This window comes from Streptomyces sp. NPDC051976, from assembly GCF_040680795.1.
GTDB lineage: Bacteria > Actinomycetota > Actinomycetes > Streptomycetales > Streptomycetaceae > Actinacidiphila.
In genome coordinates this window covers 224,586-280,904 of the sequence record NZ_JBFAXL010000002.1, presented here as the reverse complement: position 1 = coordinate 280,904, position 56,319 = coordinate 224,586, and the positions used below count along the sequence as shown (strand labels likewise).

The 56,319-nt window shown below is 70.9% G+C and carries 54 protein-coding genes and 1 tRNA gene (2 of these 55 running past the window's edge); 30 read left to right on the top strand and 25 right to left on the bottom strand.

The features are described 5' to 3' along the window. A protein-coding gene (locus AB0M29_RS03595; protein ID WP_365378258.1) for a 2Fe-2S iron-sulfur cluster-binding protein crosses the window boundary here: on the top strand, positions 1-925 show its 3' portion. It extends 164 nt beyond the left edge of the window; only the last 925 of its 1,089 coding nucleotides appear in the window; its start codon lies beyond the left edge, outside the window; the stop codon is at positions 923-925. A gap of 49 nt (positions 926-974) precedes the next feature. After that, on the top strand, positions 975-2,168 hold the full coding sequence (locus AB0M29_RS03590; RefSeq protein WP_365378256.1) for an acyl-CoA dehydrogenase family protein: 1,194 nt from the start codon (positions 975-977) through the stop codon (positions 2,166-2,168). A gap of 36 nt (positions 2,169-2,204) precedes the next feature. On the opposite strand, the gene AB0M29_RS03585 is transcribed toward AB0M29_RS03590, so the two are convergent. The 3 genes from AB0M29_RS03585 to AB0M29_RS03575 form a co-directional block, all read right to left on the bottom strand. Next, positions 2,205-2,537, bottom strand: coding sequence for a rhodanese-like domain-containing protein (locus AB0M29_RS03585; RefSeq protein ID WP_365378254.1), 333 nt, complete (start codon positions 2,535-2,537; stop codon positions 2,205-2,207). A gap of 177 nt (positions 2,538-2,714) precedes the next feature. After that, entirely contained in the window at positions 2,715-3,554 is an 840-nt protein-coding gene (locus AB0M29_RS03580) for a hypothetical protein (protein WP_365378251.1), read from the bottom strand. 160 nt (positions 3,555-3,714) lie between these two features. Next, entirely contained in the window at positions 3,715-5,178 is a 1,464-nt protein-coding gene (locus AB0M29_RS03575) for a DUF2252 domain-containing protein (RefSeq protein WP_365378249.1), read from the bottom strand. A gap of 390 nt (positions 5,179-5,568) precedes the next feature. On the opposite strand from AB0M29_RS03575, the gene AB0M29_RS03570 reads away from it, so the two are divergent. Further along, the gene (locus AB0M29_RS03570) at positions 5,569-8,349 is read left to right on the top strand and encodes a SpoIIE family protein phosphatase (protein ID WP_365378246.1); all 2,781 of its coding nucleotides are present in this window, start codon (positions 5,569-5,571) and stop codon (positions 8,347-8,349) included. Between the two features lie 49 nt (positions 8,350-8,398). Continuing rightward, the gene (locus AB0M29_RS03565; RefSeq protein ID WP_365378243.1) at positions 8,399-8,833 is read left to right on the top strand and encodes a MarR family winged helix-turn-helix transcriptional regulator; all 435 of its coding nucleotides are present in this window, start codon (positions 8,399-8,401) and stop codon (positions 8,831-8,833) included. A 69-nt stretch (positions 8,834-8,902) separates the two neighbouring features. On the opposite strand, the gene AB0M29_RS03560 is transcribed toward AB0M29_RS03565, so the two are convergent. Next, entirely contained in the window at positions 8,903-9,289 is a 387-nt protein-coding gene (locus AB0M29_RS03560) for a helix-turn-helix domain-containing protein (RefSeq protein WP_365378241.1), read from the bottom strand. A 152-nt stretch (positions 9,290-9,441) separates the two neighbouring features. On the opposite strand from AB0M29_RS03560, the gene AB0M29_RS03555 reads away from it, so the two are divergent. Then, the gene (locus AB0M29_RS03555; RefSeq protein WP_365378238.1) at positions 9,442-10,089 is read left to right on the top strand and encodes an NAD(P)H-dependent oxidoreductase; all 648 of its coding nucleotides are present in this window, start codon (positions 9,442-9,444) and stop codon (positions 10,087-10,089) included. A gap of 162 nt (positions 10,090-10,251) precedes the next feature. Here the strand turns inward: AB0M29_RS03555 and AB0M29_RS03550 are convergent, their stop codons facing one another. Then, positions 10,252-10,827 carry a TerD family protein gene (locus AB0M29_RS03550; protein WP_365378236.1) on the bottom strand — a complete coding sequence of 192 codons (576 nt, stop codon included), beginning with the start codon at positions 10,825-10,827 and terminating at the stop codon, positions 10,252-10,254. A gap of 109 nt (positions 10,828-10,936) precedes the next feature. After that, positions 10,937-11,455, bottom strand: a complete 519-nt coding sequence (locus tag AB0M29_RS03545; protein ID WP_365378233.1) for a PadR family transcriptional regulator — start codon at positions 11,453-11,455, stop codon at positions 10,937-10,939. A 99-nt stretch (positions 11,456-11,554) separates the two neighbouring features. On the opposite strand from AB0M29_RS03545, the gene AB0M29_RS03540 reads away from it, so the two are divergent. From AB0M29_RS03540 to AB0M29_RS03530, 3 genes are all read left to right on the top strand, one after another. Further along, positions 11,555-12,148 carry a hypothetical protein gene (locus tag AB0M29_RS03540; protein ID WP_365378231.1) on the top strand — a complete coding sequence of 198 codons (594 nt, stop codon included), beginning with the start codon at positions 11,555-11,557 and terminating at the stop codon, positions 12,146-12,148. An 86-nt stretch (positions 12,149-12,234) separates the two neighbouring features. Then, positions 12,235-13,635: a carotenoid oxygenase family protein gene (locus AB0M29_RS03535; protein WP_365378228.1), complete on the top strand. Its 1,401-nt coding sequence runs from the start codon at positions 12,235-12,237 to the stop codon at positions 13,633-13,635. Between the two features lie 148 nt (positions 13,636-13,783). Further along, on the top strand, positions 13,784-14,917 hold the full coding sequence (locus AB0M29_RS03530) for a chitinase (RefSeq protein ID WP_365378226.1): 1,134 nt from the start codon (positions 13,784-13,786) through the stop codon (positions 14,915-14,917). A 55-nt stretch (positions 14,918-14,972) separates the two neighbouring features. Here the strand turns inward: AB0M29_RS03530 and AB0M29_RS03525 are convergent, their stop codons facing one another. Next, positions 14,973-15,560, bottom strand: a complete 588-nt coding sequence (locus tag AB0M29_RS03525) for a TetR/AcrR family transcriptional regulator (RefSeq protein ID WP_365378223.1) — start codon at positions 15,558-15,560, stop codon at positions 14,973-14,975. A gap of 187 nt (positions 15,561-15,747) precedes the next feature. Between AB0M29_RS03525 and AB0M29_RS03520 the strand changes: the two genes are divergently transcribed. Then, the gene (locus tag AB0M29_RS03520) at positions 15,748-16,140 is read left to right on the top strand and encodes a hypothetical protein (protein ID WP_365378221.1); all 393 of its coding nucleotides are present in this window, start codon (positions 15,748-15,750) and stop codon (positions 16,138-16,140) included. Then, on the top strand, positions 16,140-16,442 hold the full coding sequence (locus AB0M29_RS03515) for a hypothetical protein (RefSeq protein ID WP_365378218.1): 303 nt from the start codon (positions 16,140-16,142) through the stop codon (positions 16,440-16,442). Before AB0M29_RS03520 ends, AB0M29_RS03515 begins: the two co-directional genes overlap by 1 nt. A gap of 105 nt (positions 16,443-16,547) precedes the next feature. Here the strand turns inward: AB0M29_RS03515 and AB0M29_RS03510 are convergent. Continuing rightward, positions 16,548-16,631, bottom strand: a tRNA-Leu gene (locus AB0M29_RS03510). A gap of 490 nt (positions 16,632-17,121) precedes the next feature. Between AB0M29_RS03510 and AB0M29_RS03505 the strand changes: the two genes are divergently transcribed. From AB0M29_RS03505 to pknB, 6 genes are all read left to right on the top strand, one after another. Then, on the top strand, positions 17,122-18,030 hold the full coding sequence (locus AB0M29_RS03505; RefSeq protein WP_365378216.1) for a DUF3662 and FHA domain-containing protein: 909 nt from the start codon (positions 17,122-17,124) through the stop codon (positions 18,028-18,030). Between the two features lie 10 nt (positions 18,031-18,040). Continuing rightward, positions 18,041-18,568, top strand: a complete 528-nt coding sequence (locus tag AB0M29_RS03500) for an FHA domain-containing protein (RefSeq protein WP_365378214.1) — start codon at positions 18,041-18,043, stop codon at positions 18,566-18,568. Between the two features lie 57 nt (positions 18,569-18,625). Beyond that, complete coding sequence (locus tag AB0M29_RS03495; protein WP_365378609.1) at positions 18,626-20,218, top strand: Stp1/IreP family PP2C-type Ser/Thr phosphatase; 1,593 nt, start codon at positions 18,626-18,628, stop codon at positions 20,216-20,218. Between the two features lie 22 nt (positions 20,219-20,240). Further along, positions 20,241-21,641, top strand: coding sequence for an FtsW/RodA/SpoVE family cell cycle protein (locus AB0M29_RS03490; protein ID WP_365378212.1), 1,401 nt, complete (start codon positions 20,241-20,243; stop codon positions 21,639-21,641). Continuing rightward, a complete protein-coding gene (locus tag AB0M29_RS03485) occupies positions 21,638-23,101 on the top strand; it encodes a penicillin-binding protein 2 (protein ID WP_365378209.1) in 1,464 nt (487 codons plus the stop codon). The genes AB0M29_RS03490 and AB0M29_RS03485 overlap by 4 nt, the downstream gene beginning before the upstream one ends. Before the next feature lie 153 nt (positions 23,102-23,254). After that, the gene (pknB, locus tag AB0M29_RS03480) at positions 23,255-25,240 is read left to right on the top strand and encodes a Stk1 family PASTA domain-containing Ser/Thr kinase (protein ID WP_365378207.1); all 1,986 of its coding nucleotides are present in this window, start codon (positions 23,255-23,257) and stop codon (positions 25,238-25,240) included. 132 nt (positions 25,241-25,372) lie between these two features. Here the strand turns inward: pknB and AB0M29_RS03475 are convergent, their stop codons facing one another. The 5 genes from AB0M29_RS03475 to AB0M29_RS03455 form a co-directional block, all read right to left on the bottom strand. Then, positions 25,373-26,074 carry a class E sortase gene (locus AB0M29_RS03475; protein ID WP_365378204.1) on the bottom strand — a complete coding sequence of 234 codons (702 nt, stop codon included), beginning with the start codon at positions 26,072-26,074 and terminating at the stop codon, positions 25,373-25,375. 11 nt (positions 26,075-26,085) lie between these two features. Next, a complete protein-coding gene (locus AB0M29_RS03470) occupies positions 26,086-27,291 on the bottom strand; it encodes a class E sortase (protein ID WP_365378607.1) in 1,206 nt (401 codons plus the stop codon). A gap of 35 nt (positions 27,292-27,326) precedes the next feature. Beyond that, positions 27,327-27,968 (bottom strand): aminodeoxychorismate/anthranilate synthase component II, encoded by a 642-nt coding sequence (locus AB0M29_RS03465; protein ID WP_365378201.1) that lies wholly within the window; start codon positions 27,966-27,968, stop codon positions 27,327-27,329. Next, positions 27,965-28,141, bottom strand: coding sequence for a hypothetical protein (locus AB0M29_RS03460; RefSeq protein ID WP_365378198.1), 177 nt, complete (start codon positions 28,139-28,141; stop codon positions 27,965-27,967). Before AB0M29_RS03460 ends, AB0M29_RS03465 begins: the two co-directional genes overlap by 4 nt. 127 nt (positions 28,142-28,268) lie before the next feature. Next, entirely contained in the window at positions 28,269-28,982 is a 714-nt protein-coding gene (locus AB0M29_RS03455; RefSeq protein ID WP_365378604.1) for a DUF881 domain-containing protein, read from the bottom strand. 207 nt (positions 28,983-29,189) lie between these two features. Here AB0M29_RS03455 and crgA point away from each other — a divergent pair, with 207 nt between their 5' ends. Further along, positions 29,190-29,447, top strand: coding sequence for a cell division protein CrgA (gene crgA / locus AB0M29_RS03450; RefSeq protein ID WP_365378195.1), 258 nt, complete (start codon positions 29,190-29,192; stop codon positions 29,445-29,447). A gap of 315 nt (positions 29,448-29,762) precedes the next feature. Here the strand turns inward: crgA and AB0M29_RS03445 are convergent, their stop codons facing one another. Further along, entirely contained in the window at positions 29,763-30,620 is an 858-nt protein-coding gene (locus tag AB0M29_RS03445; protein WP_365378193.1) for a rhomboid family intramembrane serine protease, read from the bottom strand. An 87-nt stretch (positions 30,621-30,707) separates the two neighbouring features. Continuing rightward, positions 30,708-31,241, bottom strand: coding sequence for a peptidylprolyl isomerase (locus AB0M29_RS03440; RefSeq protein WP_365378190.1), 534 nt, complete (start codon positions 31,239-31,241; stop codon positions 30,708-30,710). A gap of 205 nt (positions 31,242-31,446) precedes the next feature. On the opposite strand from AB0M29_RS03440, the gene AB0M29_RS03435 reads away from it, so the two are divergent. Further along, positions 31,447-32,235 carry a DUF5324 family protein gene (locus AB0M29_RS03435; RefSeq protein WP_365378187.1) on the top strand — a complete coding sequence of 263 codons (789 nt, stop codon included), beginning with the start codon at positions 31,447-31,449 and terminating at the stop codon, positions 32,233-32,235. A gap of 150 nt (positions 32,236-32,385) precedes the next feature. Here the strand turns inward: AB0M29_RS03435 and AB0M29_RS03430 are convergent, their stop codons facing one another. From AB0M29_RS03430 to AB0M29_RS03415, 4 genes are all read right to left on the bottom strand, one after another. Then, positions 32,386-34,017, bottom strand: coding sequence for an MFS transporter (locus AB0M29_RS03430; protein ID WP_365378185.1), 1,632 nt, complete (start codon positions 34,015-34,017; stop codon positions 32,386-32,388). Positions 34,018-34,085: 68 nt separating this feature from the next. Further along, the gene (locus tag AB0M29_RS03425; RefSeq protein WP_365378602.1) at positions 34,086-37,481 is read right to left on the bottom strand and encodes a BTAD domain-containing putative transcriptional regulator; all 3,396 of its coding nucleotides are present in this window, start codon (positions 37,479-37,481) and stop codon (positions 34,086-34,088) included. A gap of 125 nt (positions 37,482-37,606) precedes the next feature. Then, positions 37,607-39,103 carry an aromatic amino acid ammonia-lyase gene (locus tag AB0M29_RS03420; protein ID WP_365378182.1) on the bottom strand — a complete coding sequence of 499 codons (1,497 nt, stop codon included), beginning with the start codon at positions 39,101-39,103 and terminating at the stop codon, positions 37,607-37,609. Positions 39,104-39,105: 2 nt separating this feature from the next. Further along, the gene (locus AB0M29_RS03415) at positions 39,106-40,074 is read right to left on the bottom strand and encodes an ABC transporter substrate-binding protein (RefSeq protein WP_365378180.1); all 969 of its coding nucleotides are present in this window, start codon (positions 40,072-40,074) and stop codon (positions 39,106-39,108) included. A 407-nt stretch (positions 40,075-40,481) separates the two neighbouring features. Here AB0M29_RS03415 and AB0M29_RS03410 point away from each other — a divergent pair, with 407 nt between their 5' ends. The 4 genes from AB0M29_RS03410 to AB0M29_RS03395 all read left to right on the top strand — a co-directional run bounded on the left by AB0M29_RS03410 (position 40,482) and on the right by AB0M29_RS03395 (position 44,734). Next, on the top strand, positions 40,482-43,064 hold the full coding sequence (locus AB0M29_RS03410; protein WP_365378178.1) for an ATP-binding protein: 2,583 nt from the start codon (positions 40,482-40,484) through the stop codon (positions 43,062-43,064). 2 nt (positions 43,065-43,066) lie between these two features. Then, complete coding sequence (locus AB0M29_RS03405; protein ID WP_365378600.1) at positions 43,067-43,537, top strand: roadblock/LC7 domain-containing protein; 471 nt, start codon at positions 43,067-43,069, stop codon at positions 43,535-43,537. Positions 43,538-43,719: 182 nt separating this feature from the next. Beyond that, positions 43,720-44,127: a DUF742 domain-containing protein gene (locus AB0M29_RS03400; RefSeq protein ID WP_365378598.1), complete on the top strand. Its 408-nt coding sequence runs from the start codon at positions 43,720-43,722 to the stop codon at positions 44,125-44,127. Beyond that, entirely contained in the window at positions 44,114-44,734 is a 621-nt protein-coding gene (locus tag AB0M29_RS03395; protein WP_365378175.1) for an ATP/GTP-binding protein, read from the top strand. The genes AB0M29_RS03400 and AB0M29_RS03395 overlap by 14 nt, the downstream gene beginning before the upstream one ends. Before the next feature lie 30 nt (positions 44,735-44,764). Here AB0M29_RS03395 and AB0M29_RS03390 read toward each other — a convergent pair whose 3' ends face one another. From AB0M29_RS03390 to AB0M29_RS03375, 4 genes are all read right to left on the bottom strand, one after another. After that, positions 44,765-46,630: an alkyl sulfatase dimerization domain-containing protein gene (locus AB0M29_RS03390; protein ID WP_365378173.1), complete on the bottom strand. Its 1,866-nt coding sequence runs from the start codon at positions 46,628-46,630 to the stop codon at positions 44,765-44,767. A 116-nt stretch (positions 46,631-46,746) separates the two neighbouring features. Then, positions 46,747-47,013: a GlsB/YeaQ/YmgE family stress response membrane protein gene (locus tag AB0M29_RS03385; protein ID WP_365378170.1), complete on the bottom strand. Its 267-nt coding sequence runs from the start codon at positions 47,011-47,013 to the stop codon at positions 46,747-46,749. A 373-nt stretch (positions 47,014-47,386) separates the two neighbouring features. Further along, positions 47,387-47,524, bottom strand: coding sequence for a hypothetical protein (locus tag AB0M29_RS03380; protein ID WP_365378168.1), 138 nt, complete (start codon positions 47,522-47,524; stop codon positions 47,387-47,389). 186 nt (positions 47,525-47,710) lie between these two features. Next, entirely contained in the window at positions 47,711-48,850 is a 1,140-nt protein-coding gene (locus AB0M29_RS03375; RefSeq protein ID WP_365378166.1) for a hypothetical protein, read from the bottom strand. Positions 48,851-49,008: 158 nt separating this feature from the next. Here AB0M29_RS03375 and AB0M29_RS03370 point away from each other — a divergent pair, with 158 nt between their 5' ends. The 3 genes from AB0M29_RS03370 to AB0M29_RS03360 all read left to right on the top strand — a co-directional run bounded on the left by AB0M29_RS03370 (position 49,009) and on the right by AB0M29_RS03360 (position 51,463). Beyond that, the gene (locus AB0M29_RS03370) at positions 49,009-49,266 is read left to right on the top strand and encodes a metalloregulator ArsR/SmtB family transcription factor (protein ID WP_365378163.1); all 258 of its coding nucleotides are present in this window, start codon (positions 49,009-49,011) and stop codon (positions 49,264-49,266) included. 67 nt (positions 49,267-49,333) lie between these two features. After that, entirely contained in the window at positions 49,334-50,038 is a 705-nt protein-coding gene (locus tag AB0M29_RS03365) for a TIGR02391 family protein (protein ID WP_365378161.1), read from the top strand. Positions 50,039-50,122: 84 nt separating this feature from the next. Next, complete coding sequence (locus AB0M29_RS03360; protein WP_365378159.1) at positions 50,123-51,463, top strand: ATP-binding protein; 1,341 nt, start codon at positions 50,123-50,125, stop codon at positions 51,461-51,463. Positions 51,464-51,608: 145 nt separating this feature from the next. On the opposite strand, the gene AB0M29_RS03355 is transcribed toward AB0M29_RS03360, so the two are convergent. Next, on the bottom strand, positions 51,609-52,475 hold the full coding sequence (locus AB0M29_RS03355) for a formylglycine-generating enzyme family protein (protein WP_365378156.1): 867 nt from the start codon (positions 52,473-52,475) through the stop codon (positions 51,609-51,611). Positions 52,476-52,595: 120 nt separating this feature from the next. Continuing rightward, entirely contained in the window at positions 52,596-53,369 is a 774-nt protein-coding gene (locus AB0M29_RS03350) for an aminotransferase class IV family protein (RefSeq protein WP_365378154.1), read from the bottom strand. 147 nt (positions 53,370-53,516) lie between these two features. On the opposite strand from AB0M29_RS03350, the gene AB0M29_RS03345 reads away from it, so the two are divergent. The 5 genes from AB0M29_RS03345 to AB0M29_RS03325 form a co-directional block, all read left to right on the top strand. Next, positions 53,517-54,155, top strand: coding sequence for an ATP-binding protein (locus tag AB0M29_RS03345; RefSeq protein ID WP_365378595.1), 639 nt, complete (start codon positions 53,517-53,519; stop codon positions 54,153-54,155). 32 nt (positions 54,156-54,187) lie between these two features. After that, a complete protein-coding gene (locus AB0M29_RS03340) occupies positions 54,188-54,490 on the top strand; it encodes a hypothetical protein (RefSeq protein ID WP_365378152.1) in 303 nt (100 codons plus the stop codon). A gap of 62 nt (positions 54,491-54,552) precedes the next feature. Then, a complete protein-coding gene (locus tag AB0M29_RS03335) occupies positions 54,553-55,578 on the top strand; it encodes a radical SAM protein (RefSeq protein ID WP_365378149.1) in 1,026 nt (341 codons plus the stop codon). Beyond that, positions 55,575-56,210 carry an AAA family ATPase gene (locus AB0M29_RS03330; RefSeq protein WP_365378146.1) on the top strand — a complete coding sequence of 212 codons (636 nt, stop codon included), beginning with the start codon at positions 55,575-55,577 and terminating at the stop codon, positions 56,208-56,210. The genes AB0M29_RS03335 and AB0M29_RS03330 overlap by 4 nt, the downstream gene beginning before the upstream one ends. 19 nt (positions 56,211-56,229) lie before the next feature. After that, on the top strand, positions 56,230-56,319 hold the start of the coding sequence (locus tag AB0M29_RS03325; RefSeq protein ID WP_365378144.1) for a hypothetical protein. 387 nt of this gene lie beyond the right edge of the window; 90 of the gene's 477 nt are visible here — the first part of the coding sequence; it begins with the start codon at positions 56,230-56,232; its stop codon lies beyond the right edge, outside the window.

The following is a 56,319-nucleotide window of genomic DNA, read 5'->3' as shown; positions in this document are numbered from 1 at the left end:
CTCCCTGTGCGACGCCGTCCCGGCGGTCCCGGCAGCTGGTGACGGCTCCGCGGCGGGCGACGGTCACGGGCCGAGGACGCTGCGGGTCGGGGTGCGGCTGGTGGAGGAGGGCGAGTTCTCCACGTACGCCCTCAAGGAGCTGGCCGTGGGTGACGTGCTGGACGTGATGACGCCCGCGGGCCGGTTCGTGCTGGAGCCGCGGCCGGGCCGTTTCGCCGCGGTGGTCGGCGGCAGCGGCATCACCCCGGTGCTGTCGCAGATCGCCACGATCCTGTCCCGTGAGCCGGGCGCGACCTTCTGCCTGGTGCGCAGCGACCGGACGGCGGCGTCGACGATGTTCCTGGAGGAGGTAGCGGACCTCAAGGACCGGTGGCCGGACCGGTTCCAGCTGGTGCCCGTGCTCTCCCGTGAGGAGCAGCAGGCCGGGCTGCCGTCGGGGCGGCTGGACGAGGCGCGGCTGACCTCGCTGCTCCCCGCGCTGCTGCCGGTGACGGAGGTCGACGGCTGGTACCTGTGCGGGCCGCTGGGCCTGGTCACCTCGGCCGAGCGGGCGCTGCGGGCTCTGGGCGTGGCCCGGTCCCGGGTGCACCAGGAGATCTTCCACGTCGACGAGGTGCCCTCGGGCCCGGTCGCCGATCCGATACCCGGCGGCGCCACCGTGCGAGCCACGCTCGACGGCAGAGGCGGGAGCTGGCCCTCGACGGCCGGTGAGTCGCTGCTGGAGACGGTGCTGCGCAACCGCTCCGACGCCCCGTACGCCTGCAAGGGCGGGGTGTGCGGGACGTGCCGGGCCAAGCTGGTCACCGGCGAGGTGCGGATGGACCGCAACTTCGCGCTGGAGCCGGAGGAGACGGACGCGGGGTATGTGCTGGCCTGCCAGTCGCATCCGGTCACTTCCGTCGTCGAGGTGGACTTCGACGCCTGACCGCCCTAATCTGACGCATCGTCAGAATTGGTGGCGGGAGGAGCGGATCGTGGAGTTCGGCTTCACCGAAGAGCAGCTGGCAGCGGTCGAGGCGGCGAAGTCCGTCTTCTCCGGAGTGACGGCGGAGGGGTTGCCGAGCCCCGCGCTGACCTCCGGGGCGGTCGCCCAGGACTTCGACCGGCCGCTGTGGCGCAGGCTCGCCGAGAGCGATCTGCTGAGCCTCACGCTGGACGAGGAGTACGGCGGGGCGGGACTCGACCCGCTCGCGCTCTGCCTGGTGCTGCGCGAGGCGGGCAGGGTACTGGCCCGGGTCCCGCTGCTGGAGAGCTGCGCCGCGGCGCTGGCGATCCAGCGGTACGGCTCCGCGCCCCTGCGGGAGCGGCTGCTGTCCGCGGTCGGCGGCGGCACAGCCGTCCTCACGGTCGCCGCCAACGGCCGCACCGGCCATGACGGCGCCGAACTCGCCGTCCAGGCACGCCCGGACGACCCGGGCAGCGCTCCGGACGGCGGATCCGACGGTACGGCGAGCGCGGTAGCCGACGGGCTCGGCGTGGTGCTCGACGGGGTGCAGACCGGTGTGCCGTGGGCGCAGAGCTGCGACCACATCCTGGTGCCCGCCCACACCCCGCAGGGCGGGGCCGTGGTGGCGGTGGTCCGCCGGGACCACGACGGCGTGACGTGCGCCGAGCAGATCTCCACCAGTGGAGAGCGGCTGGCGGAGATCACGCTGGACGGCGTACGCGTGCCCGGTACGGACGTGCTGACCGCGGAGGGCGCCTGGGAGTGGCTGCGGCAGATGCTCGCCACCGGCACCTGCGCCCTGGTGCTCGGCCTCGGTGAGGCGGTGCTCGGGATGACCAGCGCGTACGCGGCGAAGCGGCAGCAGTTCGGGCATCCGATCGCCACGTTCCAGGCGGTCGCCGTACAGTCCGCCGACCGGTACATCGATCTGCGGGCGATGGAGGCCACGCTGTGGCAGGCGGCATGGCGGCTGAGCACCGGGGCGGGCGGGGCACTGCCGCTCGCCGGTGATGTGGCGGTGGCCAAGATCTGGGCGTCGGACGGCGTGCGCCGGGTCGTCCAGACCGCGCAGCACCTGCACGGCGGATTCGGCGCCGACACCGACTACCCGCTGCACCGCTACCACGCCTGGGCCAAGCAGCTGGAGCTGTCACTGGGCCCAGCGGCCGCGCACGAGGAGGCGCTGGGCGACCTGATCGCCGCCCACCCGCTCGCCGGTTAGGGCCGAGGGCCGCCTGGCCGAGGACCCGAGGAGGACCTAGAGGACGAAGCCCGTGCCGCCCTTGCCGTCCACGACGGGGCGGCCGGCGGCCTCCCAGTCGAGCATGCCGCCGGTGACGTTGACCGCGTCGACGCCCTGGGCGATCAGGTACTGGGCGACCTGGGCGGACCGGCCGCCGACCCGGCACACCACGTGCACCCGGCCGCCCTCCGGCACCTCACCGATCCGGGCGACGACCTCGCCCATCGGGATGTGGACGGCGCCCTCGGCGTGCCCGGCGGCCCACTCCTCGTTCTCCCGCACATCCAGCACGATCGCTTCAGCCGGTACGGCGGCGGCGTCCACCGCGGGGAGCTGGGAGTGGAACATCGGGCGTGGCCTCCTGAGCACGGGGGGTGGCGGTGCGCGTCAGCGCGGACCGCTCACGGGGAACCAGAAAAACGTACCTCAGCCGCCGCCCCGGACGACGAGTGACCGGGACGCGGACGTACGGGCCGCCTAGGGCGTATCCGGCGACACGGCCTAGGGCGTGCCCGGCGACACGCCCTAGCCCTCCGTCTGCCGGACCAGCTCGGCGAGGCGCGCCTCACGCGAGGCGACCTGGGTGAGGAGCTGCTCGGCGATCTCGTTCAGCAGGGCATCCGGGTCCTCGGGCGAGAGCTTCATCATCTGCCCGATGGCGCTCTCGTCCAGCTCCGCCGCGAGAGCCGCCAGCTTCTCCTTGCGCTCGGCCAGCCACTCCAGCCGGGCGTAGAGGACCTCGGCCTCGCTGGGCAGCGCCTCCTCGGGCACCGGCCCGGCGTCCCACTCCGCGGAGAGGGCGCGCAGGGTGTCCTCGTCGGCGTAGGCGTAGGCCTCGTTGACGCGGGCGATGAAGGCGCTGCGGCGTTCCTTCTCGGCGTCGTCCTGGGCCAGGTCGGGGTGCGCCTTGCGTGCCAGCTCGCGGTAGAGGCGCTGGGCCTCCTTGCCGGGCCGGACGCGGCGCGGCGGGTTCGGGTCGTCGACCGGCCGTACGCCGTCGGAGCCCAGCAGCCCGCCGAACAGCTCCTCGACACCCGGCATGGGCATGACCAGCGCTCGGGCCTCCCAGGCCCGCTCGATGTCCGCCCGGTCGCCGCTGTGCGCCGCGACGGCCTCCGCGATCAGCGCGTCCAGTTCGTCGAGGCGCGCGTACATCGGGCCGAGCCGCTGGTGGTGCAGCCGGGAGAAGTTCTCCACCTCGACCCGGAAGGTCTCCACCGCGATCTCGAACTCGATCAGCGCCTGCTCCGCCGCCCGCACGGCCTTCGCCAGCCGGTCCGAGCCGGGCTCGGGCGGCGGTGCGGCGGCAGACGAGGAGGCACCAGCGGAGGCGGCGGAAGAATCGGTTCCGGAGGTGTTCGTCACTCGGACAGCCTAGGGCCTGCAAGGGCGATCTTCGCTGGGCCACCGCAGACCCCGTCAGCCACGGTCGTCACCGGGCGCCCCACACACACCTTCTGCCCCACCGCGACCTGCGCGGCAGCGCGCCGAACGCCCGCCCGGGGTTCCCGAAGCGTGTCGTGGCTCACGACTCGACCTCCGCGGGCAGGCGGCCCGCGCGGATAGCGGCCAGCAGGTCCGCGTGGTCCGCCTCCGTACGGTCGGCGTACGCGACGGCGAAGTCCGCGACCGCCTCGTCCAGCTCCTCGCTCTTCCCGCAGTAGCCCGCGATCAGCCGCGGATCGGCGCTGTGCGAGTGCGCCCGCGCGAGCAGGGCGCCCGTCATCCGCCCGTAGTCGTCGAGCAGGCCCGGCGGGAGCGCGGCCGGATCGACGCTGCCCTTGCGGTTCCTGAACTGCCGCACCTGGTAAGGCACCGCGCCGATCTGCGTCCAGCCGAGCAGGAAGTCGCTGACCACCTGCATCCGCTTCTGCCCCAGCACCACCCGGCGCCCCTCGTGCTCCACCGGCTCGTTCGGGAAACCGGCCTTGGCCACGTACGCCAGCAGCGCCGACGCCCTGGCCTCCTTGACCTGGAGCACCAGCGGCTCGCCCAGGTGGTCCAGGAGCAGGACGACATACGAGCGCGTGCCGACGCTGCCGGTCCCGACCACCCGGTGGGCGACGTCGTGCACGGCGTACCGCGCCAGCAGCGGCAGCCGGTCCTCGCCGACCGTCCGCAGATAGCCGTCGAGCGCGCCCGCCACCGCCGCCGCCTCGGCGTCCGGCACCCGCCGCAGCACGGGCGGCGCTTCGGTGAACCTCCGTCCGCCGTCGCCGACCGCCTCGGTGGCGCGCGCGGCGAACTTGGCGCCGGTGTTCCGCCGCGCCTTCTCCGAGACCTGCTCGATGGTGCCCAGCAGGTCGTGCGCGTCCGCGTGGGTGACGAGTTCCTCGTCGGCGACGGCGTTCCAGGCGTCCAGCACCGGGAGCCGGGCGAGCAGCCGCATGGTCCGCCGGTACGCGCCCACCGCGTCGTACGCCGCCGCCCGGCACACGTCCTCGGCCGCGCCCGCCTGCCGCCCGGCCAGGACGAGTGAGGTGGCGAGCCGCTTGACGTCCCACTCCCAGGGGCCGTGCACGGTCTCGTCGAAGTCGTTGATGTCCATCACGAGGCGACCGCGGGCGTCGGCGTAGAGACCGAAGTTCGCGGCATGCGCGTCCCCGCAGATCTGGGCGCCTGCTCCGGTCACCGGGGCGTCGGCGAGATCGGCCGCCATCAGACCCGCGGAACCGCGCAGGAAGGCGAACGGGCTCGCCGCCATCCGGCCGACACGCAGCGGTATCAGCTCCGGGATCCGGCCCGCGTTGGACTCCTCCACCGCGTCGACGGCGGCACCGAACGCGGGGGACACCGTGGACACGTCAGCGGGCGCGGCGACGGCATCCGTCACGGCGTCGACCGGCGGCCGGCGCCAGGTGCCGGACGGCGGGCGTCCGTGCGCGGAGCGCGGCACACGCTCACGCAACGCCTTGCCTCTACGCTTCGCCGACTCCTCCTCGTGCGGCCATCGCGCGAACCCCGGTATCCACGGAACCCTCGACTCCATCGTCACCCTCCCCCTCGCCCGGCCCGGCCGGCGTCAACGGACCACCCGTCATGCACCCACATGCCGGGGGTAATCCGGCTATTCGGTCGCCTCCGCCCGAGGTTTCGTGCTTGCCTTGGAGCAGGACACTACTCAGCGCCGAACCGCAGGTGCACGACGTTGGACGAGATCACCCGGCATCCCGCTACCACCGACGCAGATCATCACACTGACCGTCCCACCCGCCATGAACAGCGCGAACACGAGTCACACCAGGCGCCCCACTCGCACCAGGAGCACCCGGTGGATCACGTGGACCAGGTACACGAGGCACCCGCACCACCCACGGCACGCGAGCGCGGCACGCGCGAACGGCCAGGCAGCCATGCCGTCGGTCATACGGCTGCCCAGGTGGCGGTGCCCACGACCGGCCACGACGTCCCGGACCAGGACACGGGCGACCTCGTCGTGCCCGGAAACGGTACGGATCGCGCCGACGGTCCGGGGCACGCCGATGCCGCCGCCCCCGGCGATCCCTCCGCGCCCGAAGACGCTCCCGCGCCCCCCTACGGTGTCCCCGGCGCCGGCGTCGCCGCCCTGCTGCGGCTGGCCGTGCTCTGCGTCGACCACGACGGCCGGATCTCGTACTGGAACCGCGGCGCCGAGGAGTTGTTCGGCCACCGCTGGGAGGCCGTCTTCGGTCACCGGGCCTCCGGGCTGCTGTCGCTGGCCCGCCCGGCCGCGGTGGCCGCGGGCGCCGAGCCGCGGTCGGCTCACGAGGACACCCTCGACCTGCTCGACGAACTCACCCAGCCCGCCTGGGCCGGAGCCCTCGCCTCCACCGACCGCGACGGCACGCTCAAGGACGTGCTGTGGTGGACGTACCGGCTGACGGAACAGTCCGGGAGCAGCCTGCTGGCCATCGCGACGCACGCGAAGCCGCTCCGCAGCGGCAACCTGCGGATCGCGCTCGGCGGCCGGTTGCTCCCGTACGCGGCCGAGGGTCCGCAGCGGCAGGCCATCTCGGTCGCCGCCGTACTCAGCCCTGCCGGTGACCCCGCGCAGGCGCAGGCCCTGGCCGCGCGGCTCAGCACCGTGCTGCCCGGGGTCAGCCCCGGCCGTCTCGACCGGATCGTGCGGCAGATCGCGCCGCTCGGCCACCCCGCCCTCGAAGTCGAGGGCAGCACCCGGCTTCCCGTCACCCCGCACGACTACGCCCGTGTGGCGGCCGCCTCCCGCCCGGAGCGCGCCGTACGCCGAGAGCTGCTGCCCGGCCCGCGCCCCGGCGCCGCTGCGGGCACCGACGCCGGCCCTGCCTCCTCCCTTCCGGGCGCCACGCCCCACACATCACCCCGCGCCGACCACTTCGGCCCCGGCGCGGGCGTCGGCACCGGCCTCGGCACCGATCCGGCCGCCTCCGACGCGGACCGTTCCAGCGCGTCCGCCCTCACCGCGGTGCCCTTCCCCACCCTCGCTCCTCTCGTCACCGACCAGCCGCCCGGCCGACTCCCCGGCGGCCCCACCCACCTGCCCGGGAACGCGCTCGACGAGCAGCTGGCACTGCTCCGCGAGACCGGCTCGGTGGTCGGCTCGACCCTCGACCTGAACACCACCGCACGCGAGATGTGCGCGGTGACCGTGCCGCGGTTCGCCGACTTCGCGGCCGTCCTCGTCGTGGACCAGCTCTTCTCCGACACCGAGCCGCACAAGGACGACCACCGGTCCGACACGGTGCTGGTCCGCCGGGTCGCCATGGCCCACGCGAACGACACCGGCCTGTGGGAGACCGCGCTCCCCGAGGGTGAGCTGCTCATGCTGTCCGCGGACGAGTTCGTGCCGCGCTTCGGCGAACCGGTGCTCGTCCCTGTCGTGGACCCGGCACTCGCCCCCGACATCGCCCTCGACCTGGGGGTGCCCGCCCTCGGCCCGCTGCTGCCGGGGCATTCCATGATCGTGGCGCCGCTGACCGCGCGCGGCACCGTACTCGGCCGGATGTGCTTACTGCGCGGACCCGGCCGCCGCCCGTTCGACGCCCGCGATGTCGCCACCGCCACCGAGGTCATCGCCCGCGGCGCCGTCCATATCGACAACGCCCGCCTGCACCGGCTGGAATCGCGCGCCGCCGCCACTCTCCAGCGCTCGATGATGCCCGCCCGGCCGCCCCGGATTCCCGGCGTCCGCATCGCTCATCACTATATGCCGGGGGACCGACAGGCCCAGGTCGGCGGCGACTGGTTCGACGCTATCCAACTCCCCGGCGGCCGGGTGGCCCTGATCGTCGGTGACGTGATGGGGCACGGGCTGCAGGCCGCGGCCGTGATGGGCCAGTTCCGTACGGCCGTCATCACCATGGCAGGACTCGACCTGCCGCCCGCCCAGTTGCTGCGGCACCTCGACAACCTCGCCCACCGCCTGGGCCCCGAACACCTCGCCACCTGCGTCTACGCGGTCTACGACCCGATCCACCGCTCCCTCACGCTCGCCAACGCTGGCCACATCCCGCCCGTACTCGCCGGGTACGACGGGCGCAGCGAGCTGCTGGCGATCCCCGGCGGTGCGCCGATCGGGGTGGGTGGAGTCCCGTTCGAGACCGTGGAGATCCAGGTCCCGGACGGCAGTTGGCTGGTGCTGTGCACCGACGGTCTGGTGGAGGTGCGCGGTCAGGGCATAGACGCGGGGCTCGCCGCGCTGTGCGCCACGGTCATCGAGCCGCAGCAGACGCCCGAGGACGTCTGCGGGCAGATCCTCGCGCGCGTCCACTCCGAGGACCGCAGGGACGATGTCGCGCTGCTCGTCGCCAAGTTCGAGGGCATCGCGCCCGAGGACGTGGTGCAGTGGACGCTGCGGCTCGACCACGCGGAAGTGGGCACCGCCCGCGACCTGACCCGGCGCCAGCTCGCCGCCTGGGGGCTCGAACGCCTCAGCGACACGACGGAACTGCTGGTCAGCGAGCTGGTCACCAACGCCATAAGAGCGGCGTCCTACGAGGTTGAGCTGCGGCTGATGCGTGTCGGCAAGCTGCTGGTCGAGGTCAGCGACGACAACCACAACCTGCCGCAGTTGCAGCGCGCCGAGGCCGACGACGTGCAGGGGCGCGGCCTTGCCCTGGTGTCGCATCTGTCCCGGCGCTGGGGGACCAGCAGAAAGGCCGTGGGCAAGGTCGTCTGGTTCGAACTTCCGCTCCCCGCTTGATATTGTTGCGGTATACAACCGCGCAGGTGGAGACGGAGGAGCGCCCGCGATGACCACACGGGAGGCGTCCATGGAGACCATCCAGCGCGAACTGACCGCGATCGCGCGCCGGGCGCGCGCCACCGCCGCGCGTATGCACCCGGAACTCTCCCTGGTGGCGTACACCATCCTGGCGCACGTGGAGGAGCAGCAGGGCTGCCGGGCCACCGATCTGGCCGCGCACTACCTGCTGGACAAGTCCACGGTCAGCCGTCAGGTCGGCGCGCTGGAGAAGCTCGGTTTCCTCGAGCGCCGGGTGGACGCGGCTGACCACCGCGTCCAGGTGCTGCATCTGGCCCCGCGGGGGGTCGAGATCCTGGCCGCGGCCCGGGTCGGTCGCCGTATGTCGTTCGAAGAGCGGCTGGCCGAATGGGATCCGTCGGATCTGTCACAATTCGCGCGCTATCTGGTGCGCTACAACGAAGACGCGGCCGCCCACCCGTAACCGCCCCACTCAGCGGCCTCGGCCCACTGAAGGCCCTGCCTCAGGACTTCCTTCAGGGCCGCCGCGCCCTCAGCACCCCTCGGTACCGGGCTCCAGCTCCGTGCACGGGCCGTCTTCCGGAAGGTGCGCCTGGGCCCATTTGCTGAGTTCCTCGAGAGCGGGGCGCAGCGCCTGACCCGCCTCGGTGAGGCCGTAGCTGACCCGCAGCGGCGGGCCGCCGTCGACCTCGCGCACCACGAGACCCGCGTCGACCAGCTCGCTGAGCCGGTCGGACAGCATGCGTTCGCTGATCTTGGGGATGGACCGGCGCAGCTCGCCGAAGTACGCGGGCCGGTGCGTGAGAACGGCCACGATCAGCCCGGTCCAGCGTTTGCCGAACAGCTCGAACACCCGCGTCAACGCCACATCCACGCCCAGACACGGCGTGCGCTGACGCACTTGCTGACCCCGTTCCATGCCCAAAGGGTACTCCCCGCACAGTTCGGTGCTGCAAAAAAGTAAGCACCTGTGTTATCAATAGCTACGTACGAACTCCGGGCACCGCTGACGTCGTACGACGTACGTCAGCCATGCCCGAAGCCCCCGATCTCATCCGAATGAGGCTGCCCATGGCCACGCTGCTCCACCTCGACTCCTCCGCCTTCCACGAGCCCTCGGTCTCCCGCGCGGTGACCGCGACCTTCCGTAAGGAGTGGGAGAGCCAGCACCCCAACGGGACCGTGATCTACCGCGATCTCGCCGAGGACCCGCTGCCGCATCTGACGGCCGACGGCGTCATCGGGGCCACCGCCCCGGCGTCGACCCACACCCCCGCGCAGGCCGAGGCCGCGGCGCTGCGCAACTCGCTCATCGAGGAGTTGGAGGCGGCCGACGCGATCCTGATCGGTACGCCGATGTACAACTTCACGATCCCGTCCGCCCTCAAGGCATGGCTGGACCAGGTGATCGTCGTCGGCCGCACGGCGGGTGAGGGCGGTTCGGTGGCCGGCAAGCCGGTCACCGTCGTCGCGGCCCGGGGCGGCGGCTACGGGCCGGGTACGCCGCGCGAGAGCTACGAGTTCCTGACGACGTATCTGGAGAAGGCGCTCACGGGCCTGATGGCGCTGGAGGTCGACTTCATCATCCCCGAGCTGACGCTGGCCCGTACCGTGCCCGAGATGGCGCCCCTGATCGACGCCGCCGACGCCTCGCGCGCACAGGCGCACGAGGAGGCCAGGGCCAAGGCGAAGGCGCTGGCCGCGCGCCTGGCCGCCTGATCGCGCTGTCCCCCGGGCGAAGGAACGCCATACGACGGCACGCCCCGGCCGGATCGGTGAGACGGCGACCGACGCCGCATCACTGACCCGCCGGGGCGTGCCGTGTACTACCGCTGTTTTCCTGCCGCGGATCGCTCATCCGCGGTTCCCGCCGCTGCTACGTCAGAGGCTGACGCCGAAGTCCTGGGCGATGCCGCGCAGGCCGGAGGCGTAGCCCTGGCCGACGGCCCGGAACTTCCACTCCGCCCCGTTGCGGTACAGCTCACCGAAGACCATCGCGGTCTCCGTGGAGGCGTCCTCGGTCAGGTCGTAGCGGGCGATCTCGGTGCCTCCCGCCTGGTTCACCACACGGATGAACGCGTTGCGCACCTGGCCGAAGCTCTGCTGACGGCTCTCGCCCTCGTAGATCGAGACCGGGAAGACGATCTTGTCGATCTCCGGGGGCACGGTGGCCAGGCTGACCTTGATCGCCTCGTCGTCCCCCTCACCCTCGCCGGTGAGGTTGTCACCGGTGTGCTCGACAGAGCCGTCGGGGCTCTTGAGGTTGTTGAAGAACACGAAGTGCTTGTCCGACACGACCTTGCCCGAGGCGTCGAGGAGCAGCGCGCTCGCGTCGAGGTCGAAGTCGGAACCCGTGGTCGTGCGCACGTCCCAGCCCAGGCCGACGGTGACCGCCGTGAGTCCGGGGGCCTCCTTGGTCAGTGAGACATTGCCGCCCTTGGAGAGGCTGACACCCATGGTGGATCTCCCTGCTCAATCCGGCGCGGGCCGCGCCACTTGACGATTCCTTTGCCCAATGACTCCAACGGACACCACCCTGCCCCGGTTCCCGCCGGGCTGCCACCGTTCACCGCGTTTCGATCTGCTCCGCCGCCCATCGGGCCCATTCCTCCTGCATGGCCGTCAGGCGTAGGCCGTACTCCAGCGCGAGCCGGCCGTAGGTCGAGATCTGGTCGTCCCCCCAGTCCACGGAGGCTTCGAGCTGCTCGAGCCCGGCATGTCCGGCGGCGGCGCGCGCGGCCTCGAGACCCAGGTACGTGGTCGCCTCCACCGGAGTGAGCACGCCGAGGAAGAACACCCGCAGCAGCGTCTCGCTGCGGCGGAACCGCTCCGGCTCGGTCTCGGTGAGCCAGTGCCGCAACTCCGCCATCCCCTCGTCGGTGATGGCGTACTCCTTCCGCCCGCGCGGGCCCTCGGCGGCCACCGTCAGCAGGCCGGAGGCGGCCAGCTTGCCCAGCTCGCCGTAGACCTGGCTCTGCGTGGCCGGCCAGACGTTCGCGAGCGAGGTCTCGAACAGTTTCATCAGGTCGTAGCCGCTGGCCGTTCGTTCGGCGAGCAGCCCCAGAACCGCATGGCGAAGACTCATGGGAACCATCTTACCTTCCACTCTTGACAGGTCAAGACTGGACCTTCTACTTTTGACATGTCGGACCTGGAAGATCCAGATCACTCGGAGGGGAATCCCATGAACTACCTGCGCGGCTTCATCCCGTGGATCGCTTTCGCCGCCGTCTCGTCGTTCGGCTGGCAGTGGGGAGCGCTGGCCGGACTGATCCTCGGCCTGCGGCTGTTGTGGCAGGACCGCAAGGCAGGGCTCGCGGCCGACTCGCTGATCCTCGAGCGCAGCACGATCGCGTTCTTCGCGGTGCTGACCACCGTCGCGTTCGCCCGCACCGACAGCGGCGTGCAGGACTACACGGGAGCTCTGTCACTGGGCTGGCTGGCCGTCACCGCGTGGGCGACGCTCGCGGTGAAGCGGCCCTTCACCCTCGGCATAGCCCGCCGCCAGACCCCGGCCTCGGTCTGGAACAACCCGGTCTTCCTCCACATCAACGTCGTGCTGACCAGCGTGTGGGCCGCCGCCTTCACCGTCACCGCCGGCGTCCTGGCGGCCGTCTCCGCCGCCCACCTCGGCGACGCCGTCTCCATACCCGTCCAGGTCGCCGGATTCGTCCTGCCCGCCCTGTTCACCAGCCGCTACCCCGACCGCGTCCGCGCCCGGATGGCCGCCACCACCGGCGCGACGACCCCGTCCGCCACCGACACCCAGGAGGCCTGATCTCCATGACCCCTCAGCCGACGACCACGAGCACGAACACCCCCACGGCCAGGAGCACGGCCACGACCAGGCCAAGGACCTCGGCGATGACCGCCACCACGCACTCGACCGCCTCGGCGGGCCCCACCCCGCACATGTCGGGGAACTTCGCCCCCGTCGGTGACGAACTGACCGTCCACGACCTGCCGGTCACCGGTGAGATCCCACCCGAACTCAGAGGCTGGTATCTGCGTAACGGCCCCAATCCGCAGGACGCCGCCTCCGCCCACTGGTTCTTCGGCGACGGGATGGTCCACGGCGTCCGCCTGGAGGACGGCCGCGCCACCTCCTACCGCAACCGCTGGGTCCGCACCTCGACCTTCACCGACGGGGCCCGGATCCATGACGAGCGAGGGAACGCCGACTTCACCGCGTCGGTCGCCAACACCCATGTGGTCAGGCACGCGGGCCGCACTCTGGCGCTGGTCGAGTCCTCGTTCCCCTACGAGCTGGACAGCCGCCCCGGACACGAGTGGGGGACGGTCGGTCCCTACGATTTCGGCGGTCGGCTGACCACCGCGATGACCGCGCACCCGAAGACCTGCCCGGCCACGGGCGAGCTGCACTTCTTCGGGTACGGAGGCTACCGTCCGCCCTATCTGACCTACCACCGGGCGGACGCGGCAGGGGAGTTGACGGTGAGCCGCCCGATCGACGTCCCGGCGCACACGATGATGCACGACTTCCATCTGACGGCCGCCCATGTGGTCTTCATGGACCTGCCCGTCGTCTTCGACCTGGAGACCGCCAGGCGACCGGGCGCCGGACTGCCCTATCGCTGGGCCCCCGGGTACGGCGCCCGGCTCGGCATCCTCCGGCGCGACGACCCGCACGGCCGGATCCGCTGGCTGGAGATCGACCCCTGCTACGTCTTCCACTCCCTCAACGCGCATGACGAGGGTGCCGACCGGATCGTGCTGTACGTGGCGCGGTACGCCCGCTGGGCCGACGACGGAAAGCCCTCGGGGCCGGCGGCACTGTGGCGCTGGACCGTCGACCTGGCCGCGGGCACCGTCGCCGAGGAGCAGATGGACGACCGGCCCGGCGAGTTCCCCCGCACCGACGACCGGCTGGCGGGACTGGCCGCGCGGTACGGCCATGTCACGACCGGACGGTCACCCGGCGGGTCGTCGGCACCTGGCGCGCTCACCCGGTACGACCTGCGCACGGGGGCGTCGACCAGCCATGAGTTCGCCCCCGGCCGCACCCCTGGCGAGGCCGTCTTCGCCCCGGCCGACGACCGCCCTGGTGGCCCCGGCTGGCTGATCACCTACGTCCATGACGCCGCCACCGACACCAGCGACCTCGTCATCCTGGACGCCGACCGACTCGCCGCCCCGCCCATAGCCACCGTTCGTCTGCCCCGCAGGGTGCCCTTCGGCTTCCACGGCAACTGGCTCCCGGACGTCGCCGACGCTCCCCGGCCCGGCGCGCACGCCCCGGCGTAGAGCTTTCCGGGGTAACCGGGACACGTCACCGGCGATGTCATGAGCGGGAGTGACTCCACGTCACCGCATGCTGTTGCGGCATGCCCTGCGCACCCAGCCCCTCCGCGCCCTGTCCCCCACCCCTCGCACCCGCTCCGGAGCCGCAACCGTGCCTCGCGCTCGTACTCCGCACCGCACTTGTCCCCGTGCCCGTTCCCGTAGTCGATCCCTTGCCACTCTGCTGGCGGCCGTACTCGGCATCAGCCTCCTGCTGGGCGCGACCGGACCGGCTCACGCGGCCCCCTTCCCCGGCGGGCCGGCGTCCCATCCCGCCGCACTGCCCGAGGTCACCCTCGCCCCCGGGCCCGGATTCCCCGCCCACTACGCGGCGCCGTACGTCGAGGTGTGGAACAGCCCCTCGGCCATGGAGAGCGCCAGAGCCGCCACGGGGCTGAAGTACTTCACACTCGCCTTCATCATCGACGGCGGCCGCTGCGACGCCGCGTTCAACGGCGACACGCCCGTCTCCAGCAGCGGCTGGACCTCGGCGATCAGCAGCCTGCGCGCTGCGGGCGGGGACGTCATCGCCGCCTTCGGCGGGTCGGGCGGCACGGAGATCGCCCGGTCCTGCTCCTCGGTGTCGGCGCTGAAGGCCGAGTACAAGCGGGTGGTCGACACGCTCGGCCTGACCCGCCTGGACTTCGACATCGAGGGCACCACGCTCAACAACACCAGTGCCAACGACCGCCGCAACGCCGCGCTCGCCGAGCTCCAGCAGGAGTACGCGGCCGCGGGCCGCAAGCTCGACATCGACTACACCCTGCCGGTCAGCCCCACCGGCCTGCTGGCCAACAGCCTCAGCCTGCTCAACAACGCCAAGAGCCATGGCCTGGACATCACTTTGGTCAACATCATGACGATGGACTACGGACCGTCGATGGACATGGGCAACGCCGCGATCGGCGCGGCGAACGCCGTGCACACCCAGTTGGGGCAGCTCTGGCCCGCCAAGTCCTCGGCCCAGTTGTGGGCGATGGAGGGCAACACCCCCATGGCGGGCGTCAACGACTCCACGAACGAGGTCTTCACCACCTCGGACGCCGTCGACCTGACGGCCTTCGCGAAGGAGAACGGCATCCAGGAGCTGTCGTTCTGGTCGCTGGGCCGCGACAGGACCTGCGCCAGGAACGGCACCCTGTCGGACACGTGCAGCGGCACACCGCAGGCGGCGTACCAGTTCTCGACCACGTTCAACACGGTCACCGACAGCGTCGGCGCCGCCGCCCCGCCCGCGCCCGAGTAACTCCCGGGCCCCGGGCCCCGACCCGCCTGCGCCGTGGTCCGTGCAGAACGGCCCGCTATCGGGGGTCGGTCGGGGGCCGCAGCCCGGCGAAGGCGAGGTCGAGGATGTGGGTGGCGATGTCGGGGGTGATCGGCCGGGTGCGGAAGAGCAGCCGGTAGTAGATCGGGCCGTAGAGGAGCTCGATGACCTCGTCGAGGTCGACGTCGTCGCGGAGTTGGCCGGCCTGCTGCGCGGACTCCAGCCGCTTGCGGCAGGCGGCGACGCGGGGCCCGATGATGCCGTCGATCAGCGTGCGGCTCAGCGACGGGTCGCTCTGCGCGGCGCCGACCAGCCCGGCGAATCCGGCGAACTGCGGGTTGCCGAGCAGCTCCGCCACACCGTCCATCTGGGTGCGGAGGTCGGTGACGATGTCCCCGGTGTCGGGGAACTCCAGCGTCTGCCCGGCGCGCTCGCCCAGCGCTTCGAGGACCACCGCGCCCTTGGACGGCCACCACCGGTAGATGGTCTGCTTGCCGACCCCGGCGCGCTTGGCGATGGCCTCCACGGAGGTGGCCTGGAACCCCGGGTCGGCGGTCAGCTCCAGTGCCGCGGCCAGGATCGCCTCTCTGGCACGGTCGCTGCGTCGTTCTGAGTTCGGAGTCACGGGGACAGCCTATCAAGGAGACGGACCGTCTCGTCTTGACGGCGGACGGCGGGAGGTCTAGATTCCTTCTCGCAAGACGACCCGTCTCGTCTTGCGGTTTCTCGAACGATCCCACCCTTCCTTCGCCGTCCCCGCCGTGCCCGGCGGCGCGGCCGATCGCGCACGCCCGCGTGCCGAGAGGACTCTCATGAACGACGCCACGACCCGGCGCTACGCCGGACTGTTCGGGATCATCGCCAGCCTCTTCATCGTGGTCCAGGTGCCCTTGTACTTCCTCTACTCTGGGGCGCCGCCCGACTGGGACATCCTGACCCGCGCCCTGCTCGGGATCACCGGGTGCACGCTCTACCTCGTGTTCTTCGTCGGCCTGCGCCACGTCATCGAGCGGGCCGACCCGGCGGCATCCCTGCCCGCCTCGCTCGTCCAGATCTCCGGACTGCTGTGGGTCGCGATGGTGTTCGTCCCGCAGTCCATGGAGGCCGGGGCGGCGATCTCCATCGACCACGACATCGACACCACCACCGAAGGGCCGTACGCGGCAGCCCAGTACCTCATGCAGGGGGCCACTCCCGCCTGCTGATGGCGCTGTTCCTGGTCTCCCTCGGCATTGCCGTCCGCCGCTACGCGGTCCTGCCGCGCTGGGTGGGCACCAGCGCGTACGTCCTGGCGGTCATCAACCTCGCCTTCGTTCCGGCGGTCTTCTTCGGCGACGACGCCTCGCACTTCTACAGCGCGCAGGGCTGGGGAACCACCGCCACCATGGGCGCCTTCTGGAGCATCTGGACGCTGCTGGTCAGCGTGAGCACCCTCCGCAGCGCCCGCCGCACTCCCGCCACCCCAACCTCCACCCGCACGCCGGCCCCGGCCGCCACCTACGCCTGACCGACCGCCCTGCCCACCCACCCCGACAACACGACAACACGACAACACGACAACACGGTCGGCATCGTGAGTCACGATGCCGACCGTTTCGTCGGTACTTCGCTGTGCGCGAGGGGGGAGTTGAACCCCCACGCCCTTTCGGGCACTGGAACCTGAATCCAGCGCGTCTGCCTATTCCGCCACCCGCGCATGGGTGCTGCCGTGCGATTCTCACACACCGCGCGGACCTGGTGGTCCGGGTGGTGCGGGAGCGCCTCCCGACATCCAGAAGATTAGCACGACGTCAGGGGCGGAATCACATCCGTTTGGGCCTGCGGGCGGGCGGCCCGCCGCCCGGGGATCGGGTGGGCGTCACCGGACCCTCACCGGGCCCTCACCCAGGCGCCACCTGCCGCGTGTCCGTGGCCCCACGCGTCACAAGGTGGGCGGCGCCCGGCGCGGGGGGTGCATGGGACGGCTCGCGGTTGCGGGACACTGGGACGGTGGACAGAAGGCGCATCTACCATCCCAGTGGGTAGGAGGCACAGGAGGCGCGGGCGGAGTGGTGGCCGACTGTGAGTGTTGACACTGCCCTGAACAGCGGGATCAGGGAACCAGCTCTTTTTCCCGCGCGTGGATACGATCAGTAAGCAGTATCGGAAACTGTCCGGCCGGAAGGTCCCGAGGAGGGAGGTGCCCCGTGGGAGTTCTGAAGCGCTTCGAGCAGCGCCTGGAGGGCCTGGTCAACGGCACCTTCGCCAAGGTGTTCAAGAGCGAGGTACAGCCCGTCGAGATCGCGGGCGCGCTGCAGCGCGAGTGCGACAACAACGCGACGATCTGGAACCGCGACCGCACCGTGGTCCCCAACGACTTCATCGTCGAGCTGAGCGCCCCCGACTACGAGCGGCTGAGCCCGTACGCGGTGCAGCTCGGCGACGAGCTGGCCGGGATGGTCCAGGACTACGCCAAGCAGCAGCGCTACACCTTCATGGGCACCGTGAAGGTGCACCTGGAGCGGGCGGAGGACCTGGACACGGGCCTGTACCGGGTGCGCAGCCGCACCCTCGCGTCCAGCGAGTCCCAGAACCCGCGCGGACAGCAGCAGGCGCCGCAGCAGGGCCAGCAGCAGTACGGCCAGCCTCAGGGACAGCCGTCCTCGTACCAGCAGCAGGCGCCGCAGCGGCCCACGTACGCGCAGCCCGGATCGCCGCAGCGGCCGTCCGGTCCGCCGCCGATGCCCGTCGCGCCGCCGCCCGGCGGCCGGCCCGGTGTGGCGCCGGTCACCCGGCTGCCCGGCACAGGGGCGCCCGCGGGATCGCCGGGCGCCTCGGCGCGCCGCTGGATCGAGATCAACGGCAACCGCCACCAGATCTCGCGTCCGACGCTCGTCCTGGGCCGTTCCACGGAGGCGGACGTGCGGGTGGACGACCCCGGAGTGTCCCGGAAGCACTGCGAGATCCGGGTCGGTACGCCCTCGGTGGTGCAGGACCTCGGGTCGACAAACGGCATTGTGGTGGACGGACAGCACACCACCCGCGCTACGCTCCGCGACGGCTCCCGCATTGTCGTGGGGAGCACCACCATCGTGTATCGGCAAACCGAAGGGTGAAGCGGGGGCAATGTCAGAGCTGACCCTGACGGTCATGCGGTTGGGTTTCCTCGCCGTTCTGTGGCTGTTCGTGATCGTCGCGGTGCAGGTCATCCGCAGCGACCTGTTCGGAACCCGGGTGACCCAGCGCGGAGCGCGCCGCGGGGACGACCGGTCGCGCCCGCCGCAGCAGCGGCAGCAGCAGGCGCCCGCCGCCGCGCAGGCCCAGCGGCAGCCCGCGCAGAACAACCGCCAGCGGCGCGGCGCCCCCACGAAACTGGTGGTGGCCGAGGGCTCACTGGCCGGTACGACGGTGGCGCTGCAGGGTCAGACGATCACGCTGGGCCGCGCGCACGATTCCACAATCGTGCTCGACGACGACTACGCGTCGAGTCGGCATGCCAGGATCTACCCGGACCGCGACGGACAGTGGATCGTCGAGGACCTCGGATCCACGAACGGCACCTATCTGGACCGCAACCGGCTCACGACGCCGACACCGGTTCCGCTGGGTGCGCCGATCCGCATCGGCAAGACCGTCATCGAGCTGCGGAAGTAGTCGCACTATGGGCGAGCGGAGCCACGACGCGCGAGCGAGAGGGTGGGCAGCGTGCGGATGTACCCGGAGCCGACGGGGGAGGTGCGCATGTCTCTGAGCCTGCGTTTCGCCGCCGGTTCGCACAAGGGCATGATCCGCGAGGGGAACGAGGATTCCGGTTACGCCGGTCCCCGTCTGCTCGCGATCGCCGACGGGATGGGCGGCCAGGCCGCCGGTGAGGTCGCCTCGTCCGAGGTGATCTCCACCATCGTCACGCTCGACGACGACATCCCCGGCTCCGACATCCTGACCTCGCTCGGCACCGCCGTGCAGCGGGCCAACGACCAGCTGCTGCAGATGGTCCAGGAGGACCCGCAGCTGGAGGGCATGGGCACCACGCTGACCGCCCTGCTCTGGACCGGCCAGCGGCTCGGCCTGGTGCATGTCGGCGACTCCCGCGCGTATCTGCTGCGCGACGGCGTCCTCACCCAGATCACCCAGGACCACACCTGGGTGCAGCGGCTGGTCGACGAGGGCCGGATCACCGAGGAGGAGGCCACCACCCACCCGCAGCGCTCCCTGCTGATGCGCGCGCTGGGCAGTGGCGAGCATGTCGAGCCCGATCTGTCGATCCGCGAGGTGCGGGTCGGCGACCGGTATCTGATCTGCTCCGACGGCCTCTCGGGCGTCGTCAGCCACCAGACGCTGGAGGACACCCTCGCCGGGTACCAGGCGCCGCACGAGACCGTGCAGGAGCTGATCCAGCTCGCGCTGCGCGGCGGCGGTCCGGACAACATCACCTGCATCGTCGCCGACGTGCTGGACACCGACGACGGCGACACGCTGGCCGCGCAGCTCAACGACACCCCCGTGGTGGTCGGCGCGGTCGCCGAGACGCAGCTCCCGCTGAACGACCCGCGCCATCTGCAGACCCCGGCCGGCCGCGCCTCCGAGCTCGGCCGTACGCCGCCGCCGCAGCAGGCGGGGCCCGCGGGCTCCTTCGGGCCGCCCGGCAGCGGTGACCCCGCCGCGGGCGGCATGCTGGGCAGCTTCGGCAGCTACGGCGAGGCCGACGGCAGCTTCGAGAAGCCCGGCAAGAGCCGTAAGTGGGTCAAGCGCAGCCTGATCTCCGTCGTGGTGCTCGCGGTCATCGGCGGCGGGCTGTACGGCGGGTACGCGTGGACGCAGACGCAGTACTACGTGGGCGCCAAGGGCGACCATGTCGCCGTCTACCAGGGCATTGACCAGAAGCTGGCGTGGATCAGCCTGTCGAAGGTCCACCAGGACCGCCCCGACATCGAACTCAAGTACCTACCGGCCTACCAGCAGAAGCAGGTCCAGGACACCATCGCGCTGAGCAGCCTCGGCCAGGCCACCGACAAGGCCGACGAGCTGGCCCAGCAGGCCGGGGTCTGCAAGAAGGTCGCGAACGCCAAGACGCTCGCCGACAAGGCCAAGGCGGCCACCAAGGCCGCCGAGGACGGCGTGGCGTCGACCGGCGGGGCCACCGGCGGCGCCGGTGCGGGCAGCGGCAGCACGGGTACGACCGGCACCAAGAAGGCCACCACGCCGACCACGAAGCCGACGCCCACCCCCACGCCTTCCCCGACCACACCGCTGACGCCGGACGAGAAGAAGCTGGCCGAGCAGTGCGGGACGGGGCAGCAGTGACAGCAGGAGGAGTCGGCTCGTCATGAGCGCCAGCAACACCACCACCATCACGTCGGTCGGCGCGCCCAACCGGCGCAACACCGAACTGGCGCTGCTGGTCTTCGCCGTGCTCATCCCGGTCTTCGCCTACGCCAACGTCGGTCTCGCGAAGAACGGCTCGGTCCCGGCGGGACTGCTGGCGTACGGGGTGGGCCTCGGCACGCTCGCGGGCATCGCGCATCTGCTGGTGCGCAAGTTCGCGCCGTACGCCGATCCGCTGATGCTGCCGATCGCCACGCTCCTCAACGGCATAGGTCTGGTGCTGATCTGGCGGCTCGACCTGGAGCCGTCGATCACCACGGCGCAGCTCGGCGGGCCGATGGCCCCCAAGCAGCTGATGTGGTCGGCGCTGGGAGTGGCGCTCTTCGTGGGCGTCCTGGTCTTCCTCAAGGACCACCGCATCCTCCAGCGGTACACGTACATCTCGATGATGCTGGCGCTGGCCCTGCTGGTCGCGCCGATCTTCTTCCCCGGTGTGAACGGCGCGAAGATCTGGGTGACGCTCCCCGGAATCGGCTCGCTCCAGCCGGGAGAGTTCGCCAAGATCGTCATCACGGTCTTCTTCGCCGGGTACCTCATGGTCAAGCGGGACGCGCTGGCGCTGGCCAGCCGCCGCTTCATGGGCCTGTACCTGCCCCGCGGCCGCGACCTCGGCCCGATCCTGGTCATCTGGGCGATGAGCCTGCTGATCCTGGTCTTCGAGACCGACCTCGGCACCTCGCTGCTCTTCTTCGGCCTCTTCGTGATCATGCTCTACGTGGCCACCGAGCGGACGAGCTGGATCGTCTTCGGCCTGCTGCTCAGCGCGGGCGGCGCGGTCTTCGTGTCGACCTTCGAGGCGCACGTCAAGGAGCGCGTCCAGAACTGGCTGCACCCGCTGAAGCTGGCCTCCAACGGCGGTGTCACCGAGACCGCGCAGACGATGTACGCCTTCGGTTCCGGCGGCATCTTCGGCTCCGGTCTCGGCCAGGGCTACTCGCGGCTGATCGGCGGTATCGCGCCCAAGAGCGACTACATCCTGGCCACCGTCGGCGAGGAGCTGGGCCTGGCAGGGCTGATGGCCGTCCTGCTGCTCTACGCACTGCTGATCGAGCGCGGGGTGCGCACCGCGCTCGCCGCGCGCGACCCGTTCGGCAAGCTGCTGGCGATCGGCCTGTCCGGCGCCTTCGCGCTGCAGGTGTTCGTGGTGGCCGGCGGCGTCACCGGGCTCATCCCGCTGACCGGTATGACCATGCCGTTCCTGGCTCAGGGCGGTTCCTCGGTGATCGCGAACTGGGCGCTGGTTGCCATCCTGCTGCGGATCAGCGACACCGCCCGGCGCCCGGCCCCCAGCCCGGCCCCGTCCCCCGATGCCGAACCGACCCAGGTGGTGCGTACCCAGTGAACAAGCCCCTGCGACGGGTCGCGGTCTTCTGCGGACTGCTCGTCCTCGCCCTGCTGCTGCGCGTGAACTACGTGCAGTTCGTGCAGGCCGACCAGCTCTCCAACGACGTGCACAACCGCCGGGTCGCCATCAACCAGTACGCCCAGCCGCGCGGCGACATCATCGTCGACGGCAAGGCGATCACCGGCCACACCGAGACCGACGGCAGCGACTTCAAGTACAAGCGCACCTACGTCGACGGCCCGATGTGGGCGCCGGTCACCGGTCACGCCTCGCAGGCGTTCGGCACCACCTTCCTCGAGGGCGTCGAGGACAAGTTCCTCACCGGCAGCGACGACCGGCTGTTCTTCAACCGCACCATCGACCTGCTCACCGGCAAGCAGCGGCAGGGCGGCAACGTGGTGACCACGCTGAACGCCAAGGCGCAGCAGGCCGCCTTCAAGGGCCTGGGCAACTCCAAGGGCGCCGTGGTGGCGATCGACCCGCGCACCGGCGCGATCCTGGCGATGGCCAGCACCCCGTCGTACGACCCGTCCAGCATCGCGGGGAACTCGGCGAAGGACGAGAAGAACTGGGTCGCGCTCGACAAGAAGAACGACCCGGACGACCCCTCGCAGAACCGGGCGCTGCGCCAGACGTACCCGCCGGGGTCCACGTTCAAGCTGGTCACGGCCGCCGCGGCGCTGGAGAACGGCTCGGTCACCGACATCAACAAGCCCACCGACTCCCCGCTGCCGTACACCCTGCCGGGCACCCACACGCCGCTGAACAACGAGGGGAACATCCCCTGCAAGAACGCCACGCTGAACAACGCGCTCAGGTACTCGTGCAACACCGTCTTCGGCAAGCTGGGCGCCGAGCAGGTGGGCCTGCAGGGCATGGTCGACGAGGCGGAGAAGTTCGGCTTCAACCAGGAGCAGTTCCTGCCGGTCCGCGCGGACAAGAGCAACTTCGACACCAAGATGAGCAAGGACCAGGTCGCGCTCTCCTCCATCGGCCAGTTCGACACGGCGGCGACCCCGCTGCAGATGGCGATGGTGGCCTCGGCGATCGCCAATGACGGCAAGCTGATGAAGCCGTACATGGTCGACAAGCTGGTGGCGCCGAACCTGAGCACCATCGCCCAGACCAACCCCAGCCCGATGTCCCAGCCGCTGACCCCGCAGAACGCGCAGAAGCTCCAGGCGATGATGGAGAACGTGGTCAACCAGGGCACCGGCACCAACGCGCAGATCCCCGGGGTGCGGGTCGGCGGCAAGACCGGTACCGCGCAGCACGGCGTGAACAACGACCAGAAGCCCTACGCGTGGTTCGTCTCGTACGCCATGACCGACCAGGGTTCGCCGGTCGCCGTCGCCGTGGTCGTCGAGGACAGCTCGGCCAACCGCGACGACATCAGCGGTGGTGGACTGGCCGCGCCGATCGCCAAGCAGGTGATGCAGGCGGTGCTCGGGAAGTGAGTGTCGGCCGTGCGCGGATCAGGTACCGGTCGGGTATCGGCGTACGGACGGGAAGCGAATGCGATGGGCACGCCGGGTACCGTATGCCCGAGCATTCGATGGGTATGGTTAACGGTTTTCGGTCAAGAACGGGTTTGAGGAGAGGGCAGAGCTATGGAAGAGCCGCGTCGCCTCGGCGGCCGGTACGAGCTGGGCTCGGTGCTCGGCCGTGGTGGCATGGCCGAGGTGTACCTCGCCCATGACACCCGCCTGGGCCGCACGGTCGCCGTGAAGACGCTGCGGGTGGACCTCGCCCGTGACCCGTCGTTCCAGGCCCGGTTCCGCCGGGAGGCCCAGTCCGCCGCCTCGCTCAACCACCCGTCGATCGTCGCCGTGTACGACACCGGCGAGGACTACGTCGACGGGATCTCGATCCCGTACATCGTCATGGAGTACGTGGACGGCTCGACCCTGCGTGAGCTGCTGCACTCGGGCCGCAAGCTGCTGCCCGAGCGTGCCATGGAGATGACTGTCGGCATCCTCCAGGCCCTGGAGTACAGCCACCGGGCGGGCATCGTCCACCGCGACATCAAGCCCGCGAACGTGATGCTCACCCGCACCGGCCAGGTCAAGGTCATGGACTTCGGCATCGCCCGCGCGATGGGCGACTCCGGCATGACCATGACGCAGACCGCGGCCGTCATCGGCACCGCCCAGTACCTCTCCCCCGAGCAGGCCAAGGGCGAGCAGGTCGACGCGCGCTCCGACCTGTACTCGACGGGCTGCCTGCTGTACGAGCTGCTCACCGTCCGGCCGCCCTTCGTCGGCGACTCCCCGGTGGCGGTGGCGTACCAGCACGTACGCGAGGAGGCGCAGCCGCCGTCGGTGTACGACCCCGAGGTCACGCCCGCGATGGACGCCATCGTGCTCAAGGCGCTGACCAAGGACCCGAACTACCGGTACCAGTCCGCGGACGAGATGCGGGCCGACATCGAGGCCGCGCTCGACGGCCAGCCGGTCGCCGCCACCGCCGCGATGGGCTCGGTCGGCTACGGCTACGGCTACCCCGACAACCAGGCCACCACCGCGCTGCCGCAGCAGGCCGACCAGCACACCTCGATGCTGCCGCCGATGCGCGAGGACGACGGCGGCTACGGCTACGACGACCGCCCGGACCGCCGGCGCGGGAAGAAGAACGGCGGCAACCACACCTCGACGGTGCTGCTGGTCGTGGCGGGCATCCTGGTGCTGGTCGGCGCGATCTTCCTGGGCAAGGCGATCTTCGGCAAGGACAACACGGCCGACGGCGGCACGGTCCCGAACCTGGTCAACAAGACCTTCGCCGACGCGCAGGCCTCGGCGACCAACGTCGACCTCAAGGTCGTCAAGGGCGCGGCCAAGTTCTGCGACAACGTGGACAAGGACCTGGTCTGCGCGCAGAACCCGGCGGCGAACGCCGCGGTCCCGTCGGACAAGACGATCACCGTCTTCCTGTCCAAGGGCTCGGCGCCGATCGCGGTCCCGGACGTGAAGAACGACACGTACGACAACGCCAACGCGGAGCTGACGGCCAAGGGCTTCCAGGTCACGCAGAAGACCCAGGTCTCCACGACGAAGGACCCGAACACGGTCCTGAGCCAGGACCCGAAGGCCGGGACGCTGCGTCCCAAGGGCAGCACGATCACGCTGACGGTCGCGATCGCGCCGAAGAAGGCCACCCCGACCAACGTCAAGGGCATGACCTTCGACGCCGCGGTCGCCGCGCTCAAGGCGCAGGGCTTCACCAATGTGAACAAGGCCCCGCAGGACCAGCCCTCCACGGAGACGCCGCAGGGCAGCGTCATCAGCCAGACCCCCGATCCGGGCTCCGGTGACCAGTCGCTGGACACCCCGATCACGCTGACCGTCTCCTCCGGGCCGCCGCAGTCCCAGACGCCGCAGGGCCAGGTGCCGGGCGACCTGGTGGGCAAGACGGTCAAGGACGCCCGGGACGAGCTGAACGCGCTCAATCTGAACCTGCAGATCAGCGCGGTCGGCCCCGGCGGCAACCCGGTCGGCGACAACGCCCACGTCTTCGCGGTCGACCCCGGTGCGGGCACTCAGCTGCAGGAGGGCCAGCCGGTCAGGCTCACCGCCTTCGGCGGAGGCCAGGGCGGCTAGCCGCTCACCGGTAAGGCACGGACACAAGGCGGGCGGGGCTTACGCAGTGCGTAGGCCCCGCCCGCCTTTTGCGTGCGCTTCCTTTGTGCGTCTTCTCCGTCCGGCCCTTTCCCGGCACCAGGGCGCCGGGAACTACCTCAGCTCCACCGGCAGCGTGCGCGCGGCGTCGACCTTCTGGGTGCGGACCAGCTCGCCCCAGACGACGTAGCGGTAGCGGGAGGTGTAGACGGGCGTGCAGGTCGTGAGGGTGATGTAGCGGCCCGGCTTGGTCTTGCCGGACTCCTTGGGGACCTGGTCCGTCACGGCCACGTCGTACTTCGACGTCTGGTCGAGGATCTTGTAGACCTTGTAGATGTACCAGGTGTCCTTGGACTCGAAGACGACCGCGTCACCGTCGTGGATCTTGTTGATGTTGTGGAACTTGGCGCCGTGGCCGTCGCGGTGCGCCGCGAGCGTGAAGTTGCCGGTCTTGGCCCAGGGCAGCGCGGAGGGCGTGGGGTCGGTGTAGTACCCGGCGACACCCTCGTTGAGCACTTCGGTGGACGTGCCCTTCTTGACCAGGAGGTCGAAGTTCTTCCCCATGGCCGGGACGTGCAGGAAACCTATGCCGTCCCGGGTGTCGAGGGCGCCGGGGGCCTGGGGCGCGGAGGCCCACTCCTTGCGCACCTTGTCCGCGGCCTTCTTCTCGTGCCGGTCGGCCAGCACGTTCGTCCACCACAGGGAGTAGACGACGAAGAGGGCCAGGATCACCCCGACCGTGATGAGGATCTCACCGAGGACGCTGATGGTGGCCGCGATGCGTCCCCGCCCACCGCGGCGCTGTGTCGTCGTCACTCTGTTCCGTTCTATTCGATCAGGGCGTCGGGCTTGCCCTTGCTGCGCGGCCGTTCCTCCACCAGCTTGCCCCAGACGATCAGCCGGTTGGTGCTGGTGAACTCCGGGGTGCAGGTGGTCAGCGTGATGTAGCGGCCGGGCCCGGTGAAGCCGGAGCCGGGCGGCACGGGGTTGATCACCGACGTGTTGCCGGGCGGTGTGGACGGCAGCGTCTTGGTGACGACGTACGTGTAGTACATGTTGGCCGTCTCGACCACGATCTTGTCGCCGGGTACGAGGTGGTTGATGTAGCGGAAGGGCTCGCCGTGGGTGTTGCGGTGGGCGGCGACCGCGAAGTTGCCGGTCTTGTCCCACGGCATCGCGGTGTTCTGGGCCCCGTCGTAGTGGCCGATCATGCCCTTGTCGAGCACGTTGTGCTTGGAGACGCCCTGCGCGATGGGCGCCTTCACGTCCAGCTTGGGGATGTACATGATCGCGAAGCCCTGGCCGGGGGAGAAGGTGCCGGGGACCCGGTTCGGGTCGGCTCCGGCGGCGTCCCACTGGTGCTGGAGGTGGTTCGCGGCGCCGTTGGCCTCCTGGTGGGCGCGGACGTTGGTCCACCAGAGCTGGTAGGTGACGAAGAGCAGCATCAGGACGCCGGTGGTGATGAAGAGCTCGCCGACGATACGGCTCGCGATGACCGCGGGGCTCTCCTTGGCGGCCTTCGCGGCCCGGCGGGCCTCGACCCGGCTGAGCGGTGCCGACGCCGCCTCCTGGGTGCCGCCGCTCGCCGCGGCACCACCCGCCGTACGGCCGCCTGCCCGGTGGCCGCCACCGTGACCACCGCCATGGCCACCGCCCTGCCGCGCGGCCTTCCTGCGGGCCGCTCTGCCCCCGTCGGGGGGCGGCGGGACGAAGAGCGGCGGCTCCGGTGCGTCCCGCCCGTCCGGCGCAGGGTCTGCGGGCTCCTGCTCGGTCACCAGCGGCAGTACCGCGGTGTCCCCCGCCCCGGCCGCCACCGGCTGGAGCGGGGCGGCGGGCGCCTCGTGCGGCGCGGGCGTCTCGTGCGGGCGGAACCACGGCGAGGTGGGGGCGTCCGGCGGCGAGGGGACCAGTGCCTCGGGCATCGCGGGTGGTGCTTCGCTGACCGCCGGGGGGCGGCCGGGGAGCGGGTCGTTCAGGGGGTCGTCGAGCTGTTCGACGACGGCTTTGAACTGCCCGGTGTCCTCATAGGACATCGGGCCGTCGGCGGGGCGCTCCGGGCGGAGCGTGGTCACACCCCTGCCCTCCCCCCCACGACCGGAGCCAGGCCCTCGGAGCGGGCGACAGCGCCCGGGTAGCCGCATTCCGCAAGCCAGTTGGCGAGCATCCGGTGCCCCCACTCGGTGAGCACCGACTCGGGGTGGAACTGCACGCCCTCCACCGCGGCGTCCCGGTGCCGCAGGCCCATGATGATGCCGGACTCGGTCCAGGCGGTGACCTGCAACTCGTCGGGTACGGTGTCGCGTTCGACGGCGAGCGAGTGGTAGCGGGTGGCGGTGAACGGCGTCGGCAGCCCGGCGAAGACACCGGCCCCCTCGTGCGTCACCAGCGAGGTCTTGCCGTGCAACAGCTCGGGCGCCCGGTCGACCACGCCGCCGTACGCGACCGCCATCGACTGCAGCCCCAGGCACACGCCGAAGACGGGGACGCCGGTGGAGGCGCAGTGCCGCACCATGTCGACGCAGACGCCCGCCTCTTCCGGGGTGCCGGGGCCCGGCGACAGCAGCACGCCGTCGAATCCGTCCTGGGCGTGGGCGAGTTCGACCTGGTCGTTACGGCGCACCTCGCACTCGGCACCGAGCTGGTAGAGGTACTGGACGAGGTTGAAGACGAAGCTGTCGTAGTTGTCCACCACGAGAATGCGTGCGCTCATCGGACAGCGGCCATCCCGTTGTCTACGGTGACGTCGTTGAACGGCAGCAGCGGCTCCGCCCAGGGGAAGACGTACTGGAAGAGGACGTAGACGACGACCAGCGCCAGCACGAGCGAGATCAACGCCTTGACCCACGCGTTGCCCGGCAGATGCCGCCAGTACCAGCCGTACATGGTGTGCCTTCCTTCCCGCTTCTCCGGGAACAGAGTAAAGGGAGATCGGCGGGGAAGGGGGACCGGCCGGACAAAGGCTCGGCATGCGTTGGCCAAAGAACGGGGGCCGTGCGGCGCGGGAGAGGCCCTAGGGCGCGGGGGTGGCGTACCGCAGGTCGATGGTGCCGGTGTAGCCGGGAAGGGTGACCCGCTTGTCTGTGTCGACCTTCCAGCCGAGACCGTACGCGTTGACGTACTGCAGGTAGTTCTGGATCGCCGGGCTGTCGTTGATCGCCTTGCGGAGTTTCGCGGGGTCGCCCACGGCGGTGATGCGGTAGGGCGGCGAGTAGACGCGGCCCTGGAGGAGCAGGGTGTTGCCGACGCAGCGGACCGCGCTGGTGGAGATGAGCCGCTGGTCCATGACGCGGACGCCCTGGGCGCCGCCCTGCCACAGCGCGTTCACCACGGCCTGCAGGTCCTGCTGGTGGATGACCAGGTCGTTGGGCTGCGGGTCGGGGACGCCGGGGACCAGGGCCACCGCGTTGGGCGGGGCGTCGTTGAGGGTGACGTCCACCGCGGGGCCGGTCAGCGGCCGGGTGCCGGCGGCCTGGTCGAGCGCGGCGAGCCTGGCCCGCTCGGCGGCGCTGATGCCGCTGCCCTGCTGGGTGAGCCGGTCGACGTCGGCGCGGACCCCGGCGAGCTGCGCGTCGAGCTGCTGGTTGCGGGTGTTCTTGGTCTTCACGGTGTCGGACAGCTTCGGCAGCGGGTCGTCACTGCGGATGTCGACGCCCTTGGCGGTGTCGAAACTCGTCCAGAAGATCAGTCCGGCCAGCGCGAAGACTCCCGCACTCAGCACCCGCAGCGCTACGGTGCGAGTAACAGGACGGGAGCTGGGGGTGGGGGAGGCGTCGCCCGAATCCGTCACCGTACCCTTGCTCCTTATAACCCGAGGAAGTACTACGCTAACGGACGCCCGGCAGCGGTAGTGACCCTTACCAGGCCCGATATCCGCCCGGATTACCCCTAGATACCCGCGCGGTCACGCAGCGCATCGACAGGAGAGCCCCTCGTGCCGAAGTCACGGATCCGCAAGAAGGCCGACTTCACTCCGCCCCCGGAGAAGACCGCCACCACCATAAAGTTCGGCACCACCCGCAACTGGGTCGCCCCGCTGATGCTGGCGTTCTTCATTGTCGGGTTGGCCTGGATCGTCCTGTTCTACGTGACGCAGGGCAGCCTGCCGGTCGACGCCCTGGGCAACTGGAACATCGTGGTGGGCTTCGGCTTCATCGCAGGTGGGTTCGTCGTTTCCACGCAGTGGAAGTAGTTGTCCACAGGCACTCCCGCCAGGGGTCCGGACGCTTGTCCACACCGTTATCCACAGTGGGGAAAAGGTCGGAAGATCTGTGGATAACCTCTACGAGGTTGACGCCGGTACGACCGGTGGCCGCTCGACGGGCCACCGGTCTTTCGCTGTTCTGCCGCCGATCTTCCGGTAGTTGCGCAGGCAGAACGGAGAAACCGCAGCTCATCCACGGGTGGGTGACGCTTCGTACGACCGTTCCCACCGCCTGTGCACAACATGCACAGGATCAGGTACACGCTGTGGATAACGTGTGATCAACGCCAGTGGACACGGGGCTCAGGAAGTGACCTGCGCCACAGCGATCCCGGTGAGGACGAGCGAGACGACCAGCACGGCCGCGCAGGTCCCCCACTGCACCAGATCGCGGCGCTCGCGCGGCGCGTAGGCCATCCCTATGGCGACCACCGTGCCGGAGACCAGCCCGCCCATGTGACCCTGCCAGCTCACGTTGGCCCAGGTGAAACTGAAGAAGATGTTCAGGGCGAGCAGGATCAGGATCGGGCGCATGTCGTAGCGCATCCGCCGCATGTAGACCGCGGTCGCGCCGAACAGCCCGAAGATGGCGCCCGAGGCACCGAGGGTGAGCGCGTCCGGCGCGATCAGCAGTACCAGCGCGCTGCCGCCGAGCGCCGACACCAGGTACAGCGCCAGATAGCGGGTCCGGCCGAGCAGCCGCTCCAGGGGAGCGCCGATCCACCACAGCGACAGCATGTTGAAGCCGATGTGCCAGTACTCCTCGTGCAGGAACGCCGAGGTCAGCACCCGGTACCACTGGTCGGGGCCCTGGGCGACGCCGATGCAGGTCTGCTGGCCGGTGAAGGGGCTGGTGCCGCACTGCGCGTACAGCCCGAGGTCGAGGGCGAGCCGGTCGCCGTAGATCTTCACCAGCAGGAACACCAGGACGTTCAGGCCGATGAGGATCTTGGTGATCAGGAACGGGTCGGCCGCCACGGTGCCGCCGGCGACCGTACGCGGCGCCGCGGTCCTGCGGTGGGCCTCGCCGACGCACTCCCGGCACTGGAAGCCCACCGACGCGCTGACCATGCACTCGGGACAGATCGGCCGGTCGCAGCGCGTGCAGCGAATACCGGTCTCCCGGTCCGGGTGCCGGTAGCAGCAGACCGCCTGGTCCATGATCCTTCTCCCCTTCGGGCAACGCACGAGACGCCCCGCCCACTCATACGTGCGGGCGGGGCGTGATGTTCCCGAAGGGTACGGGACTCAGCCCTGGCGCTTCTCGACGACCACGGTCTGGATGACGACGTCGTCCAGCGGGCGGTCGGTGCGCGGGTTGGTGGGGGCGCCGATGATGCCGTCCACGACCTTCTTGCTGGCGTCGTCCGCGACCTCGCCGAAGATGGTGTGCTTGCGGGTCAGCCAGGTGGTCGGCGCGACGGTGATGAAGAACTGCGAGCCGTTGGTGCCCGGTCCGGCGTTGGCCATGGCCAGCAGGTACGGCTTGTCGAAGCCGAGGTCCGGGTGGAACTCGTCGGCGAACTCGTAGCCGGGGCCGCCGGTGCCGTTACCCAGCGGGTCACCGCCCTGGATCATGAAGCCGGAGATGACCCGGTGGAAGACGGTGCCGTCGTACAGCTTGGCCGTGGTGGGCTGGCCGGTACGGGGGTCGGTCCATTCGCGGGTGCCCTCGGCGAGCCCGACGAAGTTGTCCACGGTCTTGGGTGCGTGGTTCGGCAGCAGCCGGATCACGATGTCGCCGTGGTTGGTCTTCAGGGTGGCGTAGAGCTGCTCGGCCACGATCTACCTTCCATAGTCTTCGCTGACAGGGACAAATCCTCGCACGGACGCGGCTGGGTGTGCGGACTTCCCCGCTTCTCCGGTCCGCGGGACGCGCGGCCTGACCCGTATGCCCCTCCGCACATGCCGGACGGGCCCAAGGCGGGCATGATTTCAAACCGGGTGGAAAGGCGAAAACCGTACGGCCACCGAGGAGGAGGTTCCTGTGACCCGCATCGACAGCGTGCGCCACGCGGCCGACGTGACGAAGGACAGCGTGCGGCACGCCGCGGAGGTGGCGGCGCCGTACGCGAGCACGGCCAAGGACGGTGCCCTGCACTATGCGCAGCAGGCCGGCGCGCTGGCCAGGGAGCAGTACGAGGCCCGTCTCGCGGACCGGGTGCTCCAGGCCCGCGACCAGGCATGGGCGGCGGTGCCGCCGAAGGCCGCGGACGCGGTGGAGACGGCCGCCCGGCGTACCCGGACCACCGCGCGCACCGCGGCGGACTACGCGGCGCCCCGGGTGGAGTCGGCGATGGCCGCCACCCGCGCGGTGGCGGGGCCCGCCAAGGACGAGGTGGTGCTGCGGGGCGCGGCCGCCCTGCAGGCGCTGCGCGGCCAGGTGACGGCCGAGCAGATCGACGGGCTGGTCCGCAGGCAGCGGCGCCGTGAGCGGACCGCACGGGTCTTCCGCGGTCTGGTGGTCGCCGGTCTGGTCGGCGGCGCCGCGATCGCCGCCTGGAAGTGGTGGTCCCGGCAGACCAACCCGGACTGGCTGGTGGAGCCGACGGAACCGACCGAGCCGGTGGAGACCACGGACGCCGCGGAGCGGTCGTCGCTCAACGGCAGCGGTCGGCTCTCGATGGTCGACCCGCTGGACGAGGACGCGGGAACGACCGGTCTGGAGCGGGTCGACGGGTCCGTGGACGCCGGGCTCGACCCCGAGGTGGAGGCCAAGCAGGCCGACGCCGACCGTCCCGACGACGAGGAGGGCCGCGGCGGCCCGCACCCGTAGCGACCGCGCACAGCCGAAGCCGTAGCCCTACCCGTAGCACCCTGCCCGCGACGCGCCGGTGGGTGCCGGACCCTGAGGTCTGGCACCCACCGGCGCGTCGTCGTGTGTCGCTGTGTGTCTCTGCCTGTCGTCGTGTGTCGCTGTGTCCGCTCAGATCGCGGCGGCGGGGGCCGCGTCCTTCGGCTCGCAGGCACCGGTGACCGCGGCGGCGTCGGCGTCGCCGTCCGTCCGGTCGTCCAGGACGGCCGGGACGTTCCGCAGGGCGAAGAGCGCGGCGACCGCGCCGACCAGCATGATGCCCGCGGCGACCAGGGTGGTGGTGTGCAGGCTGTGGCAGTACGCCTGCCGGGCCGCGTCGATCAGGTGCCGGCCCGTCGCACCGGACAGCTTCCCGCCGGTCTCGACGCCCGCGCTGACCGACTCCTCGGCCGCCCCGGCGGTCTGCGCCGAGACGCCGCCCGGCAGCCGCAGGTCGTTGCGGTAAAGGGTGCTCAGGACCGAGCCGAGGACGGCGATGCCGAGCGCTCCGCCGATCTCCATCGCGGTCTCGGAGATCGCGGCGGCCGCGCTGGTGGCGGTCCTGGGGGCGCTGGCCAGGATGGTGTCGGAGGTGACGGAGAAGATGAAGATGATGCCGACCCCGTTGACCACCAACACCGGCAGCAGCCACCAGTAGCTGCTGTGCGGGGTGACCATGCCGAGTCCCGCGGTGCTCACGGCGAGCAGCACCAGACCGAGGGCGACGGTACGGGCCCGGCCGATCTTCGGGATCAGCAGCGCGGACAGCGGTGCGGCGAAGGCCGCGGACAGCGGGCCGGGCAGCAGCGCGAGTCCCGCGGTCAGCGGCGACCAGCCGCGGACCACCTGGAAGTACAGGGAGGCGCCGAGCGAGAGCGTCGAGGCGGTGAACATGGTGACCGCGTTGGAGGCGATGGCGCCGGAGAACGCGGCGTTGCGGAAGAGCTTCAGGTCGAGCAGCGGTGCGGCGACGGTGGTCTGACGCCGCATGAAGGCGATCAGGGCGGCGGCGCCGACGGCCGCGGTCAGCCACACGGTGTGGTCGTCGACGCCGTTGCGGGCGCCGGTCTTGATGGCGTAGATGATCCCGAACATCCCGACGACCGACAGCGGCACGCTCACCCAGTCCAGCCGCCCGGGGTGCGGGTTGCGGGACTCGGGCAGCACCAGCAGACCGGCGACCAGGACGAGTGCCATCACCGGCACGTTGATCAGGAAGACCGAGCCCCACCAGAAGTGGTCGAGCAGCAGGCCGCCGACGACCGGGCCGAGCGCGAAGCTGGCGGCGGCCACACCGCTGCTGATGCCGATGGCGGTGGTGCGCTCCTTGGGGTCGCTGAACGCGCTGCGGACCAGGGAGAGGGTCGACGGCATGATCGTGGCACCCGCCAGGCCGAGCAGGGCGCGGGCGGCGATCAGCATGCCGGGGCTGTCCGCGTAGGCGGTGAGCGCAGAGGCGACGCCGAAGCCGGTGACGCCCATCAGCAGCAGCTTCTTGCGGCCGATCCGGTCGCCCAGGTTGCCGGCCACCACCAGCATGCCGCCGAGCACGAAGCCGTAGATGTCGACGATCCACAGGAGCTGGGTGGAGGAGGGGCCGAGCTGGCGGGAGAGGGAGGGGATGGCGTAGTTGAGGACGCTGTTGTCGATGCCCAGCAGGGCCGCCGCCACGCAGCAGATGGCCAGGACGGCCCAGCGGCGGTTCTCCGCGGGAGAGGCGGCCGGGGTGCCGCCCGTGGTGTCGTGCTTCGGTGTCGTCGTCATGGAAGGAGAGTGCGCGCCACCGCTGACCGCCCCCTGACGGCGCTCGCACCGCCCGCTGACCGCCGCGGTCAGCCGGGCGTCACATAGGAGATGACCCCTTCGATGGCGTCCTCGCGCGACAGCCGCGCGCCCTCCGCGACGGCCGCCGCGTACTCCTGGTCGCCGAGTGCGGCGCGGGCCGCGGCGGCGGCGCCGGACGCGTCCGGGCCGTCCAGTGAGCCGCCGCGCAGGGCCTCCGCGGCGCCGAGCAGCACCGCAGCCCGGCGCGGGTCGTCCTCCAGCAGCGCCAGTCCTGCCGCGGCCACGGCGGTGACGGCCCCGGCCAGCGGGAAGCGCATCGCGGCGCGCTCGGTGGTGGCCGCGGCGCTGAAGTGCCCGCGGGCGGCGGTCGCGTCGCCCTCGGCGACGGCGATCCGGCCGAGCGCGACCAGCACCAGGGAGCGGGTGCTGTTGCTGGAGAACCAGCCGATCGGGCACTCGGCGAGCGCCTGCTCGCACAGGTCCCGGGCGGTGGCCAGGTCGCCGCGCAGCCGCGCCGCGTCGCCGAGGCCGAGGTGGGCCATGGCGAGCGTCTCGGGGGCGCCCGCGCGGCGGGACAGGCGCACGGCCCGCTCGCAGTACGCGGTGGCGGCGGCGTGGTCCCCGGCCCGCAGGCTGTAGGCGGCCCGGTTGCAGAGCAGTTCGGCCATGTCGAGGGCCGAGTCGAGTTCCTCGGCGAGGACCAGCGCCCGGCCCAGCAGCGCGAAGGCGTCGTCGAGCTCACCGCGGTAGTCGGCGAGGTCGGCCAGCACATTGAGCGTGGTGATCATGCCCCATCGGTCACCCTGGCGGCTGAAGCCCTCGAAGGAGATCTCCATCTCACGCTGCGCCAGCTCCGCGTCGGCCCCCACCAGCCACGCCTGGAAGCCGACGCCCAGGTGTGCCAGCGCCCGGTACCAGGGATCCTCGTGGCCGATGAGGAAGTCCTCCATCGCGGCCATGGTGTCCATATCGGCGTCCGGCACCCCGGCGAACGGCGCCCACAGCAAGGTGAGCACCGGGAAGCGCCGCGCGAGCCGGTTCATCGCCTCGACCACCCGGGACGCGGCGGCCACGTGCGCGGTGAACTCCGCGGCGTCGGACAGGGTGCTCACGACCGCCAGCACGCACAGCGCGAACTCCTCCTCCATCCCCTCCGGCGGGTTGGGGCCGATGGCCGCGAGCACCTGGCGGGCGGGGGCGACGCCCTCGTAGCGGACGCCGCGCAGCAGCCAGTACGAGGAGAGCGCGGCGATCAGCCGCATCGCGGTGGTGATGTCGCCCGCGGTGATGGCGCGGTGCAGGGCGGCGTGCAGGTTGTCGCGGTCGTCGGAGAGCAGCCGCAGCCATTCGAGCTGTTCGGCGCGGCGCAGATGCGGGTCGGCTGCGAGGGCGAAGTCCAGGAAGTACGCGGCGTGCGCGCGCCGGGCGGTCTCGGTCTCGTCGGCCTCCGCGAGCCGCTCGGCGCCGTAGGCGCGGATCGACTCCAGCAGCCGGTACCGCACCCGGCCGGTGTCGTCGGGCCGCTGGGCGACCACCAGGGACTTGTCGACCAGCGCGTCCACCAGGTCCAGGACGTCGTCGGCCGCGATCCCGGCGTCCGTGCCCGCGTCGGTGGCGGGGTCGGCGCAGACCGCCTCGGCGGCGGCCAGGGTCCAGTCGCCCGCGAAGACCGACGCGCGGCGCAGCACAGCGCGCTCGTCCTCGGGCAGCAGGTCCCAGCTCCAGTCGACGACGCCGCGCAGCGAGCGCTGCCGTGGCTGGGCGGTGCGGCTGCCGCGGGACAGGAGCCGGAAGAGCGCGTCGGGCCGCACCCCGAGGCTGTACGGGAAGTCGTCGTCGGGGAGCGCGCCGAGGCGGGCGGCGATCTCGGTGACCGACAGCGAGCGCAGCCGGGCGGCGGCCAGCTCGATGGCCAGCGGCAGCCCGTCCAGCGCCAGGCACAGCCGCACGACGGAGTCGAGATCGGCGGCGGGGTCGAAGTCGGGGCGCACCGCTGTGGCACGCTCGGTGAACAGCCGGACGGCGGGGGACTCCAGCACCGCGGCGCGGTCGGTCGCGGAGCGCGGCACGCCCAGCGTGGGGACCGGGCAGAGCGCCTCGCCGTTGATGCCCAGCGCCTCACGGCTGGTGGCCAGCAGGCGCAGCCGTGGTGACGCGGCGAGCAGGCGCTCGGCCAGCCGGGCCGCGTCCGCCACCACGTGCTCGCAGTTGTCGAGGACGAGCAGCAGCGGGCGGCCCTCCAGGGCCGCGGTGATACGTGCGACGGGGTCGGGCCCCGTGCCGTGCGCCGCGCCGGCGCCCGTCGGCAGCAGACCGCCTTCGCGCAGCCCGAGTGCGCCCAGTACGGCCTGCGGCAGCTCGGCCCCGTCGGTGAGGCCCGCCAGCTCCACGAAGCAGGCGTCCTCGGCGTACCGCCCGGCAGCCTCCACCGCGAGCCGGGTCTTGCCCGCCCCGCCGGGGCCGATCAGGGTCACCAGGCGCTGCCGCGCGGTCAGTTCGGCGATCCGCTCCAGCTCCTCGGCGCGGCCGACGAAGCTGGTGAGCTGCGCGGGCAGGGTGTGCCGGGGTGGGGCGGGCGCCGCGGTTGTTTCGGGCGCGGGGGGTGCGAGGGGTGCGGCGGGCGATGTTTCACGTGAAACATGTCCGTCGGTGTCGGTTTCACGTGGAACATTCCCGGGGCGGGCGAGCGGGGTCCGGGCGGCCTCCGGCAGCAGCGCGGGGTCGCCGCGGAGTACGGCGAGGTGGACGGCGGCCAGCTCGGGTCCCGGGTCGGCGCCGAGTGAGTCCGCCAGTTCACGCCGGGCGTCCTCGTACGCCTCCAGCGCCTCGCTCTGGCGTCCGCTGCCGTAGAGCGCGCGCATGAACTGGCCGCGCAGCCGCTCGCGCAGCGGGTGTGCGCTCACCAGCTCACCCAGCTCCGCGACGAGGGCGCGGTGCCTGCCCAGGGCAAGATCCGCCTCCACACGGTCTTCGACGGCGCCGACCCGCAGCTCTTCCAGTCGCACGATCTGCGCGGCGGCGAAGGGGGCACCGCCCACATCGGCCAGGGCGGGCCCGCGCCACAGGGCGAGGGCGTCGCGCAGCAGCTCGGCGGCCTTCTCCGGGTCGTCCGTGGCGAGCGCGGTGCGGCCCTCGGTGGCCAGCCGCTGGAAGCGGTGGGCGTCCACCTGATCGGGGTCGACGGCCAGCCGGTAGCCCGCGGGGTGCCCCTCGATCGGCACCGGGAGCACCTGCCGCAGCCGGGAGATCTGGGACTGGACGGCGTTGCCCACCCCGGCGGGCGCCTCCTCGCCGTAGAGGCCGTCGATCAGCCGCTCAGGGGTGACCACCCGCCCGGCATCGAGCAGCAGCAGGGCCAGCAGCGCCCGCCGCCGCGGCCCGCCCAGCGCGACCTCGCCGCCGTCCGCGGCCAGCACCCGCGTCGCGCCCAGAATGCCGAACATCACGCCCCCGATTGTGTCTCACCAGGCCCTGCACGGCCCGGCCGTTTCTCCCGGGGCAACCCCGAGAGGCCGCCGCCGTCAACCGCCGCCGGCCGCTGTCCGCTCCCGTCGGCCCCGGTCAGACCCTAGAGGGCCGCCAGCGTCGGCAGGAGCGCGGCGGCGGCGGTCACGTCGTCGGTGAGCGGGCGGTCCTCGGTGTCCACGGGGAGACCGGCGTCCAGTACGGCGAAGACCGGCGCGTCCGGGAGCACCGGGTGCAGGCGCAAAGCCCGCACCGCGGCGACGAGTTCGCAGGCGAGCACCAGCCGGTAGGCGTCGAGGGCGCGCAGCGCCTGGCGGACGGCCTGCGAGGCGAAACTCGCGGCCTCCTCCGTCCCCTGGGACAGCACGGTGTGCCCCACGGAGGCCGGGCTCGCGCAGGCCCGTACCTCGGCCAGCGCCGAGTTGGCGCTGTACTCCAGGATCATCACCCCGGAACTGGCCGCGACTCCCCCCGCCAGATACGGCCGCAGGCCGGTGAGTTCGCCGTCGCCGAAGCTGGACAGCCGCGCCGCGGAGAGCTGGCCGGTCTGCAGCACCGCGAGGCAGAGGTGGTCGAGCGCCAGGCCCAGCGGCGTGGCGAAGAAACCGCCGTGGTGATAGGCCGCCGGGCCGCCTTCGGGGCCGTCCTCGCTGATCAGCGGGTTCTCCGAAGGGCAGTTGACCTCGACGCCGACGACCGCGCGCAGCGCGCCGACCGCGTCCAGCGCCGGACCGTGCACCTGGGGGAAGGCCCGGAAGCCGTACGGGTCCTGGATCCTGCGGCCGGGCAGGCGCGGCCGGTCGGGCACGCCGAGCAGTCTGCGTACCTCGGCCGCCGCGTGCAGCGTCCCCGGATACGACCGCAGCGCGTGCACGGGCGCCGCGTACGCCTCCAGGGAGCCGGAGACGGCCGCCAGCGAGAGGGCGGCCACCGCGTGCGAGGCGTGGAGCAGCACCTCCATGTCGTGGCAGACCAGCGCGGCCTGCCCGAGGGTGAGGGCGTTGCTGCTCATCAACGCGAGCGCGTCCCCGGGCTCCAGCACGACGGGCTCGGGCACCGGCGGCGCCTGCGCCGCGCAAGTCCCGTCCACCGGGACCGGCAGACCGTCGCCGTACCGCCACGGGAGCTCGCCGATCAGGGTCAGGCCGGTCTGGGCCAGTGCCGTGAGGTCGCCGGTGCCGACGGCGCCGTACTCGTTCACCGCGGGGTGGACGCCGAGCCGCAGGGCCTCGACGAGGGCGCGGACCACGGCGGGGCGCAGTCCCGAGCCGCCCGCGAGAAGCTGGTTGGCACGGACCGCCAGCATGGCCCGCACCTGGCGGGCCGGGAGCAGCGCGCCGATGCCGCCCGCGTGACTGCGCAGCAACCGCAGGTCCTGGCCGGCCCGGTCCTCGTCGCTGACGAACACCATGCGGTGGGCTCCGACCCCGGTGTCCCGCCCGTAGAGCGGGCCGGTCGCCGCCAGCCGCCGGGCGGTGTGCCAGGACCGCTCGGCGCGGGCGTAGGTCTCGGGCGGCACCTCGGGCACGGCCCCGCCGTCCGCGAGCCGGGCCACCGTGTCGGCGTCGAGACCGGTCCCGTCGAGGCGTACGACCGGCACCGTCAGCTCAGCCCGACCGATGCCAGCCAGGTCCGGGCGACCACCATCGGGTCCTTGCCACCGCTCGCCACCTGGGCGTCCATGGCCAGCAGCGCGGCCGTGTCGAGCTTGGCGGAGAGGGCGTTGAGCGTGTCCACGCCCTTCTGCGACAGTCCCGACCGGTAGACCAGCGGCACCACGTTCTCGAAGCCGAAGAGGTTCTTCGGGTCGCGCAGGACGACGAACTTCTCCTTGGCGATGCTCACGTCCGTGGTGAAGATGTCCGCGGCCTGCACCTTGTCGTTCGACAGGGCCGCCTGGGTCAGGGTGCCGCTCGGGTCGAGGGCCTTGAACGCCTTGGGCACCAGCCCGTACACCGACTTGAGGCCGGGCAGGCCCTGCTGCCGGGTCTGGAACTCCGGCGGGCCGCCGATCGTGATCTCGCCCGCGACCTTGCCGAGGTCGGCGATGGTGGAGGCGGTGGTCAGGTGGTACTTCGCGGCCGTGGCCGCGTTGACGGTGACCGAGTCCTTGTCCTGGGCCGGGGCGGGCTTGAGCAGTTCCAGCCGCGGGTCCAGCTTCGCGCTGATCGCCGCGTCGGTGGTCGCGACCGTGGTCGGCCCCGCCTTGGGGTCCAGATAGGCCAGCAACGCGCCGTTGTACTCCGGCAGTACGGTCAGCGCGCCGTTCTTCAGCAGGCCGTACGTGGTCTCGCGGCTGCCGCTGGGCTTGTAAGTGACCTTGAAGCCCTGCGTCTTGAGCGCCTCACCGTAGACGTCCGCGAGCAGGGTGCTCTCGGCGAAGTTGTTGGAGCCGACGACCACGGCGTCACCGCCCGCGTCACCGGCCACCGCGTCGCTGGAGCCGTCCGAGGAACCGCCGCATCCCGCGAGCAGCGCGGCCAGCGCGGCGGTGACGGCGGTGGCGGACGCCACCGACGCCGCCCGTCCGCGTCTCAGGTGGGACCAAGCGCTCTTCGCATGAGAGGTCACGGCATCCGCTCCCGGGCTGAGGGTTTCACGTGTCGATCGGAGGGCGATCATGCGTGCCCGAGGCGTGCGATCCGCCACTGCGGCGATCCAATCCAGCCGGTCCGAACTCAGTCAAGGTGCACCATGGTCACTGATTGGCATCGATGTCCTACGGTCGGCGAAGTAGCGTATGTCCCGTACGCCACAGGGCGATCGGCGCTGCGCCGGGTGCGTATCCCCGGCGTCGGATTCTTCGTGAAACAGTCAGGTCACCGCCGTCAAGAGGCGGTAGTCTCCCCGACATTGGCGATGGTGTTCGGACAACTATGGCGCGTATCCGATCACTTTGATCCGGAGGCGGATGGGACCGGTCAGAACACGCCTCGGGCATGGCATGGTCCGGAGACAGGTCCCTCGAGGAGGCTTGGGTGTCCGCGAACGAAGTGGACGCGTCCGTACGGCCCGATCCGGTGCAGCGCGTACGCGGTGGTATCAGGAATCTCGCGGATCGCTGGCCCTTCCGCCGCAAACTCAACGTCCTCGTCGGTGTGCCGCTCGTCGTGGTGGCCGCGCTGCTCGCCTATGTGATCGCGGGGCTGGTGGACCAGGCGCACGACGCGGGCAAGGCCGCCCAGTTGGTCCGTGACAGCCGGCAGGTCGCCGAACTCGTCGACCGTATGCAGAGCGAGCACCAGCAGGCGGTGCTGCTGTCGGTGCGCTTCGAGTCGACCACCGGAGGCATCCGGCCGTCGCCCGCCGCCTACCACGCGGCGCAGGCCGCGACGGACGCGCAGGCCGACAAGGTCCGCGCCGCCTTCGGCTCGCGCATCCCGCTGGCCGAGGCGCAGGTGCTGAAGGAGATCGACGGGCTGGGCAGCCTGCGGGCCACCATCGAGGAGAGCGGTCTGCCGGCCGACAACATCGACCCGGCCTACACCACCACCGTGGACGCCCTGATCGACGGCCTCGGCCTCGACCACGGCACCGACCTGGACTCCCGGCGCATCGGCAGCCTGCTGGACTCGCTGCTGCGCGCGGAGGCCGCCCACGCCTCCTTCGAGACCTGTGTGTTCTCCGCGCAGACCGGTGACACCAACGCGCTCATCGAGTTCATCAACGCGGTCGGCAGCGAGCAGCTCTACACCTACCAGGCCGGCCGCTTCGGGCAGTTCGCCACCGACGCGCAGCGGGCCCGGCTGGCCGGGATCGAGCAGAGCCCGGCGTGGAACGCCATCGCGCTGCAGTACGCGGGCCTGCAGATCGACCCCAGCTCGCTGGAGGCCAAGACGCCCGCGCAGCTGCGGCCCGCGCTGGACAGCGCCTTGCGCGCGTACCCGGGCTACCAGCAGCAGGCGCAGGACCGGCTGACGATCACCAACGACCTGATCGGCCAGATCGCGCACGAGGCCGACCGGACCTCGGACCAGACCTGGTGGCGGGCGGCCTGGCTGCTCGGCGGCGCGCTGCTCGGCTTCGTGCTGTGGCTGGGCTTCTCGGTGGCGATCCGCCGCTCGGTGCTCCGCCCGGTGCAGGCGCTCACCGGCGCCGCGGTGGAGGTCGCCGAGGTCGCGGGCCGGGAGCTGGCCCGGGTCGCCGACGACGACGCCGTCGACGCGGGGCCGCCCCGGCTGCGCGAGGTGCCGGTGCCGGTACGCGACGAGATCGGCGACCTGGCCGACGCCTTCAACCGGGTGCAGACCACGGCCGCCGCGCTGCTGGAACGCCAGGTGCTCAGCCGCCGCAACGTGGCCGAGATGTTCGGCAACGTCGGCCGCCGGGTGAGCAATCTGACCGCACGGCAGCTCGCCCTGATCGACGCCATCGAGCGCGGCGAGACCGATCCCGAGCTGCTGGACCGGCTCTACCGCATCGACCACCTCGCGGTCCGCCTGCAGCGCAACGCCGACAGCCTGATGCTGCTCGCCGGTATCCGCGAGACCGGCCTCGACAACGGCCCGACCGCGCTCACCAACGTCGTACGCGCCGCTCTCGGGCAGATCGAGGGGTACCAGCGGGTCTCGCTGGTGGCCGACACCGAGGTGACCGTCGCGCCGGACATCATCGCCGACCTGACGCTCATGCTGGCCGAGCTGCTGGAGAACGCCGTGGCGTTCTCGCCCGCCCGCAGCCCGGTCGAGGTGTCGGTGCGCTCCGGGGCCGAGGGCGCCCTGATCGAGATCTGCGACCACGGCCTGGGGATGAGCGGCGCGCGGCTCGCCGAGGAGAACGCCCGGCTGATCCGGCGCGAACGCCTCGACCTGGTGCCGACGAAGGTGCTGGGCCTGTTCGTGGTCGGCAGCCTGGCCCGGCGCTGGGGCGTCGGCGTCACCCTGATCCCGACCCCGGGCGGCGGCGTCACGGTCCGGGTGGGCATCCCGTCCTCGCTGCTGCTCCTGATGAGTCCCTTCACCCGGCCCGCGCAGGACGCCGAGGCGACGGCGGGCCGGAAGGCGGCCGGGGAGACGGCTGGGGAGAAGACCGCGACGGCGGACGGCACGGCGGGTGCGACAGCGGACCCGAGGGCCGACGCGCGGGCCGAGGCATGGGCCGAGGCGAAGGCCCAAGCGAAGGCGGAGGCGGAGGCCAAGGCGGCGAGGCGGGATCGGCCGGACGCCGGGCCCGCGCCCCTGCCGGAGCGCCGTAAGCCGGTGCTGCCCGCGGCCCGTACGGCCGACGCCACGAGCGGGGCGGAGGTCGAGCCGGTGCACGAGTCGGCGGCCGAACCGGTGGGCGACTCCGTGGCCGCGCCCGTGGGCGCGCCCGGGGCCGGACCCGAGGGCGGCACCCCCGCCGCCCGCCCGCTGCGGCGCCGGGTGCGCGGCGCCACCCTGAGGACGTCGGACGACGACACCGCGGCGCAGGAGGCACGCCAGGCGGCGCGCCGCGAGCTGGACGCGGAGGAAGTCCGTTCCGAGCTGGACGAGTTCGAGGCGGCGGTGGAGCGGGCCCACCGCGACACCGCCGCGAGCAACGAAACGGGTAACCCGAAACCGAAAGGAGTGGAGCAGTGACCATGCCGACCGGCAACACCTCTGACGGAGCCGCCGCCGCTGAGGACCTGCGGGCCGCGGCCGCGGACTTCACCTGGCTGCTCAACCGGTTCGCCACCGAGACCGCGGGGGTCGTCGACGCCATCGCCGTGTCCTCCGACGGGCTGCTGATCGCCGTCTCGCGGCTGCGCGCCCACGCGGACTCCGAGCGGCTGGCGGCCATCGTCTCCGGCATCACCAGCCTGGCCGCCGGGGCTGCGGGCAACTACGGTCTCGGCGCCCTCAACAAGGTGATCGTCGACCTGGAGGACGGCCACATCCTGGTCTCCGCGATCGGCAGCGGCGCCGTGCTCGGCGTCGTGACGTCCAAGGAGGCGAAGCTCGGCAACATCGCGTACGAGATGACCGTCTTCGCCAACCGGGCCGGGGCGGCGCTCAGTCCGCAGCTCGTCCTGGAACTGAAGAACAGCGTCGAGACCGCGGCGGCCGGATGACGGGGCCTGATGAGTGCCCGTGAAGCATGCGTACCCGCGTGGCAGGGGAAGGAAGACCCATGACGTCCGGTGACCCGGGCGCGGACCCGCTCGGCGCGGGTCGGTCCGGCCGTGATCCGGAGGGCGGCGCGGACTTCGGCCCGGACCCGAGCCCGGACCCGAGACCGCAGCTCGGCCCGGACCTGAGCCCGGACCTCGGCGCCGACCCGGTCGGCCGGGCGCCCGCCGTACGGCCGTTCCTGGTCACGGCGGGCCGGGTGGCGGGCGGCGGTACGGGTCCGCCGGCGCCGCTGGAGACCCAGGTCGTGACGACGGTGGCCGGTGTCGAGGCGCTCGCCACCCTCACCTTCGAGCGGCGCGACATCGTCGCCGTCTGCCGGCAGCCGCAGTCGCTGGCCGAGATCGCGGCCAAGCTGCGCCTGCATCTGAACGTGGTCCGCGTCCTGGCCGAGGACCTGCGGGCCGGCGGACATCTGTCCGTGCACGTGCCGAATACCGACACCGCCCAGGACGTCGCCGTCCTGCGAAGGGTTATCGATGGCCTCCGTACCATCCCCGACTCCCGGGGGGCGCTCCGTGACACCGACTGATCCACCCTCCCGCGGCGGGGCCGCCGCCGGTACGCACCCCGCCCGGCGGGCGAGCGTACGGCCGCCGCTGCCGGTCAAGATGGTGATCGCGGGCGGCTTCGGCGTGGGCAAGACCACGACCGTCGGCTCGATTTCCGAGATCGCCCCCCTCACCACCGAGGCCGCCATCACCACGGTCGCGGCGGGCGTGGACGACCTCAGCCACACCCCGCACAAGACGACCACCACCGTCGCCATGGACTTCGGCTGCATCACCATCGACCCGACGCTGAAGCTCTATCTGTTCGGCACGCCCGGCCAGGAGCGGTTCGGCTTCATGTGGGACGACCTGGTCGAGGGGGCGCTCGGCGGGCTGGTCATCGTCGACACCCGGCGGCTCGACGACTGCTACGCCGCCGTCGACTACTTCGAGCACAAGCGGATCCCCTTCGCCGTCGCCGTCAACTCCTTCGACGGCCGCGTCGAGCACCCGCTGGACGAGGTCCGCTGGGCCCTCGACGTCGCCGACCGGGTCCCGGTGATCGCTTTCGACGCCCGTGAACGCGGCTCCGTACGCGACGCGCTGCTGGTCGTCCTCGAACTGGCCCTCGCCAGGGCGGGCGGCTGAGCCCCACCCCGAGGGCTCAGGAGGTGAGCCTCACGGGGTGACCACGGCGAAGTCCGGGTCGGGGTCGTCGAGCAGCGACACGAGGGTCGTCAGCACCTTGGCGTCGCCGGTGTACTCGACCCCGTCCACGTCCTGTCCGGCGAGCAGCGCCGTTAGCAGCGGCTTGGTGAGGGTGAACGCCGCGTCGGGCTCCGGGCCCGGTTCCTGGGCCGCCGCCGTCCGGTCACCGTCCGTACGCGCGTGCAGCAGGACGCCGTGCCGCAGCGTCATCCGGTACCGGGCGTCCAGGTCCGTGAAGTGCCAGTCCACCGTGAGCTGGTGCTGCCACGCCCTGGGGCCGTCGACGCGGATGGCGAGCGAGTCGAAGATCTGCTCCACCGAGAGCGCGGCGGTCATGCTGCCCGCCGAGACCCAGGTGGGCGTGATCCCGCCGCGCAGTTCCTGGGCGCCGGTGAGGTAGCAGTTGCGCCAGGTGGCGTTCTCGGCGCCGTACGCGAGGCGTTCGAAGACCTCGGCCAGGAGTTCCTTCGCGCCCTCGTGGTCGGGCGCGGCGAAGACGGCGTGCTTGAGGAGCTGGGCGGCGAAGCGGAGGTCGCCGTCGTCCGCGTACTGCCGCGCCTTGCCGACGGTGGCCTCGATGCCGCCCACGCAGTCGACGTACCGCCGTGCGCTCTCGGTCGGCGGGTGCTCCCACAGCGACGACGGGTGGCCGTCGTACCAGCCCATGTACCGCTGGTAGACCGCCTTGACGTTGTGACTGACCGAGCCGTAGTAGCCGCGGGCGTGCCAGGCGCCGGCCAGCGTGGGCGGCAGCTCGACCATCTCGGCGATCTCGGTGCCGGTGTGGCCCTGGTTGGCGAGCCGCAGCGTCTGGTCGTGCAGGTACGCGTAGAGCGCGCACTGCTCGCCGAGGTACGCCTCGATGGACGCGCGGCCCCAGGTCGGCCAGTGGTGCGACGCGAAGAGCACGTCGGCCTCGGGGGCGAACAGCCGGGCCGCCTCATGCAGGTAGCGGGCCCAGATCCGGGGGTCGCGGACCAAGGCGCCGCGCAGCGTCAGGATGTTGTGCAGGTTGTGGGTGGCGTTCTCGGCCATGCACAGCGCCCGGCGCTGGGGGAGCAGGAAGTTCATCTCCGAGGGCGCCTCGGTGCCGGGTGTGAGCTGGAAGCGGAAGACCACGCCGTCCAGGGTCTCCTCCTGGCCGGTACGGGTGATGTGGACGGTGGGCGGCAGCAGTCCGGGCGTCCCCGTCGAGGCGGTGAAGCCCAGGCCCATGCCGACCAGTCCGGTGGGGCCGCGTTCGAGGTTCGCCCCGGAGTAGTACACGCCCCGGCGCAGCATGGCGGTGCCCGCGTAGACGTTCTCGGCGACCGAGTTCTCCATGAAGCCGGCAGGCGCGAGGATCGGCGTACCGCCGCCCGCGGCGTCCTCCGGGTCGATGACGCCCAGCACGCCGCCGAAGTGGTCCAGGTGGGAGTGGGTGAAGACCACGCCGGTCACCGGCCGGTCCCCGCGCTGCACCCGGTACAGCGCCAGCGCCGCCGCCGCGGACTCCGCCGAGACCAGCGGGTCCACGACCACAACGCCGCGCTCGCCCTCGACCAGCGTCATGTTCGACAGGTCGAAGCCCCGCACCTGGTAGACGCCCTCGGCCACCTCGTACAGCCCGGCCCGCGAACAGAGCTGCGACTGCCGCCACAGGCTGGGGTGCACGGTCGGCGGGCAGTCCCCCGCCAGCAGCCCGGTCGCCGCGAAGTCCCAGACCACCCGCCCGTCCTCGGCCAGCACCGTCCCGTCCTGCGGGCCCGCCACGAACCCCCGGTCCGCGTTCTGGAAGTCGCCGCGGTCGTCGAAGTCGAGCCCGTCGCCGCCGTCCGTCACCTCAGGACCAGTCATGCGCCCATGCTCCCCACCGCCACCCCGCCCGGCCCCCGCACCGCGCCCATCAGGGTGAGGGGGCCCGCCGGCGGCCGTGGGCGATCCGCCGCCCGGGAGCCGTCCGTGCGGGGAGGTCAGCGGCGGGAGTCGCCGAAGACGATCCGGTAGCCGATCAGGAGGACCAGGGCTCCGCCGACGGCGGCGACCCAGGTCTTGAGGTCGTAGAAGTGGTGGGCGACGGAACGGTGCAGGAAGTGGGCGGATATCCAGCCGCCCAGGAAGGCACCGGCGACGCCGATGAGGGTGGTGCCGACGAGCCCGCCGGGGTCGCGGCCCGGCAGAACGATCTTCGCGATCGCTCCGGACAGCAGCCCGAGGATGATCCAGCTGACGATGCCCATGAGTGCGTACCGCCCTTCCTGCCGATTGACCGACCGTTCGCTTCCACAGACGCGTCTGCCCAGGCGGCAGTTCCGGCACGCCGCCCGGCCCGGGGGCACTCGGTGCACACGGCGGCGGCCCCCGCTCCCGGGTGGGGAGAGGGGGCCGCCGGCCTACGAGAAGAGGAGTGGAGCCTAGGAGATTCGAACTCCTGACATCTGCCTTGCAAATTATCTCGGGGCGGGTTCGGGACCTGGGCGGATGTGGCCGTCATAGGACTGACCTGGGGATACACCCGACACGAGTTTCCATAGATGGTGGACGTTTTCGGGGGGCGTGTGTGCTGGATACGTGCTGCCAACGGCAGGGCGGCCGAGCAGCTTCAGCCGCTTCTCAAACGGCCGCATGCGCCTTCGCGAGCCCCAGGCAGGTGTTGAAGCGGAACGCACCAATCAGCGCGAGCGTCGACTTGGCGATCAAGTGGAGGGCGAGCGCTGCGAAGCTGACGCTGATCATCGTGTTGCGAGGCACGGGCAGGCCATACCTGGGCCGGCCAGCTGCTAGCACAGGTGCTAGAGCTAGCACCCCACTCGCTAGGCCCGGCGGCCTGACCAGCGATCTAGCGCTCTAGCGGTCGGCGAAGCTCCCCCGTTCACCGCCGAAGGGCTCGGTCTCGGACTGTCCGATGTGACGGCCTTCGTGCACGCGGACACGGGATCACGTGGGGTTTCCGTACCGCGCCTCCAGGGACTGACGTAGGTCGTCTGGTAGAGCGGATGGACGTCCCGGGAAGCGAGCGAAGGCATATCGGCGTCCTCGATCGGGGTGGTGGAGGACACCGATGCCGAGGGTGGCGGAGTATATGTCGGATCCGGCGTCGAGGGCTTGATGCTGGCGCAGGGCGGTGTAGCAGCCGACTTCAGCTATGAACCGTTGACCATCGTCTCCGTACCGACCGTCGTCGTAGGCGTACAGGAACGCCAGGCGGTCGCCACCCCCGGACGGGTCGAAGGCCCGGAACGCGCGGCTCGCCTGCGTCCTCACCATCTCGATAAGGGACTGGCGCATCCTGGCGCCGATCCGGCCGCGACCGATGAGGGGGGCACGGTCGAGCTGTTCGACGATGGTCAGATACTCCTCGGGGTCCCAACCCGTACCGCCGATTGGGTCCGCGACGCGCTCGACAAGGTCATCGAAGAGGGCGACGTCCTGCAGTTCCCGGTCGCCAATAGGACCGTAAGGCAGTGTCGGGAAGGATGTGAACCCGGTCGCGGCCTGCAGGTCGGCTGCGGCCAATGCGCCATAGCGCCTCGCCTCGTCTCCCAGCGCTACCGAGATCCCGCTGCTCAGCGCTCTGCGCGTGTAGCTGATCACGCCTGCGGTGGACCGCACCATGCGGTGCAGGTTCATCCAATCAGCCGAGGAGATGAAGAGGGTGTCTGGTGAGGGCTCGAACGCCACGCTAGGGGCGAGCGGATGATCGATGATCACGACGACCGGCCAAGACCTGGCGTCAGGCATATCGCGTTCGTAGCCCCGCAGGGAGCGCATACGTACGGGGTTGGCGACCAGCGTGCGTCGCGTGCCCGCTCCTTGCCTTTGGGCAGCCAAGCCGTTCTTGAGGCTCCAACTGATTGCCTTCTCAGGAGAGTCGTCCCGAGCAGCCTCGGTTTCGCGGCTCTTGACCTGCATGATCAGTCCGTCGGAACCGGCGACCAACAAGCCGTCGCTGATCTCCCGACTGCTGCCTCCTCGGCGTATGAGAACTGGCTCGTAGACGAAGTCGGGAACGCCGAGACCTCCGGCGAGACGACGGGCGTAGTCCTCGACTTCGTTGCCCTGACTTGGTGATGACACATAGTCATCCTGACCGTAGGGCGGTGTGACTGCGACCCATTTAGTGCGATTCGGGTCCTGCTCCGACCGTCACCCCCCTGTTCGGCGCACTGTTCGCGTCCTTTCCCATTGACTGGGCTTAGTGGCGAGGGCAATCCCGGCCGGCGGACGCCGAGAAGATGGCCGGGATGTTCAAGGCGCTGTCCGATCCCGTGCGGCTGCGACTGTTCTCCAAGATCGCCTCGCATCCGGACGGCGAGGCGTGCGTGTGCGACATCCAGGACGTCGGCGTCTCGCAGCCGACCGTCTCCCACCACCTGAAGAAGCTACGCGAGGCCGGACTGCTCACCTCCGAGCGGCGCGGCGCCTGGGTGTACTACGCGGTTGTCCCATCGGTGGTGGCTGGCATGGGACACCTGCTCGCACCCACGAGCTGAACGGCTCCTCGTCCAAAGACGCGCACAAACCCGTCCGACTGTCCCCGGGGGCTCCTAGTATCTGGGGGTGGACCGTGAGTGGATGAGGCAGCAACTAGAAGCGTTCGACGGCGTTGCTGTCCACTACCAAGAGACCAAAGCTCCTGGTGCGTACTTCGGTGACCAGGCGCTGCACGACCAATTGCACCGCGCCGAGCCCACGATCAAGCAGATTTTGCGGTTGCTCGATCCGGACCTCGCCGACAAGGTCAACATCGATCAGATGGCGGGCGTGGCAATGGCTCGCAACGAGGTCCACCGCGGGTTGGGCATTCTTGCCGACATGGACGAGTGGGCAGCACGGCTCGCCCCTGATGCCCCGACCCTCGCCGCCGATAGGTTCCACCACTGGGTCTGGGATGCCGCTCGAACATTTTGGGAGTCCCGCCACTACCGGGCAGCCGTCCACGCGGCCGCCAGTTCCATCAACGCCCACACCCAGAACAAACTCGGGCGTACCGACGTCGCGGATGACAAGTTGATCCAGGAGGCGTTCAGCGACAGAGCCCCTGAACCAGGGCGTCCACGCCTGCGTGTCGCTGGCGATCCCACCAGCCCCACGACCCAGAGCCGTCAGCGCGGCACTCTCCAGATGGGCCTCGGGGCCTTCTTCGCCATCCGCAATCCTGCAGCACACGACAGTGGAGAGTGGACTGAGCAGGAGGCGCTGGAGCAACTTGCAGCCCTGAGTCTCCTGGCCCGGCTGATCGACAGCAGCAGCGTCTCAACCTGATCGATCCCACGTGCTACCAGTGTTGGCCCGCGACTATGCGTAATTCCCGAGCGGGGTCCGGGCGGTGAGGTCTACCGTCAGGGGATGTTTGATGTACGTCTGCGCACTTTGCTCGGAACCGTGCCCGGTGAGGCCAGCTACGCCCAGTACCTGACACTGATCAGGAACCCCAGTGCGGTGGAGAGCACGGACCTGGATTACAAGGCCAAGCAGTACGAGAAGAAGCCCGAGTGGCAAGCCGAGCTGGCCAAGGACGTCGCAGCCCTGGCCAACGCCGCCGGCGGCACACTGATCCTCGGCTTGGAGGAGGATCGTGACACCTCCATTCCAGTGGGGGTCAATCCTGAGCCCCTGACCGACCAGCTCCGCAAGACCTACCGCGAGGCCCTGGTACTGCGCCTGGACCCGCCGGTGGAGTGCGAGATCCACTTCATCGCGGAAGACCGCGATGCGTCGGCACCGCACGGGCTCGTGGTCATCTCTGTGCCACCCAGCGCCCGAGTGCCGCACGCGGTGACCGGCTTGAAGGACCTCCGCGACGGGACGCTGCGCTTCCCCTACCGCAACGACAACTCGACGGCCCATATGAACCTTGCCCAGGTCAAGAGCGCCATCGCTGCTTCCACTGCCCTGGCCGCCGGTCGGCACGACGTATTGGACCACGCTCACACGGAGGTGAACGACGACGGCCGAGGAAGGCCAGGAGCCCGGGTGATCGTGACACTCGTGCCTGATCTCCCTGGGGCCTTCTTCCTGAGCAAGGCTTCGTTCCGGGACTTCTGCTCCGAGCAGGGCCAAACTGAGCTGCCCTTCTACCGGGATGTGTTTAGGGTCTTCGGCGTGGGCCCGCAGCGCTTCATCGCTGCACAGGCCGAGTCGAACGGCCGCCACGTGGCTCACTTCCATGCCGACGGCACCGCGGCGTGGGCTGTCCAGGCGCCAATAGTCGGGGCGATGAATGACAATGACTTCCCCACGCCCGTAGAGAGCTGGCACAGCGACTTGGTGGTTATGACCGTCCTGGCTGTGCTCCAGCGCTTGGCTCGCCACGCCGTCAAACGCGCTGGCGCTTCGGGAACGGCCACCGCACGGTTGACCCTTGACGGTCTCAGCGGAGCATCCCGTGGACTGGCGAGAGCATTTGGTGGTGGCGCGCACATCGTTTTCAGCTCCGTCGACCAGCAACACGCAACCGGCCGCGCTGGCCTACTGCTCGACGCAACGGCGGCAGGAGGAAGCGGCCTGGTGCAGGCCGCAGCCGCCCTGCTGGCCGACTGCTACCAGCACTTCGGCGTAGTGGAAGCAGAGCAGATCACCCACGACGGGCGCATCAACCTGGCAGCCTGGGGTCCACGACAAAGGGAGGCGATCACCCTCTGGGCGCAGGGCGCCGACGTCGAGATGATCACTGAACCTTCGGCGTGATCGGCTGGGCGGTCCAGCCTGTCACTCGGCTGCTGGTCCCGCCTTCGGCAAGGCGAAAACGATCGTCACCAGCGCCAGGCCCCCGACGGCACCGTGGGAGCCGTACCGCCGCAGGCCGGGACAGAGAACGCCGTCCCCGTCGCCGTCACGTAACCACGCCCTGCAGTTTGCAGCAGCGGAAGCTCGTGTCGTCGTCGAGCATCGTGGAGGCGGCGTCGTTGAAGGCGAAGGGGGTGGCGCGGGCGAAGGGGCTGGTGAATGCTCCGGCTTTGAGTTCGTAGCGGCCTGGGGTGGTGCGGGTGCTGGTCCATTCCCAGGTGTTGCCGCATAGGTCGTAGACGCCGTAGGGGCTGACGCCGCTGTGGTAGCGGCTGACGGGGGTGGTGGCGCCGATGCCGCTTTCGCGAGAGTTGCACTTGGCGGGGGTGGGCTGGTTACCCCAGGGATAGGTGTCGCCGCGGACGCCGCGGGCGGCCTTTTCCCATTGCTGGGCGGTGGGAAGTTCCTTGCCAGTCCAGGCGGCGTACGAGGTGGCGTCGTGCCAGGTGACGTACGTGACGGGGTGGTCGAAGAGGGTGTCGGGGCATTTGCCTTTCGGCCAGTGCTGTGGGGGCTGGTGGCCGGTGGCGGCGACGAATCGGGCGTAGTCGGAGTTGGTGACGGGGAAGACGTCGAGGTAGAAGGCGGGAACCCAGAGGGGCTTGTTCTGGGGGCCTGCGAGATAGACGCCGGCGTCGATGAGGGCCATCTGCTTGCCGTCGTGGGGGTGGCGTTCGTGGCGTTGCACCGGCTGTTCGTGGTCGGCCACATCGGTGTTGTTGTGGAGGACGGTTGCGAAGGCTTCGGTGAGGCGGATGAAGCGGTCGTGGACGTCGGGGCTGGAGACGCGCAGGGAGGTGTCCAGGGCAGCCTGGTTGACGGCCCGGATGGTGATGTTCTCGCCGCGGGCTTCCCAGGTGGACAGGGTGCGTTCGCTGATGCCGAGGTGGGCGGCGAATGCTTCGAGGCTCATGCGCTTGGCCGTGCGTAAGGCTTTGGCCTCCTGCCCCGTCCAGCGCTCTACCGTGGCCACGCGTCCCCTCCGGCTGTCCTGCTGCAACCCTAGCGACGAGCCCGATGCCGGGCTTTGGGTTCAGATCGGTTCACCGGGCACGTCCATGTATTCCTTGCGGAGGATGTCGAGGACAGGGTGGTCCGCGGCGAAGTGCACGTCGTCGATACCGGCGATGGCGCGGACGCCGACGGCCGCGTTGGTGGCGAACGCGGCGTGCATCGCGCCCAGTTCCGCGAGCGTGGTGCGAGCGACGCGGTGCTCGTGGGCGTCCTGGAGGAGCAGCATGGTGACGCCGGGCAGCGCTTTCGCCTGCGGCCAGATCACGTGGTCGCCGTCGTAGAAGCCGATGTTCCAGGTGCCGCCCTCGCTGATGACGCCCTCGGCGTCGACGAAGAGGGCGTCGTCGTACCCGTCGAGCTGAGCGGCCCTGCGGTGATGGAGGGTACCGAAGAGTCCGACGCTCTTCACCTCGGGCAGGTCACGCTCGTACACCGTTGACCGGACGGACAGGGGCGGCAGCGGCAGCACGCCGGCCGGACGCTGGGTGACGAGGATCTGGGGGGCGGTGGCGCGGTCGGGGTGTCCGAGATCCGTTGCGGGGTCGAAGACGGTGACGCGGATGGTCGTTGAGCCGTCGGCCGGTGCCACTCGTCGGATCAGTTCGCGTACGCGGTCCACGTCGAGGTCGACGCCGAAGAGGATGCGGCTGTCCCGGACGAGCCGTTCCAGGTGCATGTCCAGACCGCGTACGCGACCGTCGTCCACGCGCAGGCTGGTGAACGACCCGTAGTTGGTGAGGGCGAGGGTCTGGAGCTCTTCCAGGGTGACGGGACGTCCGTTGAGTTCAGCCATGCGATCAGCATGGCACCCGTCCGCAGAGCCAGCGGGCTCAAGGACGCCTGGTAGGACTGGAACTGCGGTGAAACTTCAGGGTCTCCTCAGCAGAACCACATTCCGGTACGTCACCGTCCGCGCCAGCATGGTAACTCGCCGTTGAGGATGGAACGCCGTCACTCCGCGAGCGAGGCCAGTTCTCGGAGCACGAGAGGCGCGACGATGGTCACCGAGCCACACCCCTTCCACAGCATGCTGGACCTGGCCGTTGAGCCATCGGCGGTGCGCTGGGCGAGAGTTCACGCCCGGGACGTCTTCACGACGTGGCAGATTCCGTCGGCCACCGCTGACGACGCGCTGCTGGTCGTCTCCGAGCTGGTCACGAACGCTGTGCGCCACGCGAGACCCGCTCCGGCGGCCCCGACAACCGCGGGTGTCAGCCCGAAGGTTCGTGCGTGTGCCCTCGTCTTGCAGTGCATGCCTGGCCACCTGCTCATCTGCGTCCACGACCAAGACCGTCGACCTCCCGTCCTGAAGGAGACGTCCGAGGAGGGGGAGAGCGGTCGCGGCCTCCACCTGGTAGCAGAGCTGTCGGCGGCGTGGGGGTACGCGTACCCGAACCCCGCCGTCGGCAAGGCCGTCTGGGCGAAGATCACGACCGGTGATGGCACGGCGGGGCTTTCGCCGCGTGGCGCTGCATCCGGACGGAGGGCATCGCCTCGGAAGCACCACTGGTTATCGCGCTGTCGGATCACCTCCGAGCACTTCAGGGTGGGGGCAGCGAGCGTATGGGCACCCCGTTGAGCCATTGGTCCGGTCCGCTCTCCGGCCGACGCATGTCCCGCCTGCCGCTGTCCGCCGAGCAGAACGACGGCAACCGCTGGACCACAGGCAGATGCTGGCTGTGGTGCGGCCGGGAGGCTGCCCGTGTCGTGTGGATCGGCCCCGGCACGGCGCAGGGCGTCACCGTCGACTTGTTCGCCTGCGAGACCTGCGCATGCTCTCTGGCCGACCAGATCATCGGCACCCAGCTCTCCGCCGATCTCGGCGGCCACGACCTGAACGGCTACGCGGCAGTCGGCACACCCGTCTGCCCAGGCTTCCCGCCTCCTCCGCAGGGACGGCACCGCCGCTGCTAGTGGCCGCCCCCTCTGCCGACCGCCGGCTCATTTCCGTTTCGTATCCCAGTCAGGAGCGCCCTATGGCAACCACCCACGTCCCCTTACCTGCTTCCAGCACCGACTGGACGGCCCTGCACAACTTCGCCGCGCTCCGAGGCCAGTTACGGGTCTCGTTCTCCCCGCGCTGCAACATCGCCTGCTGGTTCTGTCACAACGAAGGCGACGTCCCACCGCCTGTGACCCGGCAGGATCGATCCCAACAGCCGCGGCCCGGCATACTCGGCGCCCACGCCTACCTCGCCGTCATCGATTCGCTTATGGGCTCGGGCCTCAAGCGCGTGTACTTCACCGGCGGCGAGCCGCTCACCTCGCCGATGGCCCGACCGGTCCTGGAAGGGCTGGCCGAGCCGGGCCCGGACGCCTCGTACACGCTGATCACGAACGGGACCCGCGTCCGCACCCACCGCTCCTGGCTGGCCAGGACGCACCTGGACAAGGTCAAGGTCTCGCTGCACTACTTCTCCGACGCCTCGCTGCGAGCGATCGCCGGAACCCGCATCGGAATCGACACGGTCCTGGACGGCATCGAGGTCTCCCGCGACATCTTCGAACGGGTCGAGCTGAACACGCTCCTGCAGGAAGAGAACGCCCACGAAGTCCGCCAGATCCTGGACTACGCGCTGGAGCGTCGGCTGCCGGTGCAGTTCATCGAACTTGTCGGCACCGACTTCAACGAGGGCCGCGCCGCCTCAGCGGTTCCGGCCGACGACATCATCGCGCACCTGCGGACGCTGACCAGTGATGAGCACACCGAGGTCGCCGGTGTCGGCCAAGGCCGCAGGGTCTTCCGCGTCGACGGCATCGAGATTGACGTCATTCATCGCGATCTCGGCCGCCACCACGTCGGCCAGTGCGGCACCTGCCCGGTGCGCGCCCAGTGCGTTGAGGGCTTCTGGGCCCTGCGGGTCGATCACGGCGGCGGCGTCCAGCCTTGCCTGCTCCGCGACGACCTACGGCTCGACGCCAGCGGCTTGATCGCCGACCCCGCCCAGCTCGCCCGGACGGTCGCCGGCCACGTCGCGGCCTTCACGGAGGGGACCCTGTGAAGCTGCCAGCCCCGTACCGGCCGGTGTACTTCGACGGGCCGCCGAGTCCCTTCATCGTCCTGGAAGGCGTCTCCGGCATCGGGAAGTCGACGCTCGCCCAGATCCTGGCCAGGCGCCTTCGCGCGACAACGCTGCACACTCTTCCCGCTCCCCACACCGACTGGTCCTCCCTAGTGAACCAGCGGCTACGCGCCCTGCCGCAGTTCGCCTTCTACCTGTCCGGGCTGCTGCACGCCGCCGATGCGGTGCGCGTTGCCCGGATGGTCGGCCCGGTCGTCGCCGACCGCTACGCCTCTTCGGTGGTCGCGTGTCACGCCGCCGTTCATGACGTCCCCGTCGAGGAGGTCGCCCGCCTCCTCGAACCCTTCCAGCCCTACCTGGAGGCCCCCACCCACACCTTCTACCTGGACTGTTCCGAAGCCACTCTGCGTGAACGCCTCGCGGGCAAGCGAGACACCAAGCAGGACGACCTCGACCTGTTCGCGGTACCCGGCCGACTGGCCCGCCTGCTGGTCAACTTCCAAGCAGTCCAACAGACCGACCCCACAGGCATCGCCCTCGACACAGACGGCAAATCGGCAGCCGACCTGGCCGGCCAGATCACCGCCCACCTGGAGGCCGACGGTGCTTAACCCCATCGACACCGACGCCGTGATCCGCGACGGCGGCGCGATCGGCCGCTTTCCCGGCGAGACCCACGAGGGTGTTGCCTGGTGGCTCGGCGCGTGCTTCGTCGCCCTC

Bases quoted from the DNA above. Each gene is read 5' to 3' on its own strand.
- AB0M29_RS03430 (WP_365378185.1), bottom strand. From the start codon at position 34,017: ATGACGACGACACCGAAGCACGACACCACGGGCGGCACCCCGGCCGCC.
- AB0M29_RS03575 (WP_365378249.1), bottom strand. From the start codon at position 5,178: ATGGAGTCGAGGGTTCCGTGGATACCGGGGTTCGCGCGATGGCCGCAC.
- AB0M29_RS03565 (WP_365378243.1), top strand. From the start codon at position 8,399: ATGACCACACGGGAGGCGTCCATGGAGACCATCCAGCGCGAACTGACC.
- AB0M29_RS03345 (WP_365378595.1), top strand. From the start codon at position 53,517: ATGGAACGCCGTCACTCCGCGAGCGAGGCCAGTTCTCGGAGCACGAGA.
- AB0M29_RS03555 (WP_365378238.1), top strand. From the start codon at position 9,442: ATGGCCACGCTGCTCCACCTCGACTCCTCCGCCTTCCACGAGCCCTCG.
- pknB (WP_365378207.1), top strand. From the start codon at position 23,255: ATGGAAGAGCCGCGTCGCCTCGGCGGCCGGTACGAGCTGGGCTCGGTG.
- AB0M29_RS03535 (WP_365378228.1), top strand. From the start codon at position 12,235: ATGACCGCCACCACGCACTCGACCGCCTCGGCGGGCCCCACCCCGCAC.
- AB0M29_RS03550 (WP_365378236.1), bottom strand. From the start codon at position 10,827: ATGGGTGTCAGCCTCTCCAAGGGCGGCAATGTCTCACTGACCAAGGAG.
- AB0M29_RS03425 (WP_365378602.1), bottom strand. From the start codon at position 37,481: ATGTTCGGCATTCTGGGCGCGACGCGGGTGCTGGCCGCGGACGGCGGC.
- AB0M29_RS03495 (WP_365378609.1), top strand. From the start codon at position 18,626: ATGTACCCGGAGCCGACGGGGGAGGTGCGCATGTCTCTGAGCCTGCGT.
- AB0M29_RS03460 (WP_365378198.1), bottom strand. From the start codon at position 28,141: ATGTACGGCTGGTACTGGCGGCATCTGCCGGGCAACGCGTGGGTCAAG.
- AB0M29_RS03560 (WP_365378241.1), bottom strand. From the start codon at position 9,289: ATGGAACGGGGTCAGCAAGTGCGTCAGCGCACGCCGTGTCTGGGCGTG.
- AB0M29_RS03465 (WP_365378201.1), bottom strand. From the start codon at position 27,968: ATGAGCGCACGCATTCTCGTGGTGGACAACTACGACAGCTTCGTCTTC.
- AB0M29_RS03585 (WP_365378254.1), bottom strand. From the start codon at position 2,537: ATGTTCCACTCCCAGCTCCCCGCGGTGGACGCCGCCGCCGTACCGGCT.
- AB0M29_RS03540 (WP_365378231.1), top strand. From the start codon at position 11,555: ATGAACTACCTGCGCGGCTTCATCCCGTGGATCGCTTTCGCCGCCGTC.
- AB0M29_RS03350 (WP_365378154.1), bottom strand. From the start codon at position 53,369: ATGGCTGAACTCAACGGACGTCCCGTCACCCTGGAAGAGCTCCAGACC.
- AB0M29_RS03500 (WP_365378214.1), top strand. From the start codon at position 18,041: ATGTCAGAGCTGACCCTGACGGTCATGCGGTTGGGTTTCCTCGCCGTT.
- AB0M29_RS03335 (WP_365378149.1), top strand. From the start codon at position 54,553: ATGGCAACCACCCACGTCCCCTTACCTGCTTCCAGCACCGACTGGACG.
- AB0M29_RS03385 (WP_365378170.1), bottom strand. From the start codon at position 47,013: ATGGGCATCGTCAGCTGGATCATCCTCGGGCTGCTGTCCGGAGCGATC.
- AB0M29_RS03545 (WP_365378233.1), bottom strand. From the start codon at position 11,455: ATGAGTCTTCGCCATGCGGTTCTGGGGCTGCTCGCCGAACGAACGGCC.
- AB0M29_RS03355 (WP_365378156.1), bottom strand. From the start codon at position 52,475: ATGAGCCTCGAAGCATTCGCCGCCCACCTCGGCATCAGCGAACGCACC.
- AB0M29_RS03370 (WP_365378163.1), top strand. From the start codon at position 49,009: ATGGCCGGGATGTTCAAGGCGCTGTCCGATCCCGTGCGGCTGCGACTG.
- AB0M29_RS03390 (WP_365378173.1), bottom strand. From the start codon at position 46,630: ATGACTGGTCCTGAGGTGACGGACGGCGGCGACGGGCTCGACTTCGAC.
- AB0M29_RS03445 (WP_365378193.1), bottom strand. From the start codon at position 30,620: ATGGACCAGGCGGTCTGCTGCTACCGGCACCCGGACCGGGAGACCGGT.
- AB0M29_RS03470 (WP_365378607.1), bottom strand. From the start codon at position 27,291: ATGTCCTATGAGGACACCGGGCAGTTCAAAGCCGTCGTCGAACAGCTC.
- AB0M29_RS03405 (WP_365378600.1), top strand. From the start codon at position 43,067: ATGCCGACCGGCAACACCTCTGACGGAGCCGCCGCCGCTGAGGACCTG.
- AB0M29_RS03490 (WP_365378212.1), top strand. From the start codon at position 20,241: ATGAGCGCCAGCAACACCACCACCATCACGTCGGTCGGCGCGCCCAAC.
- AB0M29_RS03340 (WP_365378152.1), top strand. From the start codon at position 54,188: ATGTCCCGCCTGCCGCTGTCCGCCGAGCAGAACGACGGCAACCGCTGG.
- AB0M29_RS03360 (WP_365378159.1), top strand. From the start codon at position 50,123: ATGTTTGATGTACGTCTGCGCACTTTGCTCGGAACCGTGCCCGGTGAG.
- AB0M29_RS03520 (WP_365378221.1), top strand. From the start codon at position 15,748: ATGAACGACGCCACGACCCGGCGCTACGCCGGACTGTTCGGGATCATC.
- AB0M29_RS03515 (WP_365378218.1), top strand. From the start codon at position 16,140: ATGGCGCTGTTCCTGGTCTCCCTCGGCATTGCCGTCCGCCGCTACGCG.